The 57,671-nt window shown below is 52.2% G+C and carries 46 protein-coding genes (1 of these 46 running past the window's edge); 32 read left to right on the top strand and 14 right to left on the bottom strand.

Annotated features, from left to right (window positions below):
• Positions 1-351 precede the first annotated feature (351 nt).
• The 7 genes from agp to leuA all read right to left on the bottom strand — a co-directional run bounded on the left by agp (position 352) and on the right by leuA (position 9,606).
• Complete coding sequence (agp, locus tag AAZR23_RS10285; RefSeq protein WP_434692277.1) at positions 352-1,602, bottom strand: bifunctional glucose-1-phosphatase/inositol phosphatase; 1,251 nt, start codon at positions 1,600-1,602, stop codon at positions 352-354.
• A gap of 89 nt (positions 1,603-1,691) precedes the next feature.
• Positions 1,692-2,378 carry a DNA mismatch repair endonuclease MutH gene (gene mutH / locus AAZR23_RS10280; RefSeq protein ID WP_052926885.1) on the bottom strand — a complete coding sequence of 229 codons (687 nt, stop codon included), beginning with the start codon at positions 2,376-2,378 and terminating at the stop codon, positions 1,692-1,694.
• A 560-nt stretch (positions 2,379-2,938) separates the two neighbouring features.
• The gene (gene sgrR / locus AAZR23_RS10275) at positions 2,939-4,603 is read right to left on the bottom strand and encodes an HTH-type transcriptional regulator SgrR (protein WP_434692273.1); all 1,665 of its coding nucleotides are present in this window, start codon (positions 4,601-4,603) and stop codon (positions 2,939-2,941) included.
• A gap of 267 nt (positions 4,604-4,870) precedes the next feature.
• The gene (gene leuD, locus AAZR23_RS10270; RefSeq protein ID WP_434692446.1) at positions 4,871-5,476 is read right to left on the bottom strand and encodes a 3-isopropylmalate dehydratase small subunit; all 606 of its coding nucleotides are present in this window, start codon (positions 5,474-5,476) and stop codon (positions 4,871-4,873) included.
• 8 nt (positions 5,477-5,484) lie between these two features.
• Positions 5,485-6,897 carry a 3-isopropylmalate dehydratase large subunit gene (gene leuC / locus AAZR23_RS10265; protein ID WP_434692271.1) on the bottom strand — a complete coding sequence of 471 codons (1,413 nt, stop codon included), beginning with the start codon at positions 6,895-6,897 and terminating at the stop codon, positions 5,485-5,487.
• A 1-nt stretch (position 6,898) separates the two neighbouring features.
• Entirely contained in the window at positions 6,899-7,990 is a 1,092-nt protein-coding gene (leuB, locus tag AAZR23_RS10260; protein WP_434692268.1) for a 3-isopropylmalate dehydrogenase, read from the bottom strand.
• A gap of 2 nt (positions 7,991-7,992) precedes the next feature.
• Positions 7,993-9,606, bottom strand: a complete 1,614-nt coding sequence (leuA, locus tag AAZR23_RS10255) for a 2-isopropylmalate synthase (RefSeq protein ID WP_317419215.1) — start codon at positions 9,604-9,606, stop codon at positions 7,993-7,995.
• Positions 9,607-10,468: 862 nt separating this feature from the next.
• Between leuA and leuO the strand changes: the two genes are divergently transcribed.
• The 21 genes from leuO to lpxC all read left to right on the top strand — a co-directional run bounded on the left by leuO (position 10,469) and on the right by lpxC (position 35,450).
• Entirely contained in the window at positions 10,469-11,416 is a 948-nt protein-coding gene (leuO, locus tag AAZR23_RS10250) for a transcriptional regulator LeuO (protein WP_107679061.1), read from the top strand.
• A gap of 211 nt (positions 11,417-11,627) precedes the next feature.
• Positions 11,628-13,436 (top strand): AMP-dependent synthetase/ligase, encoded by a 1,809-nt coding sequence (locus AAZR23_RS10245; protein ID WP_218426503.1) that lies wholly within the window; start codon positions 11,628-11,630, stop codon positions 13,434-13,436.
• Between the two features lie 282 nt (positions 13,437-13,718).
• On the top strand, positions 13,719-15,440 hold the full coding sequence (gene ilvI / locus AAZR23_RS10240) for an acetolactate synthase 3 large subunit (RefSeq protein ID WP_218426502.1): 1,722 nt from the start codon (positions 13,719-13,721) through the stop codon (positions 15,438-15,440).
• Between the two features lie 2 nt (positions 15,441-15,442).
• Positions 15,443-15,934: an acetolactate synthase small subunit gene (gene ilvN, locus AAZR23_RS10235; protein WP_046894511.1), complete on the top strand. Its 492-nt coding sequence runs from the start codon at positions 15,443-15,445 to the stop codon at positions 15,932-15,934.
• Between the two features lie 84 nt (positions 15,935-16,018).
• Positions 16,019-17,023: a catabolite repressor/activator gene (gene cra / locus AAZR23_RS10230; protein ID WP_046894510.1), complete on the top strand. Its 1,005-nt coding sequence runs from the start codon at positions 16,019-16,021 to the stop codon at positions 17,021-17,023.
• 669 nt (positions 17,024-17,692) lie between these two features.
• On the top strand, positions 17,693-18,151 hold the full coding sequence (mraZ, locus tag AAZR23_RS10225; RefSeq protein ID WP_004238452.1) for a division/cell wall cluster transcriptional repressor MraZ: 459 nt from the start codon (positions 17,693-17,695) through the stop codon (positions 18,149-18,151).
• Positions 18,152-19,093 (top strand): 16S rRNA (cytosine(1402)-N(4))-methyltransferase RsmH, encoded by a 942-nt coding sequence (gene rsmH / locus AAZR23_RS10220; protein WP_054424041.1) that lies wholly within the window; start codon positions 18,152-18,154, stop codon positions 19,091-19,093. It begins immediately after the preceding gene.
• Positions 19,090-19,407 carry a cell division protein FtsL gene (gene ftsL / locus AAZR23_RS10215; RefSeq protein ID WP_004238454.1) on the top strand — a complete coding sequence of 106 codons (318 nt, stop codon included), beginning with the start codon at positions 19,090-19,092 and terminating at the stop codon, positions 19,405-19,407. Before rsmH ends, ftsL begins: the two co-directional genes overlap by 4 nt.
• Positions 19,408-19,414: 7 nt before the next feature.
• Positions 19,415-21,208, top strand: coding sequence for a peptidoglycan glycosyltransferase FtsI (gene ftsI, locus AAZR23_RS10210; RefSeq protein ID WP_166708347.1), 1,794 nt, complete (start codon positions 19,415-19,417; stop codon positions 21,206-21,208).
• Positions 21,195-22,682: a UDP-N-acetylmuramoyl-L-alanyl-D-glutamate--2,6-diaminopimelate ligase gene (gene murE / locus AAZR23_RS10205; RefSeq protein WP_434692258.1), complete on the top strand. Its 1,488-nt coding sequence runs from the start codon at positions 21,195-21,197 to the stop codon at positions 22,680-22,682. The genes ftsI and murE overlap by 14 nt, the downstream gene beginning before the upstream one ends.
• The gene (murF, locus tag AAZR23_RS10200) at positions 22,679-24,052 is read left to right on the top strand and encodes a UDP-N-acetylmuramoyl-tripeptide--D-alanyl-D-alanine ligase (protein WP_166708345.1); all 1,374 of its coding nucleotides are present in this window, start codon (positions 22,679-22,681) and stop codon (positions 24,050-24,052) included. Before murE ends, murF begins: the two co-directional genes overlap by 4 nt.
• Complete coding sequence (gene mraY, locus AAZR23_RS10195) at positions 24,046-25,128, top strand: phospho-N-acetylmuramoyl-pentapeptide-transferase (protein ID WP_046894505.1); 1,083 nt, start codon at positions 24,046-24,048, stop codon at positions 25,126-25,128. Before murF ends, mraY begins: the two co-directional genes overlap by 7 nt.
• Positions 25,129-25,130: 2 nt before the next feature.
• Positions 25,131-26,447, top strand: coding sequence for a UDP-N-acetylmuramoyl-L-alanine--D-glutamate ligase (gene murD / locus AAZR23_RS10190; protein WP_107678990.1), 1,317 nt, complete (start codon positions 25,131-25,133; stop codon positions 26,445-26,447).
• Positions 26,444-27,637 carry a cell division protein FtsW gene (ftsW, locus tag AAZR23_RS10185; protein WP_107678989.1) on the top strand — a complete coding sequence of 398 codons (1,194 nt, stop codon included), beginning with the start codon at positions 26,444-26,446 and terminating at the stop codon, positions 27,635-27,637. The genes murD and ftsW overlap by 4 nt, the downstream gene beginning before the upstream one ends.
• Entirely contained in the window at positions 27,634-28,707 is a 1,074-nt protein-coding gene (murG, locus tag AAZR23_RS10180; protein ID WP_046894502.1) for an undecaprenyldiphospho-muramoylpentapeptide beta-N-acetylglucosaminyltransferase, read from the top strand. The genes ftsW and murG overlap by 4 nt, the downstream gene beginning before the upstream one ends.
• Before the next feature lie 25 nt (positions 28,708-28,732).
• Positions 28,733-30,199, top strand: coding sequence for a UDP-N-acetylmuramate--L-alanine ligase (gene murC / locus AAZR23_RS10175; RefSeq protein WP_432692623.1), 1,467 nt, complete (start codon positions 28,733-28,735; stop codon positions 30,197-30,199).
• A gap of 2 nt (positions 30,200-30,201) precedes the next feature.
• Positions 30,202-31,119, top strand: a complete 918-nt coding sequence (locus tag AAZR23_RS10170; protein ID WP_054425080.1) for a D-alanine--D-alanine ligase — start codon at positions 30,202-30,204, stop codon at positions 31,117-31,119.
• Position 31,120: 1 nt separating this feature from the next.
• Positions 31,121-31,924 (top strand): cell division protein FtsQ, encoded by an 804-nt coding sequence (gene ftsQ, locus AAZR23_RS10165; protein ID WP_046894499.1) that lies wholly within the window; start codon positions 31,121-31,123, stop codon positions 31,922-31,924.
• A gap of 34 nt (positions 31,925-31,958) precedes the next feature.
• Positions 31,959-33,215: a cell division protein FtsA gene (gene ftsA / locus AAZR23_RS10160; RefSeq protein ID WP_046894498.1), complete on the top strand. Its 1,257-nt coding sequence runs from the start codon at positions 31,959-31,961 to the stop codon at positions 33,213-33,215.
• Positions 33,216-33,276: 61 nt separating this feature from the next.
• Entirely contained in the window at positions 33,277-34,434 is a 1,158-nt protein-coding gene (gene ftsZ, locus AAZR23_RS10155) for a cell division protein FtsZ (RefSeq protein WP_166708341.1), read from the top strand.
• Between the two features lie 98 nt (positions 34,435-34,532).
• Positions 34,533-35,450 carry a UDP-3-O-acyl-N-acetylglucosamine deacetylase gene (gene lpxC / locus AAZR23_RS10150; protein ID WP_025152783.1) on the top strand — a complete coding sequence of 306 codons (918 nt, stop codon included), beginning with the start codon at positions 34,533-34,535 and terminating at the stop codon, positions 35,448-35,450.
• Between the two features lie 77 nt (positions 35,451-35,527).
• On the opposite strand, the gene AAZR23_RS10145 is transcribed toward lpxC, so the two are convergent.
• Positions 35,528-36,052, bottom strand: a complete 525-nt coding sequence (locus tag AAZR23_RS10145) for a DUF721 domain-containing protein (RefSeq protein ID WP_434692251.1) — start codon at positions 36,050-36,052, stop codon at positions 35,528-35,530.
• Between the two features lie 3 nt (positions 36,053-36,055).
• On the opposite strand from AAZR23_RS10145, the gene secM reads away from it, so the two are divergent.
• The 3 genes from secM to mutT all read left to right on the top strand — a co-directional run bounded on the left by secM (position 36,056) and on the right by mutT (position 39,876).
• Positions 36,056-36,598: a secA translation cis-regulator SecM gene (gene secM / locus AAZR23_RS10140; RefSeq protein WP_349417353.1), complete on the top strand. Its 543-nt coding sequence runs from the start codon at positions 36,056-36,058 to the stop codon at positions 36,596-36,598.
• Between the two features lie 82 nt (positions 36,599-36,680).
• The gene (gene secA / locus AAZR23_RS10135) at positions 36,681-39,392 is read left to right on the top strand and encodes a preprotein translocase subunit SecA (protein WP_166708340.1); all 2,712 of its coding nucleotides are present in this window, start codon (positions 36,681-36,683) and stop codon (positions 39,390-39,392) included.
• Positions 39,393-39,483: 91 nt separating this feature from the next.
• The gene (mutT, locus tag AAZR23_RS10130) at positions 39,484-39,876 is read left to right on the top strand and encodes an 8-oxo-dGTP diphosphatase MutT (RefSeq protein ID WP_046894615.1); all 393 of its coding nucleotides are present in this window, start codon (positions 39,484-39,486) and stop codon (positions 39,874-39,876) included.
• Between the two features lie 54 nt (positions 39,877-39,930).
• On the opposite strand, the gene yacG is transcribed toward mutT, so the two are convergent.
• The 6 genes from yacG to ppdD all read right to left on the bottom strand — a co-directional run bounded on the left by yacG (position 39,931) and on the right by ppdD (position 44,829).
• Positions 39,931-40,137, bottom strand: a complete 207-nt coding sequence (gene yacG, locus AAZR23_RS10125; protein WP_434692246.1) for a DNA gyrase inhibitor YacG — start codon at positions 40,135-40,137, stop codon at positions 39,931-39,933.
• Between the two features lie 13 nt (positions 40,138-40,150).
• On the bottom strand, positions 40,151-40,903 hold the full coding sequence (zapD, locus tag AAZR23_RS10120) for a cell division protein ZapD (RefSeq protein ID WP_166708339.1): 753 nt from the start codon (positions 40,901-40,903) through the stop codon (positions 40,151-40,153).
• Positions 40,900-41,517 (bottom strand): dephospho-CoA kinase, encoded by a 618-nt coding sequence (coaE, locus tag AAZR23_RS10115; protein ID WP_166708338.1) that lies wholly within the window; start codon positions 41,515-41,517, stop codon positions 40,900-40,902. Before coaE ends, zapD begins: the two co-directional genes overlap by 4 nt.
• 139 nt (positions 41,518-41,656) lie before the next feature.
• A complete protein-coding gene (locus AAZR23_RS10110) occupies positions 41,657-42,856 on the bottom strand; it encodes a type II secretion system F family protein (RefSeq protein ID WP_434692242.1) in 1,200 nt (399 codons plus the stop codon).
• Positions 42,857-42,883: 27 nt separating this feature from the next.
• Positions 42,884-44,383: an ATPase, T2SS/T4P/T4SS family gene (locus AAZR23_RS10105; protein ID WP_434692239.1), complete on the bottom strand. Its 1,500-nt coding sequence runs from the start codon at positions 44,381-44,383 to the stop codon at positions 42,884-42,886.
• Between the two features lie 26 nt (positions 44,384-44,409).
• Positions 44,410-44,829, bottom strand: a complete 420-nt coding sequence (gene ppdD, locus AAZR23_RS10100; RefSeq protein WP_434692236.1) for a prepilin peptidase-dependent pilin — start codon at positions 44,827-44,829, stop codon at positions 44,410-44,412.
• Between the two features lie 280 nt (positions 44,830-45,109).
• Between ppdD and ampD the strand changes: the two genes are divergently transcribed.
• From ampD to mscS, 8 genes are all read left to right on the top strand, one after another.
• A complete protein-coding gene (ampD, locus tag AAZR23_RS10095; RefSeq protein ID WP_434692233.1) occupies positions 45,110-45,670 on the top strand; it encodes a 1,6-anhydro-N-acetylmuramyl-L-alanine amidase AmpD in 561 nt (186 codons plus the stop codon).
• Positions 45,671-46,158: 488 nt separating this feature from the next.
• Positions 46,159-46,923 carry a pyruvate dehydrogenase complex transcriptional repressor PdhR gene (pdhR, locus tag AAZR23_RS10090; RefSeq protein WP_025152795.1) on the top strand — a complete coding sequence of 255 codons (765 nt, stop codon included), beginning with the start codon at positions 46,159-46,161 and terminating at the stop codon, positions 46,921-46,923.
• A 177-nt stretch (positions 46,924-47,100) separates the two neighbouring features.
• On the top strand, positions 47,101-49,764 hold the full coding sequence (gene aceE / locus AAZR23_RS10085) for a pyruvate dehydrogenase (acetyl-transferring), homodimeric type (protein WP_434692230.1): 2,664 nt from the start codon (positions 47,101-47,103) through the stop codon (positions 49,762-49,764).
• Between the two features lie 13 nt (positions 49,765-49,777).
• The gene (aceF, locus tag AAZR23_RS10080) at positions 49,778-51,664 is read left to right on the top strand and encodes a pyruvate dehydrogenase complex dihydrolipoyllysine-residue acetyltransferase (RefSeq protein WP_046894484.1); all 1,887 of its coding nucleotides are present in this window, start codon (positions 49,778-49,780) and stop codon (positions 51,662-51,664) included.
• A gap of 194 nt (positions 51,665-51,858) precedes the next feature.
• A complete protein-coding gene (gene lpdA / locus AAZR23_RS10075) occupies positions 51,859-53,286 on the top strand; it encodes a dihydrolipoyl dehydrogenase (RefSeq protein ID WP_127375977.1) in 1,428 nt (475 codons plus the stop codon).
• A 414-nt stretch (positions 53,287-53,700) separates the two neighbouring features.
• A complete protein-coding gene (gene acnB / locus AAZR23_RS10070) occupies positions 53,701-56,298 on the top strand; it encodes a bifunctional aconitate hydratase 2/2-methylisocitrate dehydratase (protein ID WP_434692226.1) in 2,598 nt (865 codons plus the stop codon).
• 189 nt (positions 56,299-56,487) lie between these two features.
• On the top strand, positions 56,488-56,859 hold the full coding sequence (locus tag AAZR23_RS10065; RefSeq protein ID WP_166708331.1) for a YacL family protein: 372 nt from the start codon (positions 56,488-56,490) through the stop codon (positions 56,857-56,859).
• A gap of 130 nt (positions 56,860-56,989) precedes the next feature.
• Positions 56,990-57,671: the 5' portion of a small-conductance mechanosensitive channel MscS gene (mscS, locus tag AAZR23_RS10060; protein WP_166708330.1), read on the top strand. 179 nt of this gene lie beyond the right edge of the window; only the first 682 of its 861 coding nucleotides appear in the window; the start codon lies at positions 56,990-56,992; its stop codon lies off the right edge, out of view.

Genomic DNA, 57,671 nt, shown 5'->3' with positions numbered 1-57,671 from the left:
ACCGTCAGAGGAGGGATAAATTATTTTTTCACCGGTATCGACATCATAGTTTTTCTGACTGCAACCTGAACTTATTAAGACAGTTGCAATAATAAATAATGGAATAGGTAATGATTTTAAATATTTCATCGTATTAATGATATCCGTGTATTCAGCCCGGTATATGACCGTTAATTCCCGGACGGGTGCCGATACTGATAAATGAGTAATAAAATATCGTGATGATTTTCAGATTGTTAAATAGTAGCGGCTTACGATGTCTTAATCTATCAGTGTTATCCGAAGCGTGACGGGGATATAAATAAAGAGCCCGGCAACGGTAAGCCGGGCAGGAATATGAACATATAATGTTTATTCTGACAAACTGTCGTTCATTACTTTTTGGAACGTTTCCCATCCGCAATAGCCGTTTTTATCAACCGGGCAATTTTTCAGTTCCAGAGTAACTTTTTGCGGTGGTGTTTTTAAGGACAGATAACTGTTATTCCGCAGCTGATCGGAGGACTGATAAATATAGTCAATCTTCACATAGGATTTATTATCCGCTTTATTTGTCCAGCGCTGGAACACTAATTTGCCGCCGATTGGCGTATGTTCATATTGTTCCGGTAACTGATACGGTTTAAATTCCAGTGCGGAAAGCAGCGAGGCAATATTGGAGTCATGCCCGGCCAGGAAGGTAAACTTCGCTTCACTGCCCAGCGCGGCGGCGGCAAAGTGCTGATTAATGTAGTTCAGCAGCGGATGCGCGACATTTTTTGCAATGATACGCGGGGTAAACAGGGATTCCTGGTAGCCGTTTTTCAGCGTATTAAGGACAGTCCACTGCGCTGGTGTGGTGACTTCACCCCAGGCGACCTGGTCTGCCGGGAAACCTTCATAATATTGCAGGTCGATGGCATCCACGGCGGAGTTAGCCATTTTCAGCGGCCCTTTCACGCCCGGCTCTTTACCGGCTTCAATAATAAAGCTGTTTTTACCGTCTGCCAGTGAACAGAGTTTATTGGTTTTGCACTGTTCCGAGTCTTTGATATTCAGCACGTTATTCAGTGCCTGATAGCCCGGCGTCAGATCCAGCCCTTTATAATGACTCTCCATTGCCGCGAGAGCGGCCTGTTTGAACTCTGCGCTGTCATTGGTAATGATCGGGTTAAACACCGGGTCCATGGTGCCGATTTCCGGCTGGTGATTGACGGTGATCGTGCAGCCCGGGAATGCACCGGCGGTAAAGAACTGCGCGGTGGCGATAGTGCGCTGAAGACTGTTGGCATATACATTCAGCTCTTTTTCACCGGTCGGGCACAGAGTATCCGGCAGCAGTTTGTTCTCATCCAGCCACTCGCGGAAATAGTGCCCCATATAGACTTCCAGCGCACCGCCTTTGGTGGTCAGGTAACCGCTCTGCGCATCCCACGCCGGCCAGGTTTTATCGGTGATTTCGGTCAGAATACCGGTGTTGACAATCGGGGTACGCAGGTTGTGGCGGCTCATCACCAGAACCTGTTCCAGTGTCATATCAGCGGCGGATGTATCAGCAAAAGCGGGAAGGGCGGGAGTCAGTAATGCAGCTGCAAGTGAAAGTGTCAGTAAATTTTTTTTCATCCGGAACACTCCTGTTGTCATTATTTTCGGACAGGTATTAATGACTGAAGCGATTCATATTTACCGGGAGCAAACTCCCAAAACAGTGATCAGCACCGGAAATAGCGTTTAAGTAAAGGCGCGGTGAAATTTTTCTTCAGATAAAAGCCGCGCGGCAGTGTTTGTATCGGCTGTCCGTGCGGACCGATAGCTTCTGTGAGTGCCCGGCTGTTGGCCGCTTTCGGGCGGATCTGCATGACCTGGCCGTGACGGGCGGTGATTTGCTCCACTTTTCCCAGCACAATCATATCCATCAGTTCTTCCCAGTCGGCACGCAGCAGGCGCTCTTCCTCATCAGACGGCGACCACAGCAGCGGTGAGCCGACACGGCGCTCTGCCAGCGGGATATGACGCGCACCTTCCACCGGCACCCACAATACGCGGGAGAGTTTATGACGCACATGACACTCGGCCCAGGTTACGCCGCTGTTGCCGGTCAGCGGTGCCACGCAGACAAAGGTGGTTTCCAGCGGCACACCGGATTCATCCACAGGAATGGTTTTCAGCTCGACGCCCAGGTGAGCGAAATCCTGCTCGGCCTTGCTGCCTGCTTCCGCGCCCAGCCAGTATTCCAGCAGCATTCCGACCCAGCCTTTATCACGGCGCAGATCCGGCGGTACCGGTATACCGGCGCAGCCGGCCAGCTCACCGAAAGTAGCACCGGCAAGGGATTGCGCGCGGCTGAGCAGTTCTGATTCACTGGCCGGGGGCAGCGGGGACGGAAAAAGAGGTGTCATGTTATATGCTTAAAAGTTGAACAGTAATATCCGGTAAAATAATACATAGGCATGAATGAAAAATAAATATTATCTAATTTATTGATATATAGCTATTAATTTTCGTCGCAGGAATAACCCCGCCGGGTTGTGCACCTGCATCCTCAGACAATGAACAGGATCTTACACTGAGTTATCCACAGCTTTATGGGATAAGTGGAAAATGACCTCACTACTGGTTTGATTTACAGGCTTGACTTCCGCTTGTTTTCGCGTGTCAGCAGGGGTTTTGCTCACGGATGAGCCACAATCTGTGGATAACCCCGGGTGTGGTCATTTTTTGTCCTGTGTAAGTCTGCGGAAAAAAATACCGGTTAATTTTTCAGACGATTCTCTTTTTTTATTTCTGCATCGAAATGATTTATCAGGGTTTATTTAACGGTTGTGATTTTATCAACCGTGGTCTGTTAAAAACTATACCCCCATTACCCTTGCGTTTTTCACAACTATATCCACAGAAAACGTGAATAAAAGCCGGTTTTTTATCGGAGGGTGTTTATAACTTTGCCTTTTTCTGTGAATTAACTTTCCGGAGGGGTAAACCAGGCGGATTTAAAGTCGAACCAGCCGAAGGTATTCATTTTGACTCCCCGCATACTGCGTTGACCCTGTAATTCAAGCCAGTGATGGAACAGCGGGAACAACATCTGCTGATCAATGATGTGTTCACACCATGCCGCCAGTGACAGTGAGCGCTGCCGCCATTGCTTCAGCGGCGTGTGCAGATCATCCCCCAGACAGCGGCGCAGCAGCGGCAGTTCATACAAGGTGGCAAAGACGGAAAACTCCAGCGGCTTATAAAAGTTGGCGGTGGCCAGCCAGAAATCACTGTCACAATCACCGTTAAACCAGGTATCGTAATCAGTGATATTAATCGTCAGCTTCACACCCTGTTCCGCCAGTAACTGCTGTAATAATTTGCCGATGGCATGATATTCGTGGTGATCCTGATAATACGTCAGAGTCAGTTCTGTCAGATCCGCCGGTTTTTCGCAGGGCGGAATAAGCTTACTGTGATGCCAGCGCAGCAGAAGACCGTAAGCAGGCCACCAGTGGCGCTGATAGAGGGGCTCGCAGTGATACAGCAGATTGACCGGTGTCATCAGGCTGTTGAGCCAGCGGCGGATATCTTCCCGTTCCCCTTTTGCCGAACGTGCATCGTGCAGCAGAAAATAGCAGCCTTCCTCCATCCGGCTGTCGAGTGAATCCCGCTCCGGGCCGTCAGCACCGATATGCAGTGTGGTGCAGACCATTTTCTCTTCCAGTTCCGGCACCACCAGCACAGAGACTTCATCCAGCAGGGCGCGGAAGCCGTAATAGTGATCAAAGGCGCGTATAGTCAGTTTGCGGTCATTATTACAGACGACCTGATACGGCCCGGTACCGATCGGATGGCGGGCGAAATCCGGCAGTTCCTGCCACTCATGGGGCAGAATCGCGGCGTGCGGGCTGCCGGTCAGTACCGGAAACCAGCTGTCAGCCTCACTCAGCGTGATATCAATAATATAAGGCATATCCGAGCGGACAGTGCGGATATGACTGAACAGCGGATGTGTGTCGCGCAGCCGCTCAAAAGAGGAAATGATATCCACCATCTGCAATTCACGGCCGTGATGGAAAAAAATCGCCGGACGCAGCCAGAAACGCCACTGTTTTTCACCGCTCTGCTGCCAGTGGTGTGCCAGCGCCGGAACCGCTTCCCCGTTTTCCTCATTTATCGCGGTCAGTCCGTTAAAAATCTGACTCAGCAGATGAACCTCTGAGCGGCGCAGCGGTGAGCCGGGCAGCAGATTATAAAAAGGACGGTAATAGACAATGCGCAGCAGGCTTTTTCCCTGCCGGAAGCTGCGCTCAAGCTGGGACAGCACCATCTGGCGCATTGCATCCTTATCATTGACCATCGCCACCAGTTTTTCGATATTATCCTGCTCAATCAGCAGTTCGGCGCGGGCGTGCTGTAAATCCCGGCCACTTTGCAGAAAACTGAGCCGTGAGCGCTTACCCCGTCCGGTTTCCGCCTGCCAGCTGAGCCAGCCTGCGGTCTGCATGCTGTTGAGCAGAGAACGGACATGGCGGCGGGAGCAGTGCAGGATATCGGCGATCTCCTGAAGCGTGGTATCGGTTTCCTGACCCTGATGATGCTGCCACAGGCGGATAAACTGGTGCTGGAGGCGTGGTGTGCTCATAAAAGAGGAACTCCGGTCAATTTTCTGTCCATTTTTATTTCCGTATATTACGTCCATACTCAGTGACATTAAAGCAGCTCATGATGTCAGTGTGATACCTGACTCACTCCCGATTCTTGAGTAATGGTGACTGTTACCGCCAGCCGCAAGGCTGGTTTTTTTCTGTCTGACGTTCAGGAAAAATGAGGCGGGGAGGGAAACGGGGAAAAAGCTGCCATCACAAAAGGGGTGATGGCAGGGGTTCAATGGTGGAAATGAATCCGGTTATCAGTTCATAAATGCAGGTTGTTGTGCTTCAAAGCGGGAAATCATATCGTCGTGCTGTAACGTGAGGCCGATACTGTCGAGGCCGTTCATCATGCAGTGACGGCGGAAAGTATCAACGCTGAACGGATATTCCAGTTCACCGGCGATCACTTTCTGGTTTTCCAGATCAACAATAATCTGCGCGCCTTCTGTTTTCTGTACCCAGTTAAAGAGCGCATCAATTGCGTTTTCGGGTAATTTCACCGGCAATAACTGATTGTTGAATGAGTTGCCGTAAAAGATATCCGCAAAGCTCGGCGCAATCACCACTCTGAATCCGTAATCTGTTAAGGCCCACGGTGCATGTTCACGGGAGGAGCCGCAGCCGAAGTTTTCCCGTGCCAGCAGAATCGATGCACCCTGATAGCGCGGGGCGTTGAGGACAAAATCCGGGTTCGGCACCTGTCCGTCATCATCGAGAAAACGCCAGTCGTTGAATAAATGCTGCCCGAAGCCGGTACGGGTCACTTTCTGCAAAAACTGTTTCGGGATAATGGCATCGGTATCCACATTAGCCGCATCCAGTGGTGCGGCAATCCCCTGATGTACAATAAATTTTTCCATGATCATCTCCCTCAGCGCATCTCAATGGTACGGATATCGGCGAAACTGCCGGTGACAGCAGCCGCAGCGGCCATGGCCGGGCTGACCAGGTGAGTACGCCCGCCGCGTCCCTGACGTCCTTCAAAGTTCCGGTTGCTGGTGGAGGCGCAGCGCTCTCCCGGTGCCAGGCGGTCATTGTTCATCGCCAGACACATGGAGCAGCCCGGTAAACGCCATTCAAATCCGGCCTCGGTGAAAATCTTATCCAGACCTTCCGCTTCTGCCTGTGATTTCACCGGTCCGGAGCCGGGCACCACTATCGCCTGCACACCCGGCGCTACTTTACGGCCTTTGGCAACTGCTGCTGCCGCACGTAAATCTTCGATCCGTGAGTTAGTGCAGGAGCCGATAAATACCTTGTCGATTTTCACATCGGTTAATTTGGCGCCCGGTGTTAAATCCATATACGCCAGTGCTTTTTCTGCCGAGGCTCTCTCCACCGGGTCGGTAAAGCTGTCCGGTGCGGGAATAGCGCGGCTGATATCAATCACCTGACCGGGATTGGTACCCCAGGTGACCTGCGGGGCGATATCCGCAGCATTAATAATAATTTCCGCGTCATATTCCGCATCCGGATCACTTTTCAGTGTCTGCCAGTAAGCGACAGCGGCATCCCAGTCCGCACCCTGCGGGGAGAACTGACGGCCTTTCAGATAATCAAAGGTGGTCTGATCCGGGGCAATCATTCCGCCTTTGGCGCCCATCTCGATAGCCATATTACAAACGGTCATCCGGCCCTCCATGGAGAGCGCCTCGATGGCGTCACCGCAGAACTCCGCGATATAGCCGGTGCCGCCCGCGCTGCCGGTGTGGCCGATAATCGCCAGCACAATATCTTTGGCGGTAATTCCGGGAGCGACTTTGCCGCGCACTTCAATTTTCAGGGTTTTGGCGCGTGCCTGCTTCAGCGTCTGGGTCGCTAATACATGCTCCACCTCTGAGGTGCCGATACCAAAAGCCAGTGAACCGAATGCACCGTGGGTGGCGGTGTGGGAGTCACCGCAGACAATCGTCATGCCCGGCAGAGTGATGCCCTGTTCCGGCCCCATCACATGCACGATGCCCTGATACGGATGGTTCAGATCATAGAGGCGGACACCAAAGGCCTCACAGTTTTTGATCAGTTCCTGCATCTGATTACGGGCCATTTCGCCACAGGCGTTAATATCTTTGGTTTGTGTGGAGACGTTGTGATCCATGGTGGCAAAGGTTTTCTCCGGGCGGCGAACCGGGCGGTTTTTTGCCCGTAATCCGTCAAATGCCTGCGGTGACGTCACTTCATGCACCAGGTGGCGGTCGATATACAGGATCGGCGTTTCGTTTGCTTCTTCGCGAACCACATGGGCATCATATAATTTCTGATATAAAGTTTTTCCTGTGCTCATCTTAAGCCCCTTCTGTAATCAAACGCGCGATAATGTCGCCCATTTCGTCCGTGGTCACACTCTTGCCGCTTCCGGCCACGTCACGGGTGCGGTGTCCGGCATTCAGCGCCTGGTTTACCGCGTTTTCAATGCTGTCTGCCGCTGCATCCTGCCCGCAGCTGAAGCGCAGCATCATGGCGGCGGATAAAATCTGTGCCACCGGGTTGGCAATATTTTGTCCGGCGATATCCGGCGCAGAGCCGCCGGCCGGCTCATACAGGCCGAATTTTTTCTCATTCAGGCTGGCTGACGGCAGCATACCCATGGATCCGGTGATCATCGCGCATTCGTCGGAGATAATGTCGCCGAACAGATTGGAGCAGAGGATGACATCAAACTGCGACGGATCTTTCACCATCTGCATGGCGGCGTTATCGATATACATGTGTGACAGCGTGACATCCGGATACTCTTTGGCGATTTCAGTGACCACTTCGCGCCATAATACGGAGCTTTGCAGCACATTGGCCTTATCAATCGATGTCACCTGACCGCGGCGTTTTTGTGCGGAGGCAAAGGCGATACGGGCGATGCGCTCAATTTCATAGCGGTGATACACCTCGGTATCATAAGCACGCTCATATTTTCCTTCGCCTTCACGGCCTTTCGGCTGTCCGAAGTAGATACCGCCGGTCAGTTCGCGGACACACAGGATATCGAATCCGCGGGCCGCGATATCACTGCGCAGCGGGCAGAACGCTTCCAGCGCCGGGTAGAGTCTGGCCGTGCGCAGGTTGCTGAATAATTTGAAATGTGCACGCAGCGGGAGCAGGGCACCGCGCTCCGGCTGTGAGTCCGGCGGCAGTTTTTCCCATTTCGGACCGCCGACAGAGCCGAACAGCACCGCATCAGCCTGCTCACAGCCTTTCAGTGTGGCGGGCGGCAGCGGGTGGCCGTGGTTGTCGATGGCAATACCGCCGACATCATATTCACTGGTGGTGATGGTCAGGTTAAAGCGGCTGCGCACGGCATCCAGCACTTTATAAGCCTGTGCCATAATTTCAGGGCCGATTCCGTCGCCCGGTAAAACTGCAATATGAAATTGTTCCGACATAATTACACCGCTTCCTTTGTCTCTGTATTGTTGTTATGAGTATTGTTATGAGTATCGTTGTGCATGTTGTTATCTGACTGTATCCGCCGTTTTTCTTCTTTTACCTGTCCGGCACGCCAGATGCTGTTAACAGCGTGGATCATGGCCTGAGCGGAGGATTCGACAATATCGGTTGCCAGTCCCATGCCGTGGAATTTGCGGCCTTCATACTCCACCACGATGTTGACCTGTCCCAGTGCATCCGTTCCCTGACCTTTGGCGGTCAGCTGATAGGCGGCGAGGGTCAGCGGATACCCCGCGATACGGCGGATAGCTTCATACGCCGCATCCACCGGGCCGTTCCCCTGCGCGGATTCCGAGATGATTTCATCCCCGGCCTGCATTCTGACGGTTGCTGACGCTTTAACACCGGTACCGGACTGGGTGTTGAGGAACGCCAGCGAGAAATGCTCCGGCTCCTGATGCTGCTGTTTCATAAACACCAGCGCTTCCAGGTCGTAATCAAAGACCTGACCTTTCTTGTCCGCCAGTTGCAGAAAGTCCGCGTATAACTCATCCAGGTTATAATCGTCTTCCTGGTAGCCCATTTCCGCCATCCGGTGTTTCACTGCCGCACGGCCGGAGCGGGAGGTCAGGTTGATTAAGTTATCTTTCAGGCCGATGCTGTCCGGCGTCATGATTTCGTAGGTTTCGCGGTTTTTGATCACACCGTCCTGGTGAATACCGGAGGAGTGAGAGAACGCATTACTGCCGACCACGGCTTTGTTCGGTGGTACCGGCGTATTGCATAACTGGCTGACCAACTGGCTGGTACGGTAAATCTCTTTGTGATTGATCCCGGTGCGTACGCCCAGCATTTTTTCCCGCACTTTAATCGCCATAATGACTTCTTCCAGCGCACAGTTTCCGGCGCGCTCACCTAATCCGTTGATAGTACCTTCAATCTGGCGGGCACCCGCCTGTACGGCAGTGATAGAGTTGGCAACGGACATGCCCAGGTCGTCATGGCAGTGGACGGAAATGATGGTTTTGTCGATATTCGGTACGCGGTTGAACAATTCACTGATAATGCCGCCGAACTGGTACGGGGTGGTGTAACCGACGGTATCAGGAATATTGACAGTCGTGGCACCGGCGTTAATCGCAGCTTCGACAATACGGCATAAGTCATCAATATCGGTACGCCCGGCGTCTTCGCAGGAGAACTCGACGTCATCGGTAAAGCGGCGGGCATGTTTAATCGAGCCGACCGCCATATCGATGATGTCAGCAAAGGTCTTGCGCAGTTTGGTTTTGACGTGAATACCGGAGGTCGCGAGCACCATATGCAACCGGAACGCTTCCGCGACTTTCAGGGATTCGGCAGCCGCGTCAATGTCACCGATTACACAACGGGATAAGGCAGCGATACGGCTGTTTTTGATTTCGCGGGCGATGGTCTGCACCGACTGAAAATCACCGGGCGAGGAGACAGGGAAACCGGCCTCGATAATATCAACCCCCATGCGTTCGAGCTGGAAAGCAATCTGTAATTTCTCTTTGACACTGAGACTGGCCTGTAATGCCTGCTCGCCGTCACGCAGTGTGGTATCAAAAATGATGACGTTATCGCTCATGTTGTGATCCTCTCGGTTATTTCTTGTTCTGTTTTCCGGTTTGCAGGTATAAAAAAACCCGCGACATTGCGCGGGTTTCTCAGGTCTCAGGGAGAAAGTTATGAGGAACTTCCGGCCATAAGCCCGCCACGCGCAGTTAAGGCGATAATTAGCAGGCTGTTTAGGCGGAAAGTGAAAGACATAGTAATAACCTTCTCAGTAAATTCAGTGGCACGGAACACAAGGTTTATCCGTGGCGATGTATTATTGATACTGAATATAAAAAGCGCTGTCAACTCTCCTGTTTCGCCGGAGATACTGAGCAACGGAGAAAAAAAGCACCAAATGCAGATAAAGTGACTAATTTATAAAAATTAATCAGCGTTTTCATCTATAAGTCAGCTAAATGATTGGGCTAATATTTTTACAGAATTTTTTTGCGGATAATCTGAATCAGTTGAGTCGGCAGGGAATACGGTATCCGGCGGTCAGGTTACCGCCGGTGACAGGTGAGATATTCATTGAACAGTTTATTTTTTCGGTTACGTCAGTAAAAGAAATCAGATTTTTTCTGCTGATAAAAGATAATTTTGTTATGAATAAACACAATCTTTGTTTTATTATCTCATTGCATGGAAACTAAATGAATAAAGCAGTGTTGATGTATTAGTTGCATGAATAAATAACTGACTTTAAATATTTAAATAGTATGCATTGTGATGATGATGCGCACCCGCGTATTCAGAACCATACAAGGAAGAGACTCAATTATTAATTGGATAATCAATTGAGATAATAGATTTCAATTTTGTATTTATCTGCTGTTTCAGTATGGCGGCGGATAGCTTATTGAAGTCATTATAATCATTTATTGGAGTTTAAGATGACTGAATACACCTCAGTGGCAGAAGTAAAAAAAGAATCCGGTGAAACACAGCTGCGCAATGTGGATCTTAATCTGCTGACGGTTTTTGATGCGGTAATGCAGATGCAGAACGTCACCCGGGCTGCTGAACTTTTAGGTATGTCGCAACCGGCTGTCAGTAATGCGGTGTCACGGCTTAAGGTTATGTTTAATGATGAATTATTTGTCCGTTTTGGCCGCGGGATTCAGCCGACTGCGCGCGCCAAACAGCTGTTCGGTCCGGTCAGACAGGCATTGCAGCTGGTGCATAACGAGCTGCCGGGTGCCGGTTTTGAACCGGGCAGCAGTGAGCGGGTATTTAACCTGGCCATTTCCAGTCCGCTGGATATCCGGCTGACAGATAAAATAATCGAACAGGTTAAACTTCACAGTGAAAATATCGATGTTAATATTCAGTCTTATATGAATTCACAGATCGAGCATAACCTGAAATATCAGGAAACGGATTTTGCTATCAGTTATAATCGTTTCGATAAGCCGGATTACAGTCATCACTTATTATTTAATGATCAGTTATCATTGGTTGCTGCCCGTAACCATCCCCGCATACAATATACCGTTACCGAGAAACAGATATTCACCGAACAGCATGCGGTGGTATCCCTGGACTTAATTGATTCATTCAGTTCACCGTATTATGAAAATAATGAATTACTCCGGGCTATCGTTTATCAGGGAACCAATTTAGTCAGTGTACTGAATATTGTGTCTAAAACGGAATTGGTGGCGATCGCGCCGAAGTGGCTGATCCAGCTCTATTCTCATGTCCTGCCGATTCAGGAAGTGCAGCTGCCGTGGGATAAAGTCAGCCGTCCGGCGTTTCTGATCTGGCATGAGGCCTGTACCCGCGATAAAGGTCATCAGTGGATGAAAGCACTGCTGACGCAATTTACACATCATATCTAATCAGTCATTTAATTCATTTATCTCTCCGGCAGGCAAATACGCCTGCCGGCGCTTTTTTGTGATCCCGCCATTGCAAAGATAACTAAATTTGCTTTTGTTCCCGGAGACAACAGGCTACACTTGCGGAAAAATTTAAGCGTACAACTGTAAGCTGAAAATCATTACATAACGTGAAACCGTACAGTCTGACGGCTCAGTAAAGGAAACGCGTGTGACAACAACAAATTTGCATCACTATCATTTAGTGACGCGGCTGCAACAGCAAAAACAGCGCCGGGGTGACAAAACCGCACTGCGACAGTGGTGTGAACAGGGTCAGCATATTGATTTTACCTGGCAGCAGGCCGGGACGTTCAGTGAAAATCTGGCGGAAGCCCTGCTGGCGGAAGGGGTTAAGGTTCAGGAAAATGTCGCCATTTTCTCACACAACAGCGCCCTGTGGACATTAACTGATCTGGCTGTTCTTCAGTGCCGCGCCATTGTGGTACCGCTCTATGCGACCAGCAGTGATGATCAGGCGGCCTATATTCTCAATGACGCGCAGGTGCGTATCCTGTTTGTGGACGGTCAGAAACAGGCGGAAATTGCTCTGTCGCTGCTCTCTCTCTGCCCGTCTCTGCAGAAAATCATCATCATGAATCCGGAAAACACGGCGATCCCGTCTCATCCGGCGGTCTGTACACTGCGCCAGTTTATGAACGGGCACGACGGCAGTTATGCCGGAGAGTTGGCGCAGCGCATCGCGGATTGCTCTCTTGATGACCTTTTCACTCTGATTTACACCTCCGGAACCACCGGCGAACCGAAAGGCGTGATGCTGGATTACCGCAATATGGCTGCCCAGCTGTATCTGCATGATGAGCGGCTGACGCTGACCGAAGATGATGTCTCTCTCTGCTTCCTGCCGCTGACACACGTTTTTGAGCGCGCCTGGAGTTTCTATGTGATGCATACCGGCGCGCTGAATGTGTATCTCAGTGATACCAATCTGGTGCGCAAAGCGATGGTATCGGTAAAACCGACCGTGATGTGTGCGGTGCCGCGTTTCTATGAGAAAGTGTTCAGCGGTATTTACGAAAAAGTGGCACAGGCGCCGTGGTATAAGCGTGCGTTATTTCACTGGGCGGTACGTACCGGCAAAAAAACACTGGATGCACAGCAGCGCGGTGAAAAGCTGTCATGGCTGGCTGCGCGCTGTGATCAGTTTGCTCAGAAAAAAGTGCTCGGCAAACTGCGTGATGTCCTCGGCGGCAATGTCCGTTTCTTACCGGCAGCGGGTGCGCGGCTGGATGATGAAATTATCCGCTTTTTCCTCGCTGTCGGTATTAATATCAAATACGGTTACGGCATGACAGAAACCTGTGCCACGGTATCCTGCTGGGAAAACAGCGGCTATCAGCTCGGCTCTATCGGTGTGCCGCTGCCGGATGTGGAAGTACGTATTGGTGAGGAAAATGAGATCCAGGTACGCGGGCCGGTAGTGATGCGCGGCTATTACAATAAGCCGGAAGAGACCCGTCAGGCGTTTACTGATGATGGCTGGCTGCGGACCGGTGATGCCGGTGCACTGGATGAGAAAGGCAATCTGTTTATCACGGAACGCCTGAAAGATCTGATGAAAACCTCCAACGGCAAATATATTGCGCCGCAGATGCTGGAAGGGACACTGGGACAGGATCGCTTTATCGAGCATATCGCAGTGGTGGCGGATGCGCGTAAGTTTGTCTCCGCACTGATTGTGCCGTGCTTTGACACTCTGGAAGAGCATGCCCGGGCGCTGAATCTGAAATACCATGACCGGATGGAACTGCTGAAAAACAGCCAGATTGTGGCGCTGTTTGAAAGCCGTCTGAAAGAGTTGCAGAAAAATATCGCTGCATTCCATCAGGTTAAGCGTTTCACACTGTTACCGCAGAATTTCTCCATGGAACTCGGTGAGCTGACGCCGACGCTGAAGCTGCGCCGTAAAGTGATCGCCCAGCGCTATCAGCGTGAAATTGAATCGATGTATACGGAATAATTCTCTCTGCGGCACTGCCGGTTTTCTGTGCAGTGCCGTTTTTATATCCCGCCGGTTTTTCCCCCTCTCTCAGTGAACTCTGCTTTGTGATTTCCTGCCACAGGCATGATCGTCTGCGGATCATGACATTTCCTTTATTCCTGTGGTTTTCCGCTTTTTGCTCCCCGAAAAACGCATTTGCCAGCGCTGTCATTTTATCGTTATGTTAATCCTCAGATAACTAAAAACAGACAAACACATCACTTGCAGTTACAACCCGTAATCACGGGCAGGAGAGCATTTATGGAGAGGTTGACTGGAGCAGAAATGATTGTGCGCTCCCTGATTGATGAGGGCGTGTCACACGTATTCGGCTATCCGGGCGGGGCGGTTCTGGATATTTATGATGCACTGCATACCGTGGGCGGTATCGGGCATATTCTGGTGCGTCACGAGCAGGCGGCTGTGCATATGGCGGACGGCTATGCCCGCGCGACCGGTAAAACCGGTGTGGTGCTGGTCACATCCGGGCCGGGGGCGACCAATGCCATTACCGGCATTGCCACCGCCTATATGGATTCCGTGCCGCTGGTGGTGCTCTCCGGCCAGGTGGCGAGCGCGCTGATCGGTAACGATGCTTTCCAGGAAGTGGATATGGTGGGGATCTCCCGGCCGGTCGTGAAACACAGTTACCTGGTGCATGATGTCGCGGATATTCCCGCCACCATCAAAAAAGCCTTTTATCTGGCGCAAACCGGCCGCCCCGGTCCGGTGGTGATTGATTTCCCCAAAGATATTGTCCAGCAGCAGCATGAATACAGCTACCCGGCCCGGGTCAGTCTGCGCTCCTATAACCCGACCGGTGCCGGTCACAAAGGGCAGATCAAACGCGCGCTTATCACGCTGATGCAGGCGAAACGTCCTGTCATGTATATCGGCGGAGGTGCCATCAGTGCCGGATGCAGCCCGGAGATTTTCACCCTTGCGGATAAACTGCGTCTGCCGGTGGCGCTCTCCCTGATGGGACTGGGCGCGTTTCCGGGCACTCATCCGCAGTGCGTCGGCATGCTGGGTATGCACGGTACGTATGAAGCGAACAACACCATGCACCACAGTGATGTGATTTTTGCCGTCGGTGTCCGCTTTGATGACCGGACCACCAATAACCTGGCGAAATACTGCCCGCAGGCAACGGTTATTCATATCGATGTCGATCCGGCGTCTATTTCAAAAACGGTGGCGGCGGATATTCCGATAGTCGGCGATGCAAAACTGTGTCTTGCGCAGATGCTGTTACAGCTTGAATCTCTGACCGATGAGCAGGATCCTGATGCGCTGTGCGACTGGTGGCGCCGTATTGATCAGTGGAAAGCGAAACAATGTCTGACGATCGACGAGAGCGGGGAAAAAATCAAACCGCAGACCGTGATCCGTACATTATGGGAGCTGACAGAAGGACAGGCGTATGTGACGTCTGACGTCGGTCAGCACCAGATGTTTGCCGCGCTCTATTACCCGTTTGATGAACCGCGCCGCTGGATCAACTCCGGCGGACTCGGCACGATGGGCTTCGGCCTGCCGGCGGCACTGGGCGTCCGGCTGGCAAAACCGGATGATATGGTGGTGTGTGTCACCGGGGACGGCAGTATTCAGATGAATATTCAGGAGCTGTCCACCGCATTACAGTTCGGGCTGCCGGTGCTGGTGCTCAATCTGAACAACCGTTTCCTCGGTATGGTGAAACAGTGGCAGGATATGGTCTATCACGGCCGTCACTCCCACTCCTATATGGATTCACTGCCTGATTTTGTCCGGCTGGCGGAGGCTTACGGGCATGTTGGCATCAGTATCAGTGATAAAGCCACGCTGCGTGAACAGCTTGCGGAAGCTCTGCGTATTGTCCGTGAAGAGAAGCGGCTGGTGTTCGCCGATGTGATGGTGGATGAAAAAGAGCATGTTTATCCGATGCAGATCCGCAACGGCGGGATGGATGAAATGTGGTTAAGCAAAACGGAGAGGACCTGATCATGCGCCGGATTCTGTCAATCTTATTAGAAAACGAAACAGGGGCGTTATCCCGTGTGGCAGGGCTTTTTTCCCAGCGCGGGTATAATATCGAAAGTATCACCGCTGCCCCGACGGATGACCCGTCACTGTTCCGCCTGACCATCCAGACCAAAGGGGATGCGCGGGTGCTGGAACAGATTGAAAAGCAGCTTAATAAGCTGGTGGATGTGTTCCGTGTCACAGAACTGACCGCTGCCTCCCACATTGAGCGCGAGGTGATGCTGGTCAAATTACAGGCCAGCGGCTACGGGCGGGATGAGGTCAAACGCAGTACTGATATCTTCCGCGGGCAGATTGTCGATGTGACGGCGACGCTCTACACCGTACAGCTGACCGGCACCACTGAAAAGCTGGATGCCTTTCTGGATGCGGTGCGCGGCTTTGCTGAAATCGTTGAGATTGCCCGCTCCGGCATCGTCGGGATGTCGCGCGGTGAAAAAATAATGCGGTGAAATATTTGCGGTGAAAGGGTAAACTGATCACTCTTCTTATTTGGCCCGTTGTTCGGGCCGTTTCCTGATTTGTAAGGGGTTAACGTGAAACTGGATGAAATCGCCCGCCTTGCCGGTGTGTCGCGCACGACGGCCAGTTATGTCATCAACGGAAAAGCAAAACAATATCGTGTGAGTGACAAAACTGTCGAAAAAGTGATGGCGGTGGTTCGTGAACATAATTACCATCCGAATGCGGTAGCCGCCGGTCTGCGTGCAGGCCGTACCCGCTCTATCGGACTGGTGATCCCGGATTTGGAGAACACCAGCTATACCCGCATCGCAAATTATCTGGAGCGCCAGGCGCGCAGCCGTGGTTATCAGCTGCTGATCGCCTGCTCCGAAGACCAGCCTGACAACGAAATCCGTTGTGTGGAACACCTGTTACAGCGTCAGGTGGATGCGATTATCGTTTCCACCGCTCTGCCGCCGGAGCATCCGTTCTATCAGCGCTGGGCAAACCGCTCGCTGCCGATTGTCGCGCTTGACCGTGCACTGGAAAATGAGCACTTTATCAGTGTGGTCGGGGATGACTTTGAGGACGCCAAAATGCTGGCATCCGAATTGCGTCAGTTCCCTGCAGAATCGGTGGTTTATCTCGGCGCGTTACCGGAACTTTCCGTCAGTTTCCTGCGTGAGCAGGGATTCCGCGAAGCCTGGGAAGGTGATGCACGTAACGTGAATTTCCTGTATGCCGACAGCTATGAGCGTGACGCCGCCGCGAAAGCGTTTGACAGCTGGCTGGAAAACAACCCGATGCCGGACGCACTGTTCACCACATCGTTCGCGCTGTTACAGGGTGTGATGGATGCCACACTGGCCCGCAGCGGTCGTCTGCCGGGGCAGCTGGTGATCGCGACCTTCGGTGATCATGAACTGCTGGATTTCCTTGAGTGTCCGGTTCTGTCCGTCGCGCAGCGTCATCGTGACATTGCGGAGCGTGTACTGGAGCTGGTGCTGGCAAGCCTGGATGAAAAACAGAAACCGGCCGCGGGTATTACCCGGATCCGCCGTGATCTGTGCCGCCGCGGAAGTCTGAGCCGCCGGTAATATTCAGACAGTAAAATCATTTTTTTTTCTGATACCTGTACGGAAACGTATAGGTATTTTTATTTATATCCGCCGAAAACAGATGAAAAACCCTTTTTGGGAGGAATCCTAAGATTTTTTTTCAATTCTGCTGATTGACAGAAATTGACAATTTTCACAGAACCCCTTTTTTCCCCGGCAAATACACTTATTGTGGTTATGGGTATATAGCGAAAATTATCATCCATTCCGTTTTAAAATAGTTATCTTATTGATATGATGAATTTTATATTTTCAAATATCAGATAATCACGCACTGTAACAGAAAGTAACAGCACAGATAACTGAAATAAAAATTCCGGGGGGGTTACCCGGGTGGTCAATTTTTATCCTGAAAGTGAGGGGTACCTCGCAAAAATGCATCTTTCTTTCGTCAGATTCGGTATAATTTGCCCCGGTTAACCGAGTGCGTATTATGTGAATTTTTTTCTGATTTGAATCAGTGTGTTACCTCACTTCTGTTCCCTGAAGCAAAAAATCCCATATTTTCTCACCCCTTTATTCCCCGATAACGGAAACGGAACCTTGTCAGCTCTGGCTTGACAAGCTTTTCGTACCATTCGTAAACTCTGTTGGTGGGGAATTGTGGGTGAAAGTGGTAGTTCGGGGTAAAACTGAGCGGAGAAACGTATGTTTCGCGGGGCAACACTGGTTAATCTTGACAGCAAAGGGCGCATAACCGTACCGGCACGGTACCGGTCGCTGCTTGCTGAAAAGTCGGAAGGTCAGATGGTCTGCACTATCGATCTCCACCAGCCGTGTCTGCTGCTTTACACCTTACCGGAATGGGAACTGATCGAACTGAAGCTGGCACAATTGTCCACCATGGACCCGACAGAACGCCGTGTTCAGCGTCTGCTGCTGGGTCATGCCACTGAATGTCAGATGGACAGTGCGGGACGTCTTTTGTTAGCCGGTACACTGCGCACACATGCGCGGTTAACCAAAGAAGTCATGCTGGTCGGGCAGTTCAACAAGTTTGAGCTGTGGGACGAACAGACGTGGTATCAGCAGGTACAGGATGATATTGCTGCCGGGCAGACGGCATCCGGACCTTTATCCGCCCGGTTACAGGATTTATCACTTTAAATGGCAGAGAGTCAGTTTCAGCATACCAGTGTTTTACTGGATGAGGCCGTTAACGGATTACAGATCCGTGAAGACGGTATTTATATCGACGGCACATTCGGCCGTGGCGGGCATTCCCGTCTGATTTTATCAAAACTCGGGGCACAGGGGCGTCTGATCGCTATTGACCGGGACCCGCAGGCAATTGCCGCAGCGGCACAGATTGACGACCCGCGTTTTTCCATTATTCACGGTCCGTTTTCCGGTATCGCCGGTTATGTGAATGAGCTGGAACTGGGCGGACAGATTGATGGTGTTCTGCTCGATCTGGGCGTATCTTCCCCGCAACTGGATGATGCGGAGCGCGGATTCTCCTTTATGCGTGACGGGCCGCTGGATATGCGCATGGACCCGACGCGGGGAATTTCTGCCGCACAGTGGCTGACCGAAGCCAAAGAAGAAGATATTGCGTGGGTACTGAAAAACTTCGGCGAAGAGCGTTTTTCAAAACGGATCGCCCGCGCCATCGTTGAACGGAACAAGACAGAAGAGCCGCTGACACGGACAAAACAGCTGGCAGAACTGATTGCCGCGGTGTCACCGGTGAAAGAAAAGCACAAGCATCCGGCGACCCGCAGCTTCCAGGCAATCCGCATCTATGTGAACAGTGAACTGGATGAAATCCGCCAGGCACTGACCGGTGCACTGAGTATTCTGGCACCGGGCGGACGTTTATCCGTGATCAGCTTCCACTCACTGGAAGACCGGATTGTAAAACAGTTTATGCGCAACGAAAGCCGCGGACCGCAGGTCCCGCACGGATTACCGCTGACGGAAGAGCAACTGAAAGCGCACGGCACACCGGCACTGAAACTGGCGGGAAAAATGAAACCGTCGGAGCAGGAAATCAGTGTTAACCCGCGTGCCCGCAGCTCTGTACTGCGCTTTGCGGAGAAAGCATGACCACAGAACGGCACAATTTAGCCCGCGTTATTTGTCGTGACCTGCTGCGCCACGGATTTATCCCTGCGATTTTATTTATCGCCGTGATCGTCAGCGCAATTTTTGTGGTTATCACGGCACATAAAACACGTCTGCTGACCGCAGAGCGGGAACATCTTGTGCTGGAGCGTAACTCGCTGGATATCGAATGGCGTAACCTGATTCTGGAAGAGAACGCCCTGGGGGATCACAGCCGTGTCGAGCGCCTGTCCGTTGAGCGTCTCAGTATGCAGCATGTGGATCCGGCAAACGAAAAAATTGTCGTAACGAAATGACGAAGGCATGAAAAGCAAAAAATCAGCAGGCAAAACGCAGGGCGGAGCCCGTATCAAACGTCCGGAAGAAAAAGCCAGTTTTATCAGCTGGCGTTTTGCGTTGTTATGCGGCGGTATCGGGATTGCCCTCGCCGCACTGCTGATCCGGGTGGCGTATTTACAGATTATCAACCCGGACATGCTGGTGAAAGAAGGTGACATGCGTTCGCTGCGTGTCCAGGAGATCCCGACCGCACGCGGCATGATCAGCGACCGTATGGGGCGGCCTCTGGCAGTCAGTGTGCCGGTGAATGCGGTCTGGGCAGACCCGAAAGAGTTAGCTGACAAAGGCGGGGTAGGGGATGACACCCGCTGGCGTGCACTGTCCGAAGCGCTGAATATTCCGCTCGACCAGGTGAAAAGCAAAGTCACGGCAAACCCGAAAGGTCGCTTTGTTTACCTGGCGCGCCAGGTCAACCCGACCATCGGCGATTACGTGAAAAAACTGAATCTGCCGGGAATTTATTTACAGGCAGAATCAAAACGGTATTACCCGTCCGGTTCAGTCACCGCTCACATTATCGGTGTTACCAACATTGATGATGAGGGGATTGAAGGGGTCGAAAAAAGCTTTGACCGCTGGCTGACCGGGGTTCCGGGACAGCGGACAGTCCGGAAAGACCGCGGCGGCCGTGTTATTGAAGACACCATCGCCCGTGAAAGTCAGGCCGGACACAACCTGACACTCAGTATTGATGAACGTTTACAGGCGCTGGTATACCGCGAAATCAGCAGTGCGGTGGCACTGAACAAGGCGGAATCCGGCACAGCGATTCTGGTGGATGTGAACACCGGGGAAATTCTGGCGATGGCGAACAGCCCGTCCTATAACCCCAACAACCTCCAGGGAACGCCGAAAGATGCCATGCGTAACCGTGCTATCACCGATATTTTTGAACCGGGCTCGACGGTAAAACCTCTGGTGGTGATGAGTGCGCTGCACAATAACATCATCAAACCGAACAGCGTGGTGAATACTTATCCGTACCGGATCAGTGGTCATGAAATCAAAGACGTAGGCCGTTATGCCGAACTGACCATCACCGGTATTTTACAGAAATCGAGTAACGTAGGGGTTTCAAGACTTGCGTTAGCGATGCCCGCTCAGGAACTCGTGGACGTCTATTCGCGTTTCGGGCTGGGAAAACCGACCAATCTGGGGCTGGTCGGGGAAAGCAGTGGCATATATCCAAGTAAAAAAACACGGTGGTCTGAACTTGAAAGGGCCACCTTTTCTTTCGGCTACGGGCTGATGGTAACACCGTTACAGTTAGCGCGGGCCTATGCAACAATCGGCAGTTTCGGGATCTACCGCCCGCTGTCCATTACGAAAGTGGACCCGCCTGTACCGGGTACCCGCGTCTTCCCTGAGCCGGTGATGAAAACCGTGGTTCAGATGATGGAAAGTGTTGCGTTACCGGGCGGCGGCGGAACGCGCGCTGCGATCAAAGGGTATCGCGTGGCGATTAAAACCGGGACCGCGAAAAAAGTGGGCGACGACGGAAAGTACGTGAACCGCTATATCGCCTACACCGCCGGGGTTGCGCCGGCAAGCCGTCCGCGTTTTGCTCTGGTTGTGATCATCAACGACCCGCAGGGCGGCAAGTATTACGGGGGTGCGATCTCCGCACCGGTATTCGGTGCCATCATGGGCGGTGTTCTGCGGACAATGAACGTGGAACCGGATGCGCTGACACCGGAAGAACAAACCAATGAAGTGGTTACTAATAAACCAAAAGAGGGTACAAGTGGCAGATCGTAATTTGCGCGATTTACTCGCGCCGCTCGGTGTTGATGCACCGGCTAAGGCGTTACGTGATATGACCCTGGACAGCCGCAAAGCGGCTGCCGGTGATCTGTTCCTGGCGGTAAAAGGCCACCAGTCTGACGGGCGTCACTACATTCCTCAGGCCATCGCTCAGGGCGTGGCTGCCGTGGCGGCGGAAGCGGATGGTGCGGCGGAAGACGGCAGTGTGCAGGTACTGCATGGTGTACCGGTGGTTTACCTCAGCCATCTGAATGAAAAATTATCCCGTCTGGCCGGTGAGTTCTATCACCATCCGGCGGAGCGTCTGAAACTGATCGGTGTTACCGGGACTAACGGTAAAACCACTACCACTCAGCTGCTGGCGCAGTGGACACAGGCGATGGGCGAAACCAGCGCTGTGATGGGAACAGTCGGTAACGGGCTGCTCGGTCATGTGATCCAGACAGAAAACACTACCGGCTCTGCGGTGGATATCCAGCTCGAACTGGACAAACTGGCAAAAAAAGGTGCCACCGTGGCGGCGATGGAAGTCTCCTCTCACGGACTGGTGCAAAGCCGTGTGGCGGCACTGCCGTTCCGTGCTGCCGTCTTTACCAACTTAAGCCGTGACCACCTCGATTACCACGGTGATATGGCTAATTATGAAGCTGCCAAATGGCTGCTGTTCTCAACCCATCACAGCGAACAAAAAATTATTAATGCGGATGATGAGACCGGGCTGAAATGGCTGGCAAAACTGCCGGAAGCGGTAGCCGTCACAATGGAAGATAACCTGCCCGCCAACTGGCAGGGGCGTTTCCTGAAAGCCGTTTCTGTGAATTATCACGACAGCGGTGCTCACATCGCCTTTACCTCAAGCTGGGGTGACGGTGAACTGGACAGCCCGCTGATGGGCGCCTTTAACGTCAGCAATCTGCTGGTGGCTGCGGCAACACTGCTGGCCCTGGGTTATGACCTGAAAGCATTGCTGAACAGCGCAACCGCGTTAACACCGGTCTGCGGCCGGATGGAAGTGTTCACGGCGGATAACCGTCCGACCGTTGTGGTGGATTACGCCCACACCCCGGATGCACTGGAAAAAGCCCTGAGTGCGGCGCGTCTGCATACCAAAGGCAAGCTGTGGTGTGTCTTCGGCTGCGGCGGTGACCGCGATAAAGGCAAACGTCCGCTGATGGGCGCAATCGCTGAGCAGGAGTCCGATGTGGTGGTGATCACGGACGACAATCCGCGCAGCGAAGAGCCGCAGGCTATCATCAATGACATTATGGCAGGACTGGTTGATACCTCCCGCGCACTGCCGATCCCGGGACGTGCGGAAGCTGTGACATTTGCGGTGATGCAGGCAAAACCGGACGACGTGGTGCTGGTGGCAGGAAAAGGACATGAGGATTATCAGCTGGTCGGCAACCGCCGTCTGGATTACTCTGACCGTCTGACCGTCGCCCGCCTGCTGGGAGTGATGGCATGATCCCGTTCTCCCTTGCTGATATCGCACAACTGACCGCCGGGGAGCTTATCCTCAGCGGCCACGCGTCATCAGAAATGATTGAGAGCATTACCACTGACAGCCGCACTATCGGTGAACGTGCCTTGTTTATCGCCCTGGCCGGTGAACGTTTTGATGCTCATGATTTTATTGCGGATGTAGCCGCGAAAGGGGTTGCCGCTGTTCTGGTCAACCGTCGTATGGATGTGAACTGTCCGCAGATTATCGTTAAAGATACCCGCCTGGCGCTGGGTACGGTGGCAAAAGGCAACCGTGACCGCAGCGGGGCAAAGGTCGTCGCGCTGACCGGATCTTCCGGCAAAACGTCTGTCAAAGAGATGACGGCTGCCATTTTACAGCAAGCAGGCGAAACGCTGTTTACCGCCGGTAACTTTAACAATGATATCGGTGTACCGCTGACACTGCTGCGTCTGACAGAAAAACATCAGTTTGCGGTGATTGAACTGGGTGCCAACCACACCGGTGAAATCGCCTATACCGCGGCGATGACACATCCGCAGACTGTACTGGTGAATAACCTGTTTGCCGCCCATATCGGTGAATTTGGTTCCGCAGAGGCCATCGCACAGGCGAAAGGGGAAATTTTCACCGGCCTGACGGACGAAGGCACCGCCATTATTAATCTCGAAAGCAATGATATCACTCACTGGCAGGCTCATCTGACCCCGCGCCAGACCCGCTGGAGTTTCTCCGTTGATCCGCATCCGCAGGCTGATTTTTACGCCACCGGTGTGGTGATGAATCCGCTGACCACCGATTTTACCCTGCACACACCGGCAGGCAGCACTGCTGTCACCCTGCCGCAGCCGGGGCGTCACAATATCGCCAACGCACTTGCGGCGGCGGCACTGGCACTTTCTGCCGGGGCGACACTGGCGGATATCCGCAGTGGTCTGGCGCAGACCCGTGCGGTTCCCGGCCGCTTATATCCGGTTGAGATAGCTCCCGGTAAGCTGGTGATTGACGATACTTACAATGCAAATGACGGCTCGATGATTGCAGCAATCCGTGTGCTGGCACAGTTGCCGGGATACCGTGTGCTGGTTGCCGGGGATATCGGCGAGCAGGGCGGTTATGCCGAAGAGAGTCACCGCAGAGTCGGGCAGGCTGCCCGTGATGCAGGGCTGGATGCGGTATTTACCGCCGGTCAGCTCAGCCATTTTATCAGTGATGAGTGCCAGGGACGCCATTTCGCTGACAAAACAACCCTCATTGCTGCGCTGGCACCGCTGGTGGCACAGCATTCATCAATTTCAATTTTAGTTAAAGGTTCACGCAGCTCCGCAATGGAAGAAGTTGTGCACGCCTTGCAGGAGAATGTCCCATGCTGATTTGGCTGGCTGAGTATCTGGTGCAGTTTCACACTGCGTTTAACGTCTTCTCTTACCTGACGTTCCGCGCCATCGTCGGCCTGCTGACCTCGCTGATTATCGCATTATGGATGGGACCGCATGTGATTGCGTATCTTCAGAAAATGCAGATTGGCCAGGTTGTCCGCAGCGAGGGGCCGGAATCGCACTTCAGCAAGCGCGGTACACCGACCATGGGCGGCATGATGATCCTGTTTTCCATCGCCATTTCTGTTCTGCTGTGGGCGCGTCTGGATAACCCGTATGTCTGGTGTGTGCTGCTGGTGCTGATCGGCTACGGTATTGTCGGTTTTATCGATGACTACCGCAAAGTCGTGCGTAAAGACACCAAAGGGCTGATAGCCCGCTGGAAATATTTCTGGCAGTCCGTACTGGCGCTGACCGTGGCGTTCAGCATGTATGCCATCGGCAAAGACACCCCGGCGACACAGCTGGTGGTGCCGTTCTTTAAAGATGTGATGCCTCAGCTGGGTGTGCTCTATATCCTGCTGGCGTATTTCGTCATTGTCGGTACCAGTAACGCGGTAAACCTGACAGACGGCCTCGACGGCCTCGCGATTATGCCGACCGTCTTTGTGGCTGCCGGTTTTGCACTGGTGGCCTGGGCGACCGGTAACGTAAATTTCGCTCATTATCTGCATATCCCGTATCTGCCGTATGCCGGGGAACTGGTGATTGTCTGTACCGCGATTGTCGGTGCAGGGCTGGGGTTCCTGTGGTTTAACACCTATCCGGCACAGGTCTTTATGGGCGATGTCGGCTCGCTGGCACTCGGCGGTGCGCTGGGTACGATTGCTGTTCTGCTGCGCCAGGAATTCCTGCTGCTGATTATGGGCGGTGTGTTCGTGGTGGAAACTCTGTCGGTGATTTTACAGGTCGGCTCCTTCAAATTACGCGGTCAGCGTATTTTCCGGATGGCACCTATTCATCACCATTATGAATTAAAAGGCTGGCCTGAGCCGCGGGTGATTGTCCGCTTCTGGATTATCTCTCTGATGTTAGTGCTGATCGGTCTGGCGACACTCAAGGTACGTTAATCATGACGAATTATCAGGGGAAAGACATTGTGATTGTCGGGCTCGGTTTAACCGGGCTTTCCTGTGTGGACTTTTTTCTGTCACGCGGTGTTACGCCGAAAGTGATGGATACCCGCACCTCCCCGCCCGGCATCGATAAGCTGCCGGACAGCGTTCAGCGTCACTGCGGCGGGTTTGAAACGCAGTGGCTGCTGGATGCAGACCTGATTATCGCAAGCCCCGGTGTGGCCGTCAGTACCCCGCAATTACAGGCAGCGGCAGAAGCCGGCGCGGAAATTATCGGTGATATCGAATTATTTGCCCGCGAAGTGACTGTCCCGGTTGTGGCGATCACCGGTTCGAACGGCAAAAGCACCGTGACCTCCCTGGTGGGGGAAATGGGGCGCTGCGCCGGTCTGCGTACCGGTGTCGGCGGTAATATCGGTCTGCCTGCCCTTGAACTGCTGAAAGGCGATTACGAGCTCTGTGTGCTCGAGTTATCCAGTTTTCAGCTGGAAACGACGTTCAGCCTGAAACCGGCGGCGGCGACTGTCCTGAATGTTACTGAAGATCATATGGATCGCTATCCGCAGGGGCTGGAACAGTACCGTGCGGCAAAACTGCGCGTTTATCACGACGCTGCGGTCTGCGTGTATAACGCGGAAGATGCGCTGACTCAGCCGGGCTGTGATTGTGACCGGTCTGAATATGTCAGCTTCGGCACCGAAACCGGGGATTACTGGCTCGATACCGATGAGCAGTCACTCTGCTTCTGCGGCGAAAAAATTATCGGCTGCAATGAGATGATCCTGCACGGTCAGCATAACTATTGTAATGCGCTGGCGGCACTGGCTCTGGCGGATGCGGTCAATATTCCGCGTGAGGGTGCGCTGAAAGCACTGCGCACATACAGCGGTCTGCCGCACCGTTTTCAGCTGGTGCATGAATCGGCGGGCGTCCGCTGGATTGATGATTCCAAAGCGACCAATGTCGGCAGCACCGAAGCGGCACTGAACGGTTTACAGGTTGACGGCTGTCTGCATCTGCTGCTCGGCGGCGACGGTAAATCAGCGGATTTCTCACCGCTGCTGCCGTATCTGAGCGGTGAAAAAATCCGTCTTTACTGTTTCGGCCGTGACGGCGCACAGCTTGCACAACTGCGTCCGGATGTCTCTCTGCTGACAGACACCATGGAGCAGGCCATGCGGGCACTGGCACCATCGCTGGCAGACGGGGATATGGTGCTGTTATCACCGGCCTGTGCAAGTCTGGATCAGTTCCGTAATTTTGAAGAGCGCGGGCGTGAATTTGCCCGTCTGGCACGGGAGTTGGCGGCATGAAATTCCCCGGATCACAGCGTTTTAAAAACTGGATGATCGGCGAGCGTAACGGCGAGTTCAGTACGGTCGTGATGTATGACCGGACACTGCTGTGGTTTGCACTGGGACTGGCTGCGATTGGCTTTGTGATGGTGACCTCCGCCTCGATGCCCGTCGGGCAGCGTCTGGCGGAAGATCCGTTTTATTTTGCCAAGCGTGACGGCGGCTTCTTAATTTTTTCTTTTATTATCGCTGCCGTGATTATGCGTTTCCCGCTGGAAATGTGGCAGCGTTACAGCACATTACTGCTGATTGGTACGATCGGCGGGCTGATAGTGGTTCTCGGCGTGGGCAGTTCCGTTAACGGGGCATCGCGCTGGATTGCGATCGGGCCGATGCGTATTCAGCCGGCGGAAGTATCAAAACTGGCACTGTTTGTCTATCTGGCAAGCTATCTGGTGCGCAAGGTGGATGAAGTCAGAAATAACTTCTGGGGATTCTGCAAGCCGATGGGCGTGATGTTTGTGCTGGCGGTGCTGCTCCTGTTACAGCCGGATCTCGGTACGGTGGTTGTGCTGTTTGTCACCACACTGGCACTGCTGTTCCTGGCGGGTGCCAAGATGTGGCAGTTTATCGCGATTATCGGCGGCGGTGTCGCTGCTGTGGTACTGCTGATTATTGCAGAACCTTACCGTATGCGGCGTGTGACCTCGTTCCTTGATCCGTGGGAAGATCCGTTCGGCAGCGGTTATCAGTTAACACAGTCACTGATGGCATTCGGCCGCGGTGATTATTTCGGCCAGGGGCTGGGAAATTCCATTCAGAAAATGGAATATCTGCCGGAAGCCCATACCGACTTTATTTTTGCCATCCTCGGTGAGGAACTGGGGTACTTCGGTGTGATTCTGGTGCTGCTGATGGTCTTTTTTGTCGCGTTCCGCGCGATGGTTATCGGCCGCCGCGCACTGATGATAGATCAGCGCTTTGCCGGTTTTCTTGCCTGTGCTATCGGCATCTGGTTCAGTTTCCAGGCGCTGGTTAACGTCGGCGCGGCCTCCGGTATGCTGCCGACCAAAGGGCTGACACTGCCGCTGATCAGTTACGGCGGTTCCAGTTTAGTGATTATGACCGCAGCCATTGCCTTGCTGCTGCGGATTGATTTTGAAACACGCCTGGCCAAAGCCCAGGCATTCTCAAGGAGAGCGCGATGAGTAATAAAGCCCCCCGTCTGATGGTGATGGCCGGTGGTAGTGGCGGACATGTATTTCCGGGGCTTGCGGTTGCGCACTATTTACAGAGTCAGGGCTGGGAAATCCGCTGGCTGGGTACCCGTGACCGGATGGAAGCTCAGCTTGTGCCGAAACACGGTATTGATATCGATTTTATTGAGATTACCGGTCTGCGCGGCAAAGGCGTGAAAGCTTTGCTCACCGCGCCGTTCCGTATCGCGAAAGCGATAAAACAAGCGAAAAAAATTATGCGTGACTACCAGCCGGATGCCGTGCTCGGCATGGGCGGGTTTGTCTCCGGCCCCGGCGGTGTGGCGGCCTGGCGCTGCGGAATTCCGGTGATCCTGCATGAACAGAACGGTGTGGCCGGTCTGACAAACGGCTGGCTGTCGAAAATCGCCACCACTGTATTACAGGGATTCCCGGGCGCGTTCCCGCAGGCACCGGTGGTTGGTAACCCGGTGCGTGAGGATATCCTGAACCTGCCGTCACCGGCTGAACGTTTTGCCGGGCGCGAAGGGCCGGTCCGCATTCTGGTTATCGGCGGCAGCCAGGGCGCACGCGTCCTGAACCAGACCCTGCCGGAAGTGGCCGGTATTATGGGGGATGCCGTCTGTATCCGCCATCAGGCCGGCAAAGGCAGTGCGGAAAGCACACAGGAACTGTATAACGCACAGGGTGCGTCAGACAGCGTGACTGTCACAGAATTTATTGATGACATGGTTGAAGCTTATACCTGGGCGGATGTGGTTATCTGCCGCTCCGGGGCGCTGACCGTCAGTGAGATTGCGGTTGTCGGGCTGGGCGCGATTTTTGTGCCGTTTCAGCATAAAGATCGCCAGCAATACTGGAATGCACTGCCGCTGGAACAGGCGGGAGCCGCTGTGATTACAGAGCAGCCATCCTTTAATGCACAGGCGGTGGCAGAGCAGTTGCGCGAGTGGGACAGACCACGCCTGCTGACCATGGCGGAAAAAGCAAGAAGTGTCGCAATTACCGATGCTACCAAACGGGTGGCAGATGCAATTATTGCGGCAGCGAAGAAAAACTAACGAATTGATATAGCGAAGAAATAACGTGAATACACAGCAATTGGCGAAATTACGATCCTTCATTCCGGAAATGAAACGCGTCCGGCACATTCACTTTGTCGGTATCGGCGGCGCCGGTATGGGCGGGATAGCGGAAGTGCTGGCGAACGAAGGTTATGAGATCAGCGGGTCTGATCTGGCGCCGAATGCGGTAACAAAACAGCTGACTAACCTGGGCGCGACGATTTATTTCAATCACCGCCCGGAAAATGTGGCAGACGCCAGTGTGGTGGTGGTATCCACCGCGATTTCAGCGGATAACCCGGAAATTGTTGCGGCACGTGAAGCCCGTATTCCGGTGATCCGCCGCGCGGAAATGCTCGCGGAGCTGATGCGCTTCCGTCACGGTGTGGCGATTGCCGGTACGCACGGCAAAACCACCACCACAGCGATGATTTCCGGCATTTACGGCCGCGGCGGTCTGGACCCGACGTTCGTCAACGGCGGTCTGGTCAAAGCGGCCGGTGTGCATGCACGTCTCGGTTCAAGCCGTTATCTGATTGCGGAAGCGGATGAAAGCGATGCCTCTTTCCTGCATTTACAGCCGATGGTGGCCGTGGTCACTAATATCGAGCCGGATCACATGGATACCTATCACGGTGATTTTGAAACGCTGAAAGATACCTTTGTGAACTTCCTGCATAACCTGCCGTTCTACGGCCTTGCCGTGGTATGTATGGATGATGCGGTGATCCGCGACATTGTGCCGCGTATCGGCCGCTATGTGATTACCTATGGTTTTCATGAGGATGCGGATGTCCGTATCACTGATTTTGAACAGCGCGGTTCACAATGCTTCTTCACTGTTCACCGGGAAAGTCTGCCTGATATGAAGGTGGAGCTGAATGCACCGGGCCGTCACAACGTGCTGAATGCCACGGCAGCAATTGCGGTCGCGACAGAAGAAGGCATTCCGGATGAGGATATCCTGGCGTCTCTGCGTGAATTCCAGGGCACCGGGCGCCGTTTTGACTTCCTCGGCAACTTCCCGCTGGAGCATGTGAATGAGAAAGAAGGCAGCGTGATGCTGGTGGACGATTACGGCCATCACCCGACCGAAGTGGATGCGACGATTAAAGCGGCGAGAGCAGGCTGGCCGGATAAGCGGATTGTGATGGTATTTCAGCCGCACCGCTACACCCGTACCCGTGATCTGTATGAGGATTTTGCCAACACGCTGGATCAGGTCGATATCCTGCTGATGCTGGATGTGTATGCCGCCGGTGAACCGGCAATTCCGGGGGCGGACAGCCGTTCCCTGTGTCGTACAATCCGTCAGCGCGGTAAGCTGGACCCGATCCTGGTCACCGAACCGGGCAAAATTTCTGCGGTGCTGGCACAGGTTCTTGAAGATAATGATTTAATACTGGTTCAAGGCGCCGGAAATATCGGTAAAATAGCGCGTACATTGGCTGACACAAAATTACGGCCGGTTTTGAGTGAGGATAATTAAGAATGACTGAAAAAGTCGCGGTACTGATGGGCGGTACATCCGCAGAACGTGAAGTCTCTCTGGCTTCAGGTGCGGCGGTTCTTGCCGGTTTAAAAGAAGCCGGTATTAATGCATTTGCGGTGGATACCAAAGAGTATCCGGTTATCCGCCTGAAGGAAGATGGTTTTACCAAAGTCTTTATCGCGCTGCACGGCCGCGGCGGGGAAGACGGCACACTTCAGGGATGCCTGGAGCAGATGGGACTGCCGTACACCGGAAGTGGTGTGATGGCCTCCGCACTCTCTATGGATAAGCTGCGTACCAAACAGCTGTGGGCGGGCGCAGGTCTGCCGATTGCCCCGTATTTTGCCATCAACAAAGCCCGTTTCGCGCACATCAGTGATGAAGAATTACAGCAGGGTGTGGCACCGCTGGGTTATCCGGTGATTGTCAAACCAAGCCTGGAAGGTTCCAGTGTCGGCATGTCCAAAGTAGATAATGCACAGGCGCTGCGTCCGGCGCTGGAAGAAGCGTTTAAACACGACAAAGACGTGCTGGTGGAAAAATGGCTCAGCGGCCCTGAGTTCACCGTGGGTTTCCTGGGTGAGCAGATGCTGCCGTCTATCCGCATTCAGCCTGCGGCGGTATTCTACGACTACGAAGCCAAATATATTTCTGACGATACACAATATTTCTGTCCGGGCCTGGAAGGGGAACGTGAGACAGAAATCCGTGAGCTGGCAAAAGCCGCTTACAAAGCCGTGGGCTGTGAAGGCTGGGGCCGTGTGGATGTGATGCTCGACAGTGACGGGCAGTTCTACCTGCTGGAAGTCAATACATCTCCGGGTATGACCAATCACAGTCTGGTGCCGCAGGCAGCACGTCAGGCCGGTATGAGCTTCTCCGCCTTTGTTGCGGACGTTCTGGCACTGGCGGACTGATATGTCACAGGCTGCACTGAATATGCGTGAACCGGAACCGGATCAGGATTATGACGGTTCACGTCCCAGTAACGGCACATACCTTGCCGGGCTGCTGTTTTTCCTGATAGTGCTGGGAACGCTGGTCTGGGGGGGTCTGATGGTGCTGAACTGGATGAAAGATGCAGACCGCCTGCCGATGTCAAAACTGGTATTAACCGGTGAGCGCCATTACACGACAAACGATGATGTGCGCAAAGCGGTGTTATCCCTCGGGACGCCGGGCACGTTTATGACACTGGATGTCAATGAAGTTCAGCAGCAGCTGGAACGGATCCCGTGGTTACGTCAGGTCACTGTGCGCAAGCAGTGGCCGGACGAATTAAAAATTCATCTGGTCGAGTATGTGCCGTATGCACGCTGGAATGACGCACAGATGGTTGATGACGCAGGGCGGGTTTTCAGCCTGCCGGCGGAACTGACAGAAAAAGAATCTTTCCCGATGCTCTACGGGGCACAGGGCAGTGAACAGGATGTACTGAGCGGATATCGTGAGATGGCGCAACAGCTCAGCGGGACAGGACTGAAAATCAAATCAGCCTCAATGTCACCGCGTCATGCCTGGCAGCTGGTGCTGGATAACGATGTCCGGGTTGAACTCGGGCGGCTGGATACCAAAGGCCGGTTACAGCGTTTTATCGGGCTGTATCCGACTCTGGCGCAGGAACAGGACAAACGGGTTGATTATGTCGATCTCCGCTATGACAGCGGTGCTGCGGTCGGCTGGGCGCCATTGCAGATCGATCCTTTCGCAAACGGAAATTAAGACATAACAGGTAAAGAAGGCGGGCAGAATAACAATGATCAAAGCAACGGATAGAAAATTAGTCGTCGGCCTGGAAATAGGCACCGCCAAAGTATCTGCGCTTGTTGGTGAAATTCTGCCGGACGGTGTGGTGAACATTATCGGTGCGGGTAATTGCCCGTCACGCGGAATGGACAAAGGCGGCGTCAATGATCTGGAGTCGGTGGTAAAATGCGTACAGCGTGCCATCGACCAGGCGGAACTGATGGCGGACTGTCAGATTTCATCAGTTTATCTGGCGTTATCCGGCAAACACATCAGCTGCCAGAATGAAATTGGTATGGTGCCGATTTCAGAAGAAGAAGTGACCCAGGAAGATGTGGAGAATGTGGTGCACACGGCGAAATCTGTCCGTGTCCGCGACGAGCACCGTGTTCTGCATGTCATCCCGCAGGAATATGCCATCGATTACCAGGAAGGCATTAAAAACCCGGTGGGATTATCCGGTGTGCGGATGCAGGCAAAAGTGCATCTGATCACCTGTCATAACGACATGGCAAAAAATATTGTCAAAGCTGTTGAGCGCTGCGGGCTGAAAGTGGATCAGCTGATTTTCGCCGGTCTGGCCTCAAGCTTTGCGGTACTGACGGAAGATGAGCGCGAACTGGGTGTCTGTGTGGTGGACATCGGCGGCGGTACTATGGATATGGCGATTTACACCGGCGGCGCGCTGCGTCACACCCGTGTTATCCCGTATGCCGGTAACGTGGTGACCGGTGATATCGCTTACGCATTCGGTACACCGCCGAACGATGCGGAGGCAATTAAAGTCCGTCACGGTTGTGCTCTGGGAGCGCTGGTCAGCAAAGACGAAACGCTGGAAGTGCCGAGTGTCGGCGGGCGTCCGCCGCGCAGTTTACAGCGCCAGACATTAGCCGAAGTGATTGAGCCGCGTTACACCGAGTTACTCAATCTGGTTAATGACGAAATTTTGAAAGTACAGGAACAATTACGTCAGCAGGGTGTCAAACACCATTTGGCCGCTGGTATCGTGCTGACGGGTGGTGCGGCTCAGATTAACGGACTGGTTGAGTGCGCACAGCGTGTTTTCCATACACAGGTTCGTATCGGACAACCGCTTAACATAACCGGGTTAACGGATTATGCGCAGGAACCGTATTACTCTACAGCAGTAGGGTTACTGCATTACGGCAAAGAATCTCACCTGGTCGGCGATACCGAGACAGAAAAACGTGCCTCGGTGGGCAGTTGGTTTAAAAAATTAACTGGCTGGCTCAGAAAAGAATTTTAATTTGTATTAAGGCTGGCGATAATAGCGGCCATATAAGAAAGGCACAAAACGGAGAGAGATTATGTTTGAACCGATGGAATTGACCAACGACGCGGTGATTAAAGTCATCGGCGTCGGCGGGGGCGGCGGTAACGCTGTTGAGCATATGGTCCGTGAACGCATCGAAGGCGTTGAGTTCTTCGCTGTGAATACGGACGCTCAGGCGCTTCGTAAAACCGCCGTCGGCCAGACTATTCAGATTGGTAACGGGATCACCAAAGGCCTGGGTGCGGGTGCAAACCCGGAAGTGGGCCGTAACGCGGCGGAAGAAGATCGCGAAGCTCTGCGCAATGCACTCGACGGTGCGGACATGGTCTTTATCGCAGCCGGTATGGGCGGCGGTACAGGGACCGGTGCGGCACCTGTTGTTGCTGAAGTTGCCAAAGAGCTGGGCATTCTTACCGTTGCTGTGGTGACCAAGCCGTTCAACTTTGAAGGCAAAAAACGCATGGCATTCGCCGAGCAGGGGATTACTGAGTTATCCAAGCATGTTGACTCACTGATCACTATTCCGAATGACAAACTGCTGAAAGTATTAGGCCGCGGGATTTCTCTGCTGGATGCCTTCGGTGCTGCTAACGATGTGTTACGCGGCGCAGTTCAGGGTATCGCAGAACTGATCACCCGTCCGGGTCTGATGAACGTTGACTTCGCGGACGTCCGTACCGTGATGTCAGAAATGGGTTACGCAATGATGGGCTCCGGCGCGGCGCGCGGCGAAGACCGTGCGGAAGAAGCAGCCGAAATGGCGATCTCCAGCCCGTTGCTGGAAGATATCGACCTGTCCGGTGCGCGTGGTGTGCTGGTTAACATCACGGCGGGCTTTGACCTGCGTCTGGATGAGTTCGAAACCGTGGGTAACACTATCCGTGCGTTTGCATCGGATAATGCGACCGTGGTTATCGGTACTTCTTTAGACCCTGAAATGAACGATGAACTGCGTGTGACTGTGGTCGCGACCGGTATCGGCATGGACAAACGTCCGGAAATCACGCTGGTAACCAATAAAGCGGTACAGACCAACAACATGGAACATCGTTATGCACAAATGCAAAACAGCATGACCAGCATCGATGAGAGCAAATCAGTGGCACAGGTTGTCAACGATTCGTCAGCTCAGAGCAATAAAGAACCGGATTACTTAGATATCCCGGCTTTTTTACGCAAACAGGCTGACTAAACCGAAAAGATTTGCATCTCCGCTTTTTGTGCTAAACTATCTCCCTTGTCATTAGTTTATAATGACAGGGAGACAGTTAATCAAACGAGACAGAAACGATGATCAAACAAAGAACATTAAAGCGTATTGTTCAGGCTACGGGTGTGGGTTTACACACCGGTAAAAAAGTTACGCTGACAATGCGTCCGGCACCGGCCAATACCGGGATCATCTATCGCCGTACTGATCTTAATCCGCCTGTCGATTTTCCGGCAGATGCGAAATCCGTGCGTGATACGATGTTATGTACTTGTCTGGTAAATGAAGACAACGTACGTATTTCCACGGTTGAGCATTTAAACGCAGCACTGGCCGGGCTCGGCATTGATAACCTGGTTATCGAAGTCGATGCCGCTGAAATCCCGATTATGGATGGCAGCGCAAGCCCGTTCGTATTCCTGTTACTGGATGCCGGTATTGAAGAACTGAACAGCGCGAAGAAATTCCTGCGTCTGAAAGAGACCGTCCGTGTTGAAGATGGTGATAAGTGGGCTGAACTCTCTCCGTTTAACGGTTTCAGCTTAGATTTCACGATTGATTTCAACCATCCGGCGATCGATTCCAGCACTCAGCGCTACGCGATGAACTTCTCTGCGGAAAACTTTGTCCGGGATATCAGCCGTGCACGTACCTTCGGGTTCATGCGTGACATTGAATATCTCCAGTCCAAAGGCTTATGTTTAGGCGGAAGTTTTGACTGTGCTATCGTGGTGGATGATTACCGCGTGCTGAACGAAGACGGCCTGCGTTTTGAAGACGAATTCGTACGTCACAAAATGCTGGATGCTATCGGTGACCTGTTTATGTGCGGCCACAATATCATTGGTGCCTTCACGGCATTCAAATCCGGTCACGCACTGAATAACAAGTTACTTCAGGCTGTTCTGGCAAAAGAGAGCGCCTGGGAACTCGTGACATTCGAGAACGAAGCACAGATGCCGGTTGCATTCCGTGCACCGTCAACCGTACTGGCATAATCAGGTCATGGCACCACAGCTTGTTGCTCTGACCCTGACTCTCCTGTCACTGACGCTGTTTACCAAATAGCGTCTGCTTAATCTGCTGTACTGGTACTCTCTCCGGCCAGTGCAGCCAATTTCTCCAGTTTCTTCCTCAGTTTTTCCGGACTTCTCTGCGCCAGCGCTTTCAGCGCATTCGCACTTTCCGTACTCAGTTTCCGTCCCGGCTCTGCTGTTTTTTGTCCTCTGACATCTGAATTGCTGTTTTTATCATCACCCGGTCGCCCGGTTGACGATGATTTCATCAATGACGGGTTGATTTTGATGTCGATGGCCGATAATGATGGTAAAATCTCCCGGCGCAATGCGGAACGCAGCGCAGGAAGTTCATAACGCAGGCGGGTCATCTGTGCCGCATTAGAGACTTCCAGAATTAACAGTTGTTTGCGATAATTAGCCACACGGCAGTGCGGTTTGAGCATCGCGGGCAGCAGCGCCAGAACGGCGCGGTTGAGTTTAAGTAACACGACAGCACGCTGCTGAATACTTTTAAGGGTATTATTATCCTTAGTTCCGCTTTCCAGCAGACTTTCAAGGGAAACTGGCTGACTGTCGCGCATCACATATACTCCGGATCTCGTGAGGGAAACACTATTTTAAATCTTTGGCGGCAATTTGGCAGGCGTTATTTCTGGTGCCATCTCTTTATCGGGATTGTGGCGACCGGCTTTGGCCTGCCTGCAGTCCTGAACAGTGGTGATGTTACCACAGCCGGTGCCGGGACAACACAAAACCGCCAGAGTCAGGCATTATCCGCCTTTGACAGCCTGTTCCTGCAAAGCAGCCAGCCGGCGAGAACCTCACAGAGCATCAATTACTGGCAGCAGCATGCTGTCCGTAATGTTATCCGCCAGATTTCCTTTGCATTTTCCTGCCCGGAAGATGCGTCAAAAGATAATACCCCGGCAGAAGACCGGCATGATGCCTCCGCACAAAATATGCTGGCGGCACTGTATGCCATTCTGACCGATTCCCCGGCACTGCCTGTTTATCATCCGGTTGTTATGCCGCAGCGCATTGCCGCAGATAACCCGTCTCCGTCTTTTTCTGTTCAGTGGATTGCCCGCACCGGCGGCATCCGTGCAGGCCCCGTACAATCTGCGTAATATCTGCGTAATCCCCTAAAAGAAATTATTAACATATTGATTATTAACAAGGCCTGATTGTGCCTGAACAGAGACGTTTACTATGCTGGTAAAATTACTGACTAAAATCTTCGGCAGCCGGAATGACCGTACTTTACGCCGCCTGCGCAAATCCGTGGAAATTATCAACCGGATGGAACCTGAGTTCGAAAAACTCAGTGATGATGAATTAAAAGCCAAAACACAGGAATTCCGTGATCGCCTGGCAAAAGGTGAATCCGAGCAGGATATCTTACCGGAAGCATTTGCCACGGTGCGTGAAGCCAGTAAGCGTGTATTCGGCATGCGCCACTTTGATGTCCAGCTGATTGGCGGTATGGTGCTGAACGAACGCTGCATCGCCGAGATGCGTACGGGTGAGGGTAAAACGCTGACCGCGACACTGCCTGCCTACCTCAATGCCCTGTCCGGCAAAGGGGTTCACGTGGTGACAGTGAACGACTACCTCGCTCAGCGTGACGCCGAAAACAACCGTCCGCTGTTTGAATTCCTCGGTCTGACTGTCGGCATCAACCTGCCGGGCATGCCTGCACCGGCAAAACGCGAAGCGTATGCAGCTGATATCACCTACGGTACTAACAACGAATACGGTTTTGACTATCTGCGTGACAACATGGCGTTCAGCCCGGAAGAGCGTGTACAGCGTAAGCTGAACTATGCGCTGGTGGATGAGGTCGACTCCATCTTAATCGATGAAGCCCGTACCCCGCTGATTATCTCCGGTCCGGCAGAAGACAGCTCTGAGCTGTATATGAAAGTGGATAAACTGATCCCGCGCCTGATTCGTCAGGAAAAAGATGATTCCGATACCTTCAAAGGTGAAGGTCACTTCTCTGTGGATGAGAAATCCCGCCAGGTCACACTGACCGAGCGCGGCCTGGTGCTGGTGGAAGAGCTGCTGTCTGAGGCCGGTCTGATGAATGAAGGTGAATCACTGTACTCACCATCAAATATCATGCTGATGCATCACGTCATGGCGGGTCTGCGTGCGCACTCTCTGTTTGTCCGCGATGTGGATTATATCGTCAGCGAAGGTGAGGTCATCATCGTCGATGAACACACCGGCCGTACTATGCAGGGCCGCCGCTGGTCTGATGGTCTGCATCAGGCAGTGGAAGCCAAAGAAGGTGTGGAAATCCAGAATGAAAACCAGACACTGGCTTCCATCACATTCCAGAACTACTTCCGTTTATACACCAAACTGGCCGGGATGACCGGTACAGCGGATACGGAAGCTTTTGAATTCAGTTCAATTTATAAACTCGATACCATTGTTATCCCGACTAACCGTCCGATGATCCGTAAAGATTTACCGGATCTGGTCTATATGACAGAAGCTGATAAATTCAATGCCATCATTGAAGATATCCGTGAGCGTACCGCAGCCGGACAACCGGTGCTGGTGGGTACTATCTCTATCGAGAAGTCAGAACTTATCTCCAACGCACTGAAAAAAGCCAAAATTGAGCACAGTGTACTGAATGCCAAATTCCACGCCATGGAAGCGGATATCGTTGAACAGGCCGGTCGTTCCGGTCATGTGACTATCGCTACCAACATGGCGGGTCGTGGTACGGATATCGTGCTGGGCGGCAGCTTACAGGCAGATCTGGCCGCGCTGGATGAACCGACAGAAGAGAACATTGCTGCGGCGAAAGCCGCATGGCAGGAACGTCATGATGCCGTTCTGGCGGCAGGCGGTCTGCATATCATCGGTACCGAGCGCCATGAATCCCGTCGTATCGATAACCAGTTACGCGGTCGTTCAGGCCGTCAGGGTGATGCGGGTTCTTCCCGTTTCTACCTGTCTATGGAAGATGCACTGATGCGTATCTTCGCATCTGATCGTGTTACCGGCATGATGCGCAAACTGGGTATGAAAGAGGGTGAGGCGATTGAGCATCCGTGGGTGACCAAAGCGATTGCCAACGCACAGCGTAAAGTAGAAAGCCGCAACTTCGATATCCGTAAGCAACTGCTGGAATATGATGATGTGGCAAACGACCAGCGCCGCGCTATCTACACCCAGCGTAATGATCTGCTGGATAACGGCGATATCAGCGAAACTATCGACAGCATCCGTGGTGATGTCTTCACAACGGTTATCGATGCGCATATTCCGCCGCAGTCTCTGGAAGAAATGTGGGATATCCCGGGCCTGGAAAAACGTCTGGAACAGGATTTCGATTTACATCTGCCAATCAAAGAGTGGCTGGATAAAGAACCTGAGCTGCACGAAGAAACCCTGCGTGAGCGTATCCTCGATAAAGCGGTTGAGGTTTACAAAGCCAAAGAAGAGATTGTCGGCGCTGAAATGATGCGTCACTTCGAGAAAGGCGTGATGCTGCAAACGCTGGATACGCTGTGGAAAGAGCATCTGGCAGCGATGGATTATCTGCGTCAGGGTATCCATCTGCGTGGTTACGCACAAAAAGATCCGAAGCAGGAATACAAGCGTGAGTCTTTCTCCATGTTTGCTAACATGCTGGAAGGCCTGAAATATGAAGTGGTCAGTACCATTTCCAAAGTTCAGGTTCGTATGCCGGAAGAAGTGGAAGCTCTGGAGCAGCGCCGCCGCGAGGAAGCTGAACGTCTGGCACAGCGCCAGCAGCTCAGCCATGAAAATGACAATGCTGCGCTGATGACCAAAACGGAAGCGGAAATCGCATCCGGTGTCCGCAAAGTCGGCCGTAATGATCCGTGCCCTTGTGGTTCCGGCAAGAAATACAAACAGTGCCACGGTGCACTGAAATAATCAGTCCTGACAGACGATTAGCATAAAAAGCAAAAAGGCGGGGTCACTTCAAACCCCGCCTTTCTTCTGTAAATAAAACGGACAGAACATGATGGAAAAAAAACACTTACGTATTGCCGCCGGCGTTATCCGTAATGCAGAAGGCGATATCTTTATTGCTCAGCGCCCGGCTGAATCTCATATGGGCGGTTACTGGGAGTTTCCCGGCGGTAAACTGGAAGCCGGAGAGTCACCGGAACAGGCGCTGGTACGGGAGCTGGAAGAAGAACTGGGTATTGTGGCTGTGCCCGGTGAGCTGTTACAGACGGCAGAGCATGAGTTTCCGGATCGCCTGATCACCATTTATTTCTTCCTGGTGGAAGAGTGGCAGAACGCGCCTTACGGCCGAGAAGGCCAGCCGTCACGCTGGGTAAAACAAACAGCACTGATCGCAGAGGAGTTTCCGCCGGTCAACCGCGGGATTGTGGCATTACTGACGGAATAAGATTCAGATATACGGATGCGGCTGTTTTTGTTCAGCCGCTGTCCGGTAAGTTAATCAGTACGGTGAACTGTCTTCCGGTTCACTCCAGGCTTCACTGTCAGAAAGGTCACTCCGGCTGGCAATCCGTTTTTCTTCCGCAGCCCACTCCCCGAGATCAATTAACTGACAACGTTTACTGCAAAACGGGCGATACGGGCTTTCCGTCCCCCAGATAACTTCTTTTTTGCAATTCGGACAGTTAACGATAATAGCTTCTGACATAGCATCCTCCCTGCTAACAACAGGCAATTTCAAACGGTAAAGTAGCGGGTATTATACCGTGTTCGCTGTCAGTATGCAGGAAGCGTATGGCAAAACGTGTTTTGTGGCCGGAAACCTGCGGGTAAATCTGGCAATCAACCGGCAGACGCAGACGCAGTAAATCCGCGCCTTCCGCATTATCCTGATAAAAGCCGTTATGACTTTCGGCCGCGGCAAAAGGCGCGGACTGGCGCAGCAGTGTCAGCAGGCTGCTGAGTGCATTATTCAGCGGCTGCAAACCTGCAATCCAGGCGGCCTGCGTGTTATCACGCACACTCTGCGGCAGATTCAGCCACAGGTGGAGGTAAGGCAGATCAAAACCGCAGCAACCACCGGGAATACTCAGCCGCTGGCGGACAATGCTGATAATTTTATCGTCTTTCAGGTGCTGGGCGATGCGGGGGGCTTTACTCAGTTCTGCCGCTTTCTGTTTCAGTTCGTCTGAAAATCCGCGGATCAGGGCCTGGTCGGCGTTAGGCGCTTCAGCCCACATTGCCAGTTTCTTTTGCTGTTTTTCCAGCTCTTTTAAAATTTCTGAACGGACTTCACCGCGATCAATCACTTCGATAAATTCGGCGACAGCCCGGAAAAATGCCAGGCTTGACGGCAGAGAGTCGAGCGGGGACAGAGTGCTCATTTGCTGAAGTGATGTTTCAATACGCAGCCATGAACGGGTTCGTTCGTTTAATGGATGTTCAAAAGTAACAGACTGACGGATTTCGCTCATGGGTGTTCCTGTTTTGGCTGACGGGCCAACGCTGTATAATGTTCGTGCAGTGCAAGGACGCGGGGCATCAGCGGCTCATCGTTATCATGATTGGTCAGAATATCATCGGCAACGGAAAGACGTTGTTCACGGGATGCCTGCGCCCGGAGAATATTTTCGGCATGCTCTCCGGAAACGCCGTCACGGCGCATGGTACGGGCTATTTGTTCGTGCGGATAAACATCCACAACCAGTACGCGATCTGCCAGGGGAGCAAGGTTATTTTCAACCAGCAGAGGAACCACCCAAAGGGCATAAGGGGCTGTTACATTGTTAAGCTGCCGCCGGGTTTCCTGATGGATAAGCGGATGCAGTAACTGATTGAGCCATGCTTTTTCCTCCGGGTCTGCGAAGATTTCCCGGCGCAGCGCAGCTCTGTCCAGAGTGCCGTCTGCGGTCAGAATCCGCGGGCCGAAGTGCTCAGCAATAGCCTGCAATGCCGGTGTTCCCGGTTCAACCACCTGACGGGCGATAATATCCGCATCTGTTACAGGGACCCCGAGACGGGCAAACATATCCGCAACGGTACTTTTCCCGCTGCCGATACCCCCGGTTAACGCAACAATATAAGCCATTGTATTCCTGTATTGATCGAAACAACGGGTAAATTGTACCTGATGAAATTAATTTCTCCTATGGCAAATAAGCAGTGAATACAGAGATATTTCACAGGTTTGAATTTTTTATTCAGATACTTTACAGAATGAATAGTTATCAGACCAAAATTTCACCGAGCCGGAATAAAGGTAAATACATTGCAATTAATAAAATGGCGACGAGAATTGACAGGAAGGTAAACAGTAATGGCTGGAGTATTTTAAAAAAATCCTGAATTTGATTTAAGGCGAGAGATTTAAACCATTCTGCGGTATAGGAAAAAAAGTGTCCGAATTGCCCTGTAGCCTCACCGGTGGCAATCAGTTCATAACATAATGAAGGAAATAATTTCGATTCCTTAATTGATTGGCTGAATGATTTCCCGTGAAGCAATTCATCCCTGATTGTGCTTAAAGCCTCTCTGTATAACGGATGTGAAGTCGTCATAATAAGTGTATTAATACCCGAAATAAGTGTGATGCCCGATTGTTGTGTCATTGCCAGCATCCGGAAAATACGGGACACATAACTGAAAATAATAATATTGCCGATAAACGGAATATGTAAAATACAGATTGATTCTGCTTTTTTAATACCCGTGTGTTTCCGGCGAAATATATGATAAATAAATGTAATTACTGTTATTGTGCTCATTACCGGAATTGTATACACGGAAATAATACCGGAAATCCTGATCAATTGTTGTGTCAGTGCCGGAAGTTCAGCATCGAATGATGCATATATTTGGGCGAATTCGGGAATTACAAACAGAAACATTAATGTGACCATCAGAGTGCTGGCAATTAACAATGCAACAGGATAGCGGACTGATTTGATTAATGCGGCCCGGTGTTCACGGCTGCTCTGAATATGTTGTGAAATAGTATGAAGACACTCCGGTAATTTACCGGTTTCCTCCCCGACCGTAATCATCTGGCAGTAAAAGGAATCAAATAAAGCAGGGAACTGCATTATCCCCTGAGTCAATGTTTTTCCCTGTTGCAGTTGTCCGGTAAGCGCGCGGATCACTTCTGTCCACAGCGGGTGGCTGCATTCACCGGCCAGCAGGGAAAGTGCTTTCAGCAGCGGTAGTCCTGATGTCAGTAAGGTTGTCAGCTGCTGTGTGAAATGCAGAAGGTAGTGTTTCTCTTTCTGCGAACAGACCAACCGCTTGCGGCAGTGCAGTGAAACAGGTGTGATGCTCTGCGAAATCAGCTGATTAACAGCACTATTCTCTGAAGACGAAATAAGGATTCCGGTCACTACCCGGTTAACCGGTGTCAGACCGGACCAGTCATACAGCCGGTAAATTTGCATAGCATCACTCCTGTTGAGCAGCAGATGTCAGATATCCTGCATATGGTAAATCTCACTGAGTGTGGTTACCCCGGACTCTGCCAGTGCGACGCCTGCGTCAAACAGTGAACCGGGCAATACACCAGCGGCAGAAGATTGTGCCTGTTGCGGTGTCAGAAAGGCAAAACAGGCAGTTCGGCCGTAATAACCTGAAAAGCAGTGCTCACAGCCGTTTGCCTGCCACGGGGTGAATTGATGTGTTTTTCCGCTGCCCAGTATCACGCTCTCCATTTCCTGTTTTTGCGTTTTACAGCGCGGACACAGCATGCGGACCAGACGCTGGGCAATGATCAGTTTGATGCAGGTTTTAATGAAGTACTCGTCAATGCCCAGTTGCCGCAGCCGCGAAAAAGTATCTTCCGCGGAATTGGTATGCAGGGTGGACAATACCAGATGACCGGTATGAGCCGCTTTGACAGCCATTTCAGCCGTTGCTTTATCCCTGATTTCCCCCACCATAATGACATCCGGGTCCTGGCGCAGCAGGGCGCGGAGAATGGCGGCAAAGCCCAGTTCAATTTTCGGGTTTATCTGTGTCTGGGTGATCCCCCGCAGCGGAATTTCCACCGGGTCTTCAACGCTGCAGATATTCCGGTTGTTCTGATTCAGGTATTGCAGACAGCCGTAAAGTGTGGCGGTTTTACCGCTGCCGGTGGGGCCGGTCAGTAAAATAATACCGGTGGCACTGTTGAGGCCGTCATGTAATGTTTTCAGTTGCTGAGGTGTCAGTCCTGATTTTTCCAGCGCCAGATTCTGCGTGGTACTCAGCAGCCGGAGCACCACTTTTTCACCATAAATTGTGGGCAGTGTGGCGACACGGATCGCATAACGGGTGTTATTTTCCAGCCATTCAAACTGACCGTCCTGGGGTAACCGTTTTTCGGCAATATCGAGTCCGGCAATAATTTTGATGCGGATAATGATCTCTCCGCTGATTTCCGGCGGCGGAGAATTCAGTGTATGCAACTGCCCGTCGATTCTGACCCGTATCCGGTAGCCCTGCTGTGCCGGTTCGATATGGATATCGGATGCCCGCTTGGCAACAGCACCGGCAATCATCCGGTTAACAAAGCTGACCGCGGCGGATTGTTGTTCTGCCGGCCATGTGTCGGTATCCGGTGGCTGCCGGTGATTATCGGCAGGCGGAAGGGCGGGAGGCGGCGGTGAACCGGTATCCGCAGAAACCGGTACGTTTGTTTCCGGTGTTACGCCGGGGAAAAGTACCGGCTCCGGCAGTGAGGTATTCCGGCGGCAGTAAGCCAGTTTCTCACTGTGCCATAATTCAATATCCACCCGCTTACCGGCCAGAAAGCGGATAGCGGACACAACATCCCGGCGCGGCTGCTGTGCGGCTGCAACCCGGACCGCATCCGGATTACAGTCAATCAGCATCAGCTCGTTACGTTCACATAACGCATGAACTTCAGCCAGTAAGAGTTGTTCCTCCCCGCCGGTGCGGGTAACAGGGGAAAGTGTACCTGCTTGCATAATGAATTCCTTTTCATGTCGGTATGTTACTTAATGACGTCAATACAGATTTTTTTCAGTGCGTCTTCTTTCGTGTCACAGGAGGTTGTCCAGACAGTAATGCCGTTCAGCGGATTTCTTCCCGGGGTTGTGCTGACTGTCAGCGCAGCCAGTGAACTGTTTCCCTGAACTGTCACAACACCGTTTTCCGCTTTAACCGATTTGATATAACGTCCCGGGGAACCGGCGGGAACGGAACCTTGTCCGCTGTTGCATCCGGCAAAAGAGGGGCTGTCAAAACTGCACAACTCCACACCGGTTTTAAACGCGGTGACAGTCCGCAGCACATCAATCAGTGCTGCTTTGCGGATATAGTTCTGATAGCCCGGAACCGCAATGGCACTGAGAACCGCCACAATGGCGATCACCACCATCACCTCGATTAATGTGAATCCGTGCTGATTCATACTGATGCTCCTTTTTGTGTCTGTGAACGGGGTACTTATTTAGCGTGATGCACTCTATTCAATGACGGATCGTCAAAAAAGAGAGGTATCCGGATTTCTCGGCACAGATGGAAAACTGCGGTGTAACAACTGAAAACGGCAGATTTTTTTTCGGTCTGACACGCAGAAATCAGCTGAAAAAAATCAGCACTCCCCGGAGAGGGGGGAAGACACGTATACTGTGCGGCACAAAATGGTATTGGTTATGTGATTCAATAACGGCTTTTGCTCAGGAGAACGAATGGATATTCAGGATGGCTGGCTGACCACAGCACGCAGGGTTATCTCACCGCATCACGATACCCGGCCGGAAAACGTGACTCCCCGTTTACTGGTAATCCACAATATCAGCCTGCCGCCGGGGCAGTTCGGCGGTCCGTATATTGACCAGCTTTTTCAGGGGACGCTGGACCCGGGTGCACATCCGTTTTTTGCAGAAATACAGGCGCTGCGGGTTTCTGCTCACTGTCTGATCCGCCGGACCGGGGAAATTGTGCAGTATGTGCCATTTGATGCAAGAGCCTGGCATGCGGGCGTTTCCTGCTATCAGGGGACAGAAAAGTGTAACGATTTTTCCGTCGGTATTGAGCTGGAAGGGACCGATACACAACCATTCACCGATGAACAGTACCGGGCACTGGCTTCTGTGACACAGACGCTTTTGATGCATTACCCGCAAATGAAAGGGCATATCACCGGACACAGTGATATCGCACCGGGACGCAAAACAGATCCCGGCCCTTGTTTCGACTGGAACCGATACAGGAATTCACTGAATCCGGCAGACATTCCGGCTGAATAAGCCGTAAAATTTCGCAGATCTGACTGAGGCGAAGTTTTCCTGTTTACCGGTTCCCTGCTAAAATTAGCATTCCGGTAACCTGTTACTGACTAAATGCATTTTATGGATACAGACGCAGCGGAGATAACCTGACGAGGCCGGGGCAAATCAGGGTGATAGTTATATGGCGCGGTAAAAATGCACAAATATTGATTGTATATTCATCAAAATGGTCACTGTAACGGTTCAGTTTGCGTATTTATCTGAATTTAAACGTTAAATTCTGTAACATTCACGATGCAGCATTTAAACGTATCAGTTATCAATTTATGCTAAAATTTAAAAAAAATTGTTAAAACTTGCTGGTTTTTATGATTTAGCTCAAGGTCTTTATAGACAGTTGGTGAATACTTTGTTACTTTAAGACCCTGTAAAAGAAATTGGTATTACCAATTGACTACAAAACCCATGAAGCAATATTTATCCATGTTGATGGTTCTGATACAAATATGGCTTACAGCAAAATCCGCCAACCAAAATTAGCCGACGTGATCGAACAGCGGCTTGAGCACTTAATCCTCGACGGCACATTAAGCCCGGGGGAAAAGCTGCCGCCTGAACGCGAGCTGGCCAAACAGTTCGATGTCTCACGTCCCTCACTGCGCGAAGCAATTCAAAAACTTGAAGCGAAAGGCTTTCTGCTGCGCAGACAAGGTGGCGGCACATTTGTACAGAGCAATCTCTGGCAAAGCTTCAGCGACCCGCTTGCCCAGCTGCTGGAAGGGCACCCCGAATCTCAGTTTGATCTGCTGGAAACCCGTCATGCCCTTGAGGGTATTGCTGCTTATTATGCGGCGCTGCGGGGAACCGAAGCAGATTTTGTCCGTATCACCAACAGCCATCAGGCGATAGCCGATGCCCGCGACGCCGGGGATGTGGAAGCAGAATCTCAGGCCGTACTGCAATATCAGCTTATTGTCACAGAAGCCGCACATAATGTGGTGCTGTTACATTTGCTGCGCTGTATGGTGCCGATGCTGGAAAAAAATATCCGGCAGAACTTTGAATTTTTATACACCCGGAAAGAGATGCTGGCGATGGTCAGCGAACACCGGGAACAGGTATTCCGGGCCATTATGAGCCGGTCGCCGGAGGCAGCGCGGGAGGCATCCCACCGCCATCTGGCATTCCTGGAAGACGTCCTGCTGGATATGAGCCGGGAGCACACCCGCCGGGAACGTTCACTGCGCCGTCTTCAGCAGTATACAGAATAAATCAGTAATGGTTTTGGGGCTTACAGATCCCTGAATGCTGCGTCTGTAAGCTGACCTATGCATCAGCGGCAATATATAGCCGGGCCTATCTTCACGTCGCCCGTCACCGTTAAGGCGGGATACGTGAAGATAGGCTCCGAATATCATTAGAAACAGATAAACTATAAGGAATACACCATGTCAGACATTTTGAACAATGACGTGGATCCGATCGAAACCCGCGACTGGCTACAGGCGATCGAATCGGTCATCCGTGAAGAAGGTGTTGAGCGTGCACAGTTCCTGATTGATCAGGTTCTGAATACTGCCCGTCAGGGTGGTGTGAGTGTTGCAGCAGGTGCTGCGGCCCGTAATTACATCAACACCATTCCTGTTGAGGATGAACCTGCCTACCCGGGCAACCTGGAGCTGGAGCGTCGTATCCGTTCTGCTATCCGCTGGAACGCTGTCATGATGGTTCTGCGCGCATCCAAGAAAGATCTGGATCTGGGCGGTCACATGGCGTCTTACCAGTCTGCGGCTACCATGTATGAAGTGTGCTTCAACCACTTCTTCCGTGCGCAGAACGAAAAAGACGGCGGTGATGTTATTTATTTCCAGGGCCACTTAAGCCCGGGCTACTACGCACGCGCATTCATGGAAGGTCGTCTGACCGAAGAGCAGCTGAACAATTTCCGTCAGGAAATCGGCGGCAAAGGTCTGCCTTCTTATCCGCACCCTAAACTGATGCCTAACTTCTGGCAGTTCCCGACCGTTTCTATGGGTCTGGGGCCGCTGGCTGCTATCTATCAGGCTAAGTTCCTGAAATATCTGGAACACCGTGGTCTGAAAGATACCTCTGAGCAAACCGTTTATGCCTTCCTGGGTGATGGCGAGATGGATGAGCCGGAATCTAAAGGTGCAATCAATATCGCTGTCCGTGAAAACCTGGACAACCTGATCTTCGTTATCAACTGTAACCTGCAGCGCCTCGACGGCCCTGTAAACGGTAACGGTAAAATCGTTAACGAAATGGAAGGTATGTTCTCCGGTGCGGGCTGGCAGGTAATCAAAGTCATGTGGGGCGGCCGCTGGGATGAACTGCTGAAGAAAGATACCAGCGGTAAACTGATTCAGCTGATGAACGAAACCGTTGACGGCGACTATCAGACATTCAAATCCAAAGATGGTGCTTACGTTCGTGAACACTTCTTTAACCGTTATCCGGAAACCGCTGCATTAGTCAAAGACTGGACTGATGAGCAGATCTTCGCACTGAACCGCGGTGGTCACGATCCGAAGAAAATGTTCGCTGCACTGAAAAAAGCGCATGACACCAAAGGCAAACCAACCCTGATCCTGGCCCAGACCGTTAAAGGTTATGGTATGGGTGATACTGCTGAAGGTAAAAACATCGCTCACCAGGTTAAGAAAATGAACATGGAAGGCGTGCGCCATCTCCGTGATCGTTTCAACATCGATGTGGCTGATGATCAGCTGGAAAAACTGCCGTTCATCAAGTTTGACGAAAACTCTGAAGAGCAGAAATACATGATGGAACGCCGTGCGGCACTGCATGGTCCGGTTCCTTCACGCCGTTCTCACTTCGATGAGAAACTGGATATTCCTGCACTGAGCGATTTCAGCCAGTTACTGGAAGAGCAGAACAAAGAAATCTCCACCACTATCGCGTTTGTGCGTGCACTGAACGTGATGCTGAAAAACAAATCCATCAAAGAGCGTATTGTGCCAATCATCGCGGATGAAGCACGTACATTCGGTATGGAAGGTCTGTTCCGTCAGATCGGTATCTACAACTCCAAAGGTCAGCTGTATACCCCGCAGGACCGTGAGCAGGTTGCTTACTACCGTGAAGATGTGAAAGGTCAGATCCTGCAGGAAGGTATCAACGAACTGGGTGCGGGCGCATCCTGGCTGGCGGCTGCAACCTCTTACAGCACCAACAACCTGCCGATGATTCCGTTCTACATCTACTACTCAATGTTCGGTTTCCAGCGTATCGGTGACCTGATGTGGATGGCAGGCGACCAGCAGGCACGCGGCTTCCTGATCGGCGGTACTTCCGGCCGTACCACCCTGAACGGTGAAGGTCTGCAGCACGAAGATGGCCACAGCCATATTCAGTCTCTGACTATCCCTAACTGCCTGTCTTATGACCCGTCATTCGCGTACGAAGTTGCGGTCATCATGCAGGATGGTCTGGAGCGTATGTATGGTGAAGCGCAGGAAAACATTTACTACTACATCACCACACTGAACGAAAACTACCATATGCCTGCAATGCCGGAAGGTGTTGAGGAAGGTATCCGTAAAGGTATCTACAAACTGGAAACCCTGACCGGCGATAAAGGCAAGGTACAGTTACTGGGTTCAGGTGCGATTCTGCGTCACGTACGTGACGCAGGTCAGATTCTGTCTTCTGAATACGGCATCAGCTCTGATATCTACAGTGTGACCTCGTTCACCGAGCTGGCACGTGAAGGTCAGGATTGTGATCGCTGGAACATGCTGCACCCGTCAGAAACCCCGCGCGTGCCTTACATCACTCAGGTGATGAACGATGCACCGGCTGTGGCATCCACAGACTGGATGAAACTGTTCGCAGAACAGGTTCGCGGTTATGTTCCTGCTGACCAGTACCGCGTACTGGGTACTGACGGTTACGGCCGTTCAGACAGCCGTGATAACCTGCGTCATCATTTCGAAATTGATGCCGGTTATGTTGTTGTTGCTGCTCTGGGTGAGCTGGCTAAACGTGGTGAAATTGACGTGAAAGTGGTTGAAGAAGCCATTAAGAAATTCAGCATCAACCCTGAAAAAGTTAACCCGCGTGTGGCATAAGAGGTAAAAATTAATGTCTATTGAAATCCATGTGCCTGATATCGGTTCAGATGAAGTTGATGTAACTGAAATTCTGGTCAGTGTCGGCGATAAAGTAGAAGCAGAACAATCACTCATCACCGTTGAAGGTGACAAGGCGTCGATGGAAGTTCCGTCTCCGCAGGCAGGGGTTGTTAAAGAGATTAAAGTTGCCGTGGGCGATAAAGTCAGCACCGGTTCTTTCATCATGGTATTTGAAGCAGAGGCCGCAGCAGCGGCTCCTGCTCCGGCAGCTCAGGCTGCCGCACCTGCTGCTCCGGCAGCGGCTGCAGCATCTGCACTGCAGGAAGTTCACGTACCGGATATCGGTGGTGACGAAGTTGATGTGACTGAAATCATGGTCAGCGTCGGCGATACCGTGACTGAAGAACAGTCTCTGATCACTGTTGAAGGCGACAAAGCCTCAATGGAAGTTCCGTCTCCGATGGCGGGTGTGGTTAAAGAGATCAAAGTTGCTGTCGGCGATAAAGTCAGCACCGGTTCCCTGATCATGGTCTTTGAAGTTGCGGGCGCAGCACCGGCGGCACAGCCTGCCGCAGCCGCTCCGGCACCTGCAGCAGCGGCACCGGCCGTGGCAGCAGACAAAGAAATCCATGTACCGGATATCGGCGGTGACGAAGTTGACGTGACTGAAATTATGGTCAGCGTCGGCGATACCGTGACTGAAGAACAGTCTCTGATCACCGTTGAAGGCGACAAAGCCTCAATGGAAGTCCCGTCTCCGATGGCAGGTAAAGTCAAAGAAATCAAAGTAGCGGTCGGCGATAAAGTCAAAACCGGCTCTCTGATTATGGTCTTTGAAGTTGCGGGCGCAGCACCTGCTCCGGCAGCACAGCCTGCAGCAGCCGCACCAGCGGCAGCAGCTCCGGCTTCTGCACCGGCAGCGAAAGCGGCTCCGGCAGCAGCACCGGCTGCGGGTAATGACTTCGTTGAGAACGATGCTTACGTTCACGCAAGTCCGGTTATCCGTCGTCTGGCCCGTGAATTCGGTGTGAATCTGGCGAAAGTCAAAGGCACAGGCCGTAAAGGCCGTATCCTGCGTGAAGACGTTCAGGCTTATGTGAAAGATGCGGTGAAACGCGCTGAAGCAGCTCCGGCTGCAGCAGGCGGCGGCTTACCTGGCATGCTGCCATGGCCGAAAGTGGACTTCAGCAAGTTCGGTGAAGTGGAAGAAGTTGAACTGAGCCGTATTCAGAAGCTGTCCGGTGCTAACCTGAGCCGTAACTGGGTAATGATCCCGCACGTTACGCTGATGGATGAAGCGGATATCACTGATGTTGAAGAATTCCGTAAACAGCAGAACAAAGAAGCTGAGAAGAAACAGCTGGGCGTGAAAATCACTCCGCTGGTCTTCGTGATGAAAGCTGCCGCAAAAGCGCTGGTCGAAATGCCGCGTTTCAACAGCTCTATCACTGAAGATGCACAGCGTCTGATTCTGAAGAAATATGTCAATATCGGTATCGCGGTAGACACCCCGAACGGCCTGGTTGTTCCTGTCATCAAAGATGTGAACAAAAAAGGTATTCTGGAACTGTCTTACGAACTGGCTGAAATCTCCAAGAAAGCCCGTAACGGTAAGCTGACTTCTTCTGATATGCAGGGCGGATGCTTCACTATCTCCAGCCTGGGCGGTATCGGGACAACCGGTTTCGCACCGATTGTTAACGCACCGGAAGTGGCTATCATGGGTCTGTCACGTTCATCCATGAAACCGGTATGGGACGGCAAACAGTTTGTTCCGCGTCTCATTCTGCCAATGTCACTCTCCTTCGACCACCGTGTGATCGATGGTGCTGACGGCGCCCGCTTCATCACGCTGATTAATCAGTACATGAGCGATTTACGCCGCCTGGCAATGTAAGCAATTACACTAAGACCGGTGCAGAGCCGGTCTTAGCGGCGCAGGCTGAAACGTGCTCATCCCGGATAACGGGAGTCAGGTCACAGAACTGCGCCTTTCCAGGTTGTTAACAATTTTGTAAACTGCTCTCAGTGTGTACGTCCCGGTGGAATATATGTCGTCTGACCCGCCGGACAAACAATTAAGAGGTCACGATGAGTACTGAAATTAAAGCCCAGGTCGTTGTACTTGGTGCGGGCCCTGCAGGGTATTCAGCGGCTTTCCGCTGTGCTGACTTAGGTCTGGAAACTGTCCTGATTGAACGCTATTCAACCTTAGGTGGTGTCTGCCTGAACGTAGGTTGTATCCCGTCCAAAGCATTACTGCATGTTGCTAAAGTGATCGAAGAAGCGAAAGCGCTGGCTTCTCACGGCATCGTGTTCGGCGAACCGCAGACTGATATCGATAAAGTCCGTCTGTGGAAAGAGAAAGTTATTTCTCAGTTAACCGGCGGTCTGGCCGGTATGGCGAAAGGCCGTAAAGTGACTGTTGTGAATGGTCTCGGCCAGTTCACCGGCGCTAATACTATCGAAGTCAGTGGTGAGAAGGGTAAAACCACCATCACGTTTGACAATGCTATTATTGCAGCGGGCTCACGCCCGATTCAGCTGCCGTTTATCCCGCATGAAGATCCGCGTGTATGGGATTCAACAGATGCACTGCAGCTGAAAACCGTCCCGGGCCGTCTGCTGGTCATGGGTGGTGGTATCATCGGTCTGGAAATGGGTACCGTATACCACGCGCTGGGTTCAGAGATTGATGTTGTTGAAATGTTTGACCAGGTCATTCCTGCGGCAGATAAAGACATCGTTAAACTGTTCACCAAACGTATCAGCACTAAGTTTAACCTGATGCTGGAAACCAAAGTGACCGCCGTTGAAGCAAAAGAAGACGGTATCTATGTCACGATGGAAGGCAAGAAAGGCCCTGCAGAACCACAGCGTTATGACGCGGTTCTGGTGGCTATCGGCCGTACTCCTAACGGTAAACTGCTGGCGGCTGATAAAGCCGGTGTTGAAGTTGACGATCGCGGTTTCATCCACGTTGACAAACAAATGCGCACCAACGTGCCGCACATCTTTGCTATCGGCGATATCGTCGGTCAGCCGATGCTGGCGCACAAAGGTGTTCACGAAGGTCACGTGGCAGCCGAAGTTATCTCCGGTCTGAAACACTACTTCGATCCGAAAGTGATCCCGTCTATTGCCTACACCGAACCGGAAGTGGCATGGGTTGGTCTGACCGAGAAAGAAGCGAAAGAGAAGGGCATCAGCTACGAAACAGCAACCTTCCCGTGGGCGGCTTCCGGCCGTGCAATCGCGTCTGACTGCGCTGAAGGTATGACCAAACTGATTTTCGACAAAGAATCTCACCGTGTTATCGGTGGTGCGATTGTCGGTACTAACGGCGGTGAGCTGTTAGGTGAAATCGGTCTGGCTATCGAAATGGGTTGTGATGCGGAAGACCTGGCTCTGACCATCCACGCTCACCCGACGCTGTACGAATCAATCGGTATGGCGGCTGAGATTTACGAAGGCAGCATCACTGACCTTCCGAATCCGAAAGCGAAAAAGAAAAAGTAATCAGCTGACCCGGTAACAGTATTGTTACCCGGCTGAAAATAAAAATCCGGCAGCCTCTGGCGCCGGATTTTTTTATTCTCTGCAGTCATCGCCCCGCCTGTGTACTCATAGACAAACCGGTATTATTCAGATATTAATAAATTCAGTATGCTGACCGTCGTTCCCGGTGCAGCTGAACTACGCAAACAACCGTTTTTTGCATTTCCGGCGTAATCAATAATTGTGCAGATTCCTGTTTAAAGCGGCATAACACTGGTGAAACGGGTAAGCAGCAAGTTTAATTCACTAATGTTATTCAGCTCACAAATTGTTTATGTTGCTTTAATGTGAATGAATTAACAATGTGTTTAAATTTTGATATGCTGAAACCCCGTTGCCGGGCACTCATAAAAAACACAAAGCAAGGAGTACGTCGTGCTGGAAAATTACCGCAGGCACGTTGCCGAACGTGCAGCACAAGGGATCGCCCCTAAGCCATTGGAAGCTGCTCAGGTTGCTGAGTTAGTCGAATTACTGAAATCTCCGCCGGCAGGCGAAGAAGCGTTTCTTGTTGATCTGATTACCAACCGTGTACCGCCGGGTGTTGATGAAGCCGCATATGTGAAAGCCGGTTTCCTGGCCGCTCTGGCAAAAGGTGAAGCACATTCACCTCTGATCTCCGCTGAAAAAGCCGTTGAATTACTCGGAACCATGCAGGGTGGCTATAACATTCACGCCCTGATTGAAGCCCTCGATGATGAAAAACTGGCCCCTGTCGCCGCCAAAGCGCTCTCTCATACCTTACTGATGTTTGATAATTTCTATGATGTGGAAGAAAAGGCAAAAGCCGGTAATTCATATGCACAGAAAATTATTCAGTCCTGGGCTGATGCAGACTGGTTCCTTGAACGTCCGAAGCTGGCAGAGAAACTGACCGTTACTGTCTTTAAAGTCTCCGGTGAAACCAACACCGATGATCTGTCACCGGCACCGGATGCCTGGTCGCGTCCGGATATCCCGCTGCATGCACTCGCGATGCTGAAAAACCCGCGTGACGGTATTGATCCGGATGAACCGGGCAATATCGGGCCGGTTAATCAGATTGATCTGCTCAGCAAAAAAGGGTTCCCGCTGGCCTATGTCGGCGATGTGGTCGGTACCGGGTCTTCCCGTAAATCCGCGACTAACTCCGTGCTGTGGTTTATGGGGGATGATATCCCGTATGTGCCGAACAAACGCGGCGGCGGTATTGTGCTGGGCGGAAAAATTGCCCCGATTTTCTTCAATACCATGGAGGATGCGGGTGCGCTGCCGGTGGAAGTGGATGTCAGCAATCTGAATATGGGAGATGTGATTGACGTTTACCCGTATAAGGGCGAGATCCGCAATCATGATACCAATGAGCTGCTGGCGACGTTTGAACTGAAAACCGATGTGCTGCTGGATGAAGTCCGCGCCGGTGGCCGTATTCCGCTGATTATCGGTCGCGGCCTGACTGCAAAAGCACGCGAGTCTCTCGGCCTGCCGCATACGGATATTTTCCGTCAGGCAAAACCGGTTGAGAAAAGCACCCGCGGTTTCTCACTGGCTCAGAAGATGGTCGGCCGTGCCTGCGGCGTGGCGGGGATTCGTCCGGGCGAGTACTGCGAGCCTAAGATGACCTCTGTCGGCTCCCAGGACACCACCGGGCCGATGACCCGTGATGAACTGAAAGACCTGGCCTGTCTCGGCTTCTCGGCTGATCTGGTGATGCAGTCGTTCTGTCATACTGCTGCTTATCCGAAGCCGGTGGATGTAAATACACATCACACCCTGCCTGATTTTATTATGAACCGCGGTGGTGTGTCGCTGCGTCCGGGGGACGGTATCATCCACTCCTGGCTGAACCGTATGCTGCTGCCGGATACCGTCGGCACCGGCGGTGACTCACACACCCGTTTCCCGATTGGTATTTCCTTCCCGGCCGGGTCCGGTCTGGTTGCTTTTGCGGCTGCAACCGGTGTTATGCCGCTGGATATGCCGGAATCTGTGCTGGTGCGTTTTAAAGGAAAAATGCAGCCGGGGATCACGCTGCGTGATCTGGTGCATGCGATTCCGTATTACGCTATTCAGCAGGGGCTGCTGACCGTTGAGAAAAAAGGGAAGAAAAACATTTTCTCCGGCCGTATCCTGGAAATTGAAGGGCTGCCGACACTGAAAGTGGAACAGGCGTTTGAGCTGGCGGATGCATCTGCCGAGCGTTCTGCGGCAGGTTGTACCATCAAACTGGATAAAGAGCCGATTACAGAGTACCTCAATTCCAATATCGTCCTGCTGAAATGGATGATTGCGGAAGGTTACGGCGATCGCCGTACCATCGAGCGCCGTATTCAGAGCATGGAAAAATGGCTGGCCGATCCGCAACTGCTGGAAGGCGATGCGGATGCAGATTATGCTGCCGTGATCGAAATCGATCTCAATGAGATCAAAGAGCCGATTCTCTGCGCACCGAATGACCCGGATGATGCACGTCTGCTGTCAGATGTGGCCGGAAGCAAGATTGATGAAGTGTTTATCGGCTCCTGCATGACGAATATCGGGCACTTCCGTGCGGCGGGTAAACTGCTCGACAGCTATAAGGGCCAGTTACCGACCCGCCTGTGGGTCGCACCACCGACCAAAATGGATGCCGCGCAGCTGACAGAAGAAGGCTATTACAGTATCTTCGGCAAAAGCGGTGCACGTATTGAAATTCCGGGCTGTTCACTGTGTATGGGGAACCAGGCACGTGTGGCGGATAACTCAACGGTCGTATCCACCTCCACCCGTAACTTCCCGAACCGTCTGGGCACCGGTGCCAATGTGTATCTGGCCTCAGCGGAACTGGCGGCAGTGGCTTCCCTGCTGGGACGCCTGCCGACACCGGCGGAGTACCAGACCTTTATGGATAAAGTGGATGAGACAGCGGAAGATACTTATCGTTACCTCAACTTCGACCAGCTGAATCAGTACACCAAAGTCGCGGATGGCGTGATTTTCCAGACTCAGGTGTGATAGTCAGCATCTGAATCAATCCGCAGTTATTTTACCGGCGGGAGACAGCAGACACTGTCTCCCGTTTTTTTATACCTGTCAGCCGGTTAATTACGGTATGAATGTACCTGAAAACCGGATAACCCGCTAAAATAAGGACAGGTGTTGCATACGTGACAGCGGTAAAGTATTAACAAGAGGTATACAGCGATGGATTATGAATTTTCCCTCGGGATCGACGGGAACGTGATAGTTAAGCTGTCAATGGATCACGAAGCGATCGGTCACTGGCTGAATGAAGAAGTAAAAGGGGATCTCTCGGTCATCGATGAGATAACGCTGGCGTTTGACAGTATTAAAGGGCGTGAGCAGCAGTGGCAGCGGGTGGGGCATGAATACACCCTGTTGATGGATGATGAGGAAATCATGATTAACGCCAATCAGATTACCTTTGAAACCGATGAACCGGATGAAGGTATGAGTTATTACGATAATGAAAGTATTGCGTTCTGCGGAACGGCTGACTTTATGATTTTACTGGAAAATTATCGTAAATTTATTGTGACCGGCGGGCAGGGCTGAGAATTTTTATTCTGAAATTTTCATTTGTTACGGTAATATAAACCAGTAGTTCTTTACCTGATGCGATAATCGGTCGGTTATTGCAACAATGTTGTTTTTATTTATTTCCGATAACTTATGAGGTGGATGAATGAATGAACAAATCCTGACGGATGGACTGAATCAGGCAACCGGCTGGCTGGCAAATAATCAGACATTGCTGCTGGATTATGCGGTGAATATTGTGGCTGCTGTGCTGACGCTGATTATCGGTCTGTTTGTGGCGAAAATGGCCGGCAAAGCGGTTTCCCGCCTGCTGTCGATGCGCGGTGTGGATGTTACCGTCTCTGATTTTCTGTCAGCAATGGTTCGTTATGCAGTTATTGCTTTCACACTGATTGCCGTTCTGGGGCGTCTTGGTGTGCAGACGGCGTCCGTTATCGCGGTGCTGGGTGCGGCAGGTCTGGCCGTGGGTCTGGCATTACAGGGATCACTCTCAAATCTCGCGGCAGGGGTATTGCTGGTGATTTTCCGTCCTATCCGTGCCGGTGAATATGTGGTTATCGGGGCGTCAGAAGGGACTGTTCAGAATGTGCAGATTTTTTCCACCACACTGCGCAGCGCGGATGACAAGATTATTGTGATCCCGAACGGTAAAGTAATTGCGGGCGATATTATTAACGTTACCCGTGAACCGGATCGCCGCCGTGACATCATTGTCGGTGTGGCTTACAACGCCGATATTGATCAGGTTAAAGAGATTCTGACTGAGATTGTTGCCGCTGATCCGCGCGTGCAGAAAGAGAAAGGTATCGTGGTTCGCCTCAACGAAA

It is taken from the genome of Morganella sp. Je.2.23 (genome assembly GCF_051129855.1).
Taxonomy (GTDB): Bacteria; Pseudomonadota; Gammaproteobacteria; order Enterobacterales; family Enterobacteriaceae; genus Morganella; species Morganella sibonii.
This window is presented reverse-complemented; position numbering and strand designations above follow the sequence as displayed.

What these genes read in the sequence shown, in the direction of transcription:
- agp (WP_434692277.1), bottom strand. Translation starts at nt 1,602, where the DNA reads ATGAAAAAAAATTTACTGACACTTTCACTTGCAGCTGCATTACTGACT.
- mutH (WP_052926885.1), bottom strand. Translation starts at nt 2,378, where the DNA reads ATGACACCTCTTTTTCCGTCCCCGCTGCCCCCGGCCAGTGAATCAGAA.
- sgrR (WP_434692273.1), bottom strand. Translation starts at nt 4,603, where the DNA reads ATGAGCACACCACGCCTCCAGCACCAGTTTATCCGCCTGTGGCAGCAT.
- leuC (WP_434692271.1), bottom strand. Translation starts at nt 6,897, where the DNA reads ATGAGCACAGGAAAAACTTTATATCAGAAATTATATGATGCCCATGTG.
- leuB (WP_434692268.1), bottom strand. Translation starts at nt 7,990, where the DNA reads ATGTCGGAACAATTTCATATTGCAGTTTTACCGGGCGACGGAATCGGC.
- leuA (WP_317419215.1), bottom strand. Translation starts at nt 9,606, where the DNA reads ATGAGCGATAACGTCATCATTTTTGATACCACACTGCGTGACGGCGAG.
- leuO (WP_107679061.1), top strand. Translation starts at nt 10,469, where the DNA reads ATGACTGAATACACCTCAGTGGCAGAAGTAAAAAAAGAATCCGGTGAA.
- ilvI (WP_218426502.1), top strand. Translation starts at nt 13,719, where the DNA reads ATGGAGAGGTTGACTGGAGCAGAAATGATTGTGCGCTCCCTGATTGAT.
- ilvN (WP_046894511.1), top strand. Translation starts at nt 15,443, where the DNA reads ATGCGCCGGATTCTGTCAATCTTATTAGAAAACGAAACAGGGGCGTTA.
- mraZ (WP_004238452.1), top strand. Translation starts at nt 17,693, where the DNA reads ATGTTTCGCGGGGCAACACTGGTTAATCTTGACAGCAAAGGGCGCATA.
- rsmH (WP_054424041.1), top strand. Translation starts at nt 18,152, where the DNA reads ATGGCAGAGAGTCAGTTTCAGCATACCAGTGTTTTACTGGATGAGGCC.
- ftsL (WP_004238454.1), top strand. Translation starts at nt 19,090, where the DNA reads ATGACCACAGAACGGCACAATTTAGCCCGCGTTATTTGTCGTGACCTG.
- ftsI (WP_166708347.1), top strand. Translation starts at nt 19,415, where the DNA reads ATGAAAAGCAAAAAATCAGCAGGCAAAACGCAGGGCGGAGCCCGTATC.
- murF (WP_166708345.1), top strand. Translation starts at nt 22,679, where the DNA reads ATGATCCCGTTCTCCCTTGCTGATATCGCACAACTGACCGCCGGGGAG.
- mraY (WP_046894505.1), top strand. Translation starts at nt 24,046, where the DNA reads ATGCTGATTTGGCTGGCTGAGTATCTGGTGCAGTTTCACACTGCGTTT.
- murD (WP_107678990.1), top strand. Translation starts at nt 25,131, where the DNA reads ATGACGAATTATCAGGGGAAAGACATTGTGATTGTCGGGCTCGGTTTA.
- ftsW (WP_107678989.1), top strand. Translation starts at nt 26,444, where the DNA reads ATGAAATTCCCCGGATCACAGCGTTTTAAAAACTGGATGATCGGCGAG.
- murG (WP_046894502.1), top strand. Translation starts at nt 27,634, where the DNA reads ATGAGTAATAAAGCCCCCCGTCTGATGGTGATGGCCGGTGGTAGTGGC.
- AAZR23_RS10170 (WP_054425080.1), top strand. Translation starts at nt 30,202, where the DNA reads ATGACTGAAAAAGTCGCGGTACTGATGGGCGGTACATCCGCAGAACGT.
- ftsQ (WP_046894499.1), top strand. Translation starts at nt 31,121, where the DNA reads ATGTCACAGGCTGCACTGAATATGCGTGAACCGGAACCGGATCAGGAT.
- ftsA (WP_046894498.1), top strand. Translation starts at nt 31,959, where the DNA reads ATGATCAAAGCAACGGATAGAAAATTAGTCGTCGGCCTGGAAATAGGC.
- ftsZ (WP_166708341.1), top strand. Translation starts at nt 33,277, where the DNA reads ATGTTTGAACCGATGGAATTGACCAACGACGCGGTGATTAAAGTCATC.
- lpxC (WP_025152783.1), top strand. Translation starts at nt 34,533, where the DNA reads ATGATCAAACAAAGAACATTAAAGCGTATTGTTCAGGCTACGGGTGTG.
- AAZR23_RS10145 (WP_434692251.1), bottom strand. Translation starts at nt 36,052, where the DNA reads ATGCGCGACAGTCAGCCAGTTTCCCTTGAAAGTCTGCTGGAAAGCGGA.
- secA (WP_166708340.1), top strand. Translation starts at nt 36,681, where the DNA reads ATGCTGGTAAAATTACTGACTAAAATCTTCGGCAGCCGGAATGACCGT.
- mutT (WP_046894615.1), top strand. Translation starts at nt 39,484, where the DNA reads ATGGAAAAAAAACACTTACGTATTGCCGCCGGCGTTATCCGTAATGCA.
- yacG (WP_434692246.1), bottom strand. Translation starts at nt 40,137, where the DNA reads ATGTCAGAAGCTATTATCGTTAACTGTCCGAATTGCAAAAAAGAAGTT.
- zapD (WP_166708339.1), bottom strand. Translation starts at nt 40,903, where the DNA reads ATGAGCGAAATCCGTCAGTCTGTTACTTTTGAACATCCATTAAACGAA.
- coaE (WP_166708338.1), bottom strand. Translation starts at nt 41,517, where the DNA reads ATGGCTTATATTGTTGCGTTAACCGGGGGTATCGGCAGCGGGAAAAGT.
- AAZR23_RS10110 (WP_434692242.1), bottom strand. Translation starts at nt 42,856, where the DNA reads ATGCAAATTTACCGGCTGTATGACTGGTCCGGTCTGACACCGGTTAAC.
- AAZR23_RS10105 (WP_434692239.1), bottom strand. Translation starts at nt 44,383, where the DNA reads ATGCAAGCAGGTACACTTTCCCCTGTTACCCGCACCGGCGGGGAGGAA.
- ppdD (WP_434692236.1), bottom strand. Translation starts at nt 44,829, where the DNA reads ATGAATCAGCACGGATTCACATTAATCGAGGTGATGGTGGTGATCGCC.
- ampD (WP_434692233.1), top strand. Translation starts at nt 45,110, where the DNA reads ATGGATATTCAGGATGGCTGGCTGACCACAGCACGCAGGGTTATCTCA.
- pdhR (WP_025152795.1), top strand. Translation starts at nt 46,159, where the DNA reads ATGGCTTACAGCAAAATCCGCCAACCAAAATTAGCCGACGTGATCGAA.
- aceE (WP_434692230.1), top strand. Translation starts at nt 47,101, where the DNA reads ATGTCAGACATTTTGAACAATGACGTGGATCCGATCGAAACCCGCGAC.
- aceF (WP_046894484.1), top strand. Translation starts at nt 49,778, where the DNA reads ATGTCTATTGAAATCCATGTGCCTGATATCGGTTCAGATGAAGTTGAT.
- lpdA (WP_127375977.1), top strand. Translation starts at nt 51,859, where the DNA reads ATGAGTACTGAAATTAAAGCCCAGGTCGTTGTACTTGGTGCGGGCCCT.
- AAZR23_RS10065 (WP_166708331.1), top strand. Translation starts at nt 56,488, where the DNA reads ATGGATTATGAATTTTCCCTCGGGATCGACGGGAACGTGATAGTTAAG.